This window comes from Pseudomonas sp. GM78 (assembly GCF_000282475.1).
In the GTDB taxonomy this organism is placed as follows: domain Bacteria; phylum Pseudomonadota; class Gammaproteobacteria; order Pseudomonadales; family Pseudomonadaceae; genus Aquipseudomonas.
The window spans coordinates 56765-111731 of sequence record NZ_AKJF01000081.1; the positions used below are offsets into that span (position 1 = coordinate 56765).

Annotated in this window: 47 protein-coding genes and 1 pseudogene (1 of these 48 only partly in view); 18 read left to right on the top strand and 30 right to left on the bottom strand. The window is 59.6% G+C overall.

Going from position 1 to position 54967, the window contains the following annotated elements; genetic code table 11:
• Both PMI35_RS18160 and PMI35_RS35715 read right to left on the bottom strand, forming a co-directional pair.
• Window positions 1–4614 carry the 5' portion of an NEL-type E3 ubiquitin ligase domain-containing protein gene (locus tag PMI35_RS18160; RefSeq protein ID WP_008058894.1) on the bottom strand. The gene continues 123 nt to the left of window position 1, outside the view, so 4614 of the gene's 4737 nt are visible here — the first part of the coding sequence; it begins with the start codon at window positions 4612–4614; its stop codon lies off the left edge, out of view.
• A gap of 10 nt (window positions 4615–4624) precedes the next feature.
• Complete coding sequence (locus PMI35_RS35715; protein WP_008058896.1) at window positions 4625–5188, bottom strand: dermonecrotic toxin domain-containing protein; 564 nt, start codon at window positions 5186–5188, stop codon at window positions 4625–4627.
• A gap of 241 nt (window positions 5189–5429) precedes the next feature.
• Between PMI35_RS35715 and PMI35_RS18150 the strand changes: the two genes are divergently transcribed.
• Window positions 5430–6557 (top strand): sensor histidine kinase, encoded by a 1128-nt coding sequence (locus tag PMI35_RS18150; protein WP_008058897.1) that lies wholly within the window; start codon window positions 5430–5432, stop codon window positions 6555–6557.
• A gap of 17 nt (window positions 6558–6574) precedes the next feature.
• On the opposite strand, the gene PMI35_RS18145 is transcribed toward PMI35_RS18150, so the two are convergent.
• Both PMI35_RS18145 and PMI35_RS18140 read right to left on the bottom strand, forming a co-directional pair.
• Window positions 6575–6880 carry a chaperone modulator CbpM gene (locus tag PMI35_RS18145; RefSeq protein ID WP_008058899.1) on the bottom strand — a complete coding sequence of 102 codons (306 nt, stop codon included), beginning with the start codon at window positions 6878–6880 and terminating at the stop codon, window positions 6575–6577.
• Window positions 6881–6903: 23 nt separating this feature from the next.
• Window positions 6904–7851 (bottom strand): DnaJ C-terminal domain-containing protein, encoded by a 948-nt coding sequence (locus tag PMI35_RS18140; protein WP_008058901.1) that lies wholly within the window; start codon window positions 7849–7851, stop codon window positions 6904–6906.
• A 296-nt stretch (window positions 7852–8147) separates the two neighbouring features.
• Between PMI35_RS18140 and PMI35_RS18135 the strand changes: the two genes are divergently transcribed.
• Window positions 8148–9422 carry an Hsp70 family protein gene (locus PMI35_RS18135; protein WP_008058904.1) on the top strand — a complete coding sequence of 425 codons (1275 nt, stop codon included), beginning with the start codon at window positions 8148–8150 and terminating at the stop codon, window positions 9420–9422.
• A gap of 140 nt (window positions 9423–9562) precedes the next feature.
• Here PMI35_RS18135 and PMI35_RS18130 read toward each other — a convergent pair whose 3' ends face one another.
• The 3 genes from PMI35_RS18130 to PMI35_RS18120 form a co-directional block, all read right to left on the bottom strand.
• The gene (locus PMI35_RS18130; protein WP_008058906.1) at window positions 9563–10576 is read right to left on the bottom strand and encodes an AI-2E family transporter; all 1014 of its coding nucleotides are present in this window, start codon (window positions 10574–10576) and stop codon (window positions 9563–9565) included.
• A gap of 167 nt (window positions 10577–10743) precedes the next feature.
• Window positions 10744–11049 (bottom strand): PsiF family protein, encoded by a 306-nt coding sequence (locus PMI35_RS18125; RefSeq protein ID WP_008058913.1) that lies wholly within the window; start codon window positions 11047–11049, stop codon window positions 10744–10746.
• Window positions 11050–11121: 72 nt separating this feature from the next.
• Window positions 11122–11910 carry an AraC family transcriptional regulator gene (locus PMI35_RS18120; protein WP_008058915.1) on the bottom strand — a complete coding sequence of 263 codons (789 nt, stop codon included), beginning with the start codon at window positions 11908–11910 and terminating at the stop codon, window positions 11122–11124.
• A gap of 95 nt (window positions 11911–12005) precedes the next feature.
• On the opposite strand from PMI35_RS18120, the gene PMI35_RS18115 reads away from it, so the two are divergent.
• A complete protein-coding gene (locus PMI35_RS18115) occupies window positions 12006–12893 on the top strand; it encodes a DMT family transporter (protein ID WP_008058917.1) in 888 nt (295 codons plus the stop codon).
• A gap of 10 nt (window positions 12894–12903) precedes the next feature.
• Here PMI35_RS18115 and PMI35_RS18110 read toward each other — a convergent pair whose 3' ends face one another.
• From PMI35_RS18110 to PMI35_RS18100, 3 genes are all read right to left on the bottom strand, one after another.
• A complete protein-coding gene (locus PMI35_RS18110) occupies window positions 12904–13794 on the bottom strand; it encodes an esterase/lipase family protein (RefSeq protein WP_008058918.1) in 891 nt (296 codons plus the stop codon).
• A gap of 107 nt (window positions 13795–13901) precedes the next feature.
• Window positions 13902–14207, bottom strand: coding sequence for a DMT family transporter (locus PMI35_RS18105; protein WP_008058920.1), 306 nt, complete (start codon window positions 14205–14207; stop codon window positions 13902–13904).
• On the bottom strand, window positions 14208–14846 hold the full coding sequence (locus PMI35_RS18100; protein ID WP_008058922.1) for an FMN-dependent NADH-azoreductase: 639 nt from the start codon (window positions 14844–14846) through the stop codon (window positions 14208–14210).
• A 120-nt stretch (window positions 14847–14966) separates the two neighbouring features.
• On the opposite strand from PMI35_RS18100, the gene PMI35_RS18095 reads away from it, so the two are divergent.
• The 3 genes from PMI35_RS18095 (at window position 14967) to PMI35_RS18085 (ending at window position 17667) form a co-directional block, all read left to right on the top strand.
• Window positions 14967–15869: a LysR substrate-binding domain-containing protein gene (locus tag PMI35_RS18095; RefSeq protein ID WP_008058923.1), complete on the top strand. Its 903-nt coding sequence runs from the start codon at window positions 14967–14969 to the stop codon at window positions 15867–15869.
• Between the two features lie 239 nt (window positions 15870–16108).
• On the top strand, window positions 16109–16882 hold the full coding sequence (locus tag PMI35_RS18090; RefSeq protein ID WP_008058924.1) for a hypothetical protein: 774 nt from the start codon (window positions 16109–16111) through the stop codon (window positions 16880–16882).
• A gap of 77 nt (window positions 16883–16959) precedes the next feature.
• The gene (locus PMI35_RS18085) at window positions 16960–17667 is read left to right on the top strand and encodes a hypothetical protein (protein ID WP_008058925.1); all 708 of its coding nucleotides are present in this window, start codon (window positions 16960–16962) and stop codon (window positions 17665–17667) included.
• A gap of 78 nt (window positions 17668–17745) precedes the next feature.
• Here the strand turns inward: PMI35_RS18085 and PMI35_RS18080 are convergent, their stop codons facing one another.
• Window positions 17746–19815 carry an AsmA family protein gene (locus tag PMI35_RS18080; RefSeq protein ID WP_008058926.1) on the bottom strand — a complete coding sequence of 690 codons (2070 nt, stop codon included), beginning with the start codon at window positions 19813–19815 and terminating at the stop codon, window positions 17746–17748.
• Between the two features lie 377 nt (window positions 19816–20192).
• Between PMI35_RS18080 and PMI35_RS18075 the strand changes: the two genes are divergently transcribed.
• From PMI35_RS18075 to PMI35_RS18045, 7 genes are all read left to right on the top strand, one after another.
• Window positions 20193–20573 carry a hypothetical protein gene (locus PMI35_RS18075; RefSeq protein ID WP_008058927.1) on the top strand — a complete coding sequence of 127 codons (381 nt, stop codon included), beginning with the start codon at window positions 20193–20195 and terminating at the stop codon, window positions 20571–20573.
• 172 nt (window positions 20574–20745) lie between these two features.
• The gene (locus tag PMI35_RS18070) at window positions 20746–21378 is read left to right on the top strand and encodes a TetR family transcriptional regulator (RefSeq protein WP_008058932.1); all 633 of its coding nucleotides are present in this window, start codon (window positions 20746–20748) and stop codon (window positions 21376–21378) included.
• A gap of 187 nt (window positions 21379–21565) precedes the next feature.
• Complete coding sequence (ureE, locus tag PMI35_RS18065; RefSeq protein WP_008058934.1) at window positions 21566–22066, top strand: urease accessory protein UreE; 501 nt, start codon at window positions 21566–21568, stop codon at window positions 22064–22066.
• Window positions 22063–22737 carry an urease accessory protein UreF gene (locus tag PMI35_RS18060; protein WP_008058935.1) on the top strand — a complete coding sequence of 225 codons (675 nt, stop codon included), beginning with the start codon at window positions 22063–22065 and terminating at the stop codon, window positions 22735–22737. The genes ureE and PMI35_RS18060 overlap by 4 nt, the downstream gene beginning before the upstream one ends.
• A 37-nt stretch (window positions 22738–22774) precedes the next feature.
• Window positions 22775–23389 (top strand): urease accessory protein UreG, encoded by a 615-nt coding sequence (gene ureG / locus PMI35_RS18055; RefSeq protein ID WP_008058937.1) that lies wholly within the window; start codon window positions 22775–22777, stop codon window positions 23387–23389.
• Window positions 23390–23418: 29 nt separating this feature from the next.
• Window positions 23419–23991, top strand: coding sequence for a HupE/UreJ family protein (locus PMI35_RS18050; protein WP_008058938.1), 573 nt, complete (start codon window positions 23419–23421; stop codon window positions 23989–23991).
• A 173-nt stretch (window positions 23992–24164) separates the two neighbouring features.
• Window positions 24165–25298: an AGE family epimerase/isomerase gene (locus PMI35_RS18045; protein WP_008058941.1), complete on the top strand. Its 1134-nt coding sequence runs from the start codon at window positions 24165–24167 to the stop codon at window positions 25296–25298.
• A gap of 13 nt (window positions 25299–25311) precedes the next feature.
• Here the strand turns inward: PMI35_RS18045 and PMI35_RS18040 are convergent, their stop codons facing one another.
• From PMI35_RS18040 to amaB, 9 genes are all read right to left on the bottom strand, one after another.
• The gene (locus PMI35_RS18040) at window positions 25312–26217 is read right to left on the bottom strand and encodes a cation diffusion facilitator family transporter (RefSeq protein WP_008058943.1); all 906 of its coding nucleotides are present in this window, start codon (window positions 26215–26217) and stop codon (window positions 25312–25314) included.
• 170 nt (window positions 26218–26387) lie between these two features.
• The gene (locus tag PMI35_RS18035; protein WP_008058945.1) at window positions 26388–27158 is read right to left on the bottom strand and encodes an SDR family oxidoreductase; all 771 of its coding nucleotides are present in this window, start codon (window positions 27156–27158) and stop codon (window positions 26388–26390) included.
• 724 nt (window positions 27159–27882) lie between these two features.
• Window positions 27883–28599 carry an ABC transporter ATP-binding protein gene (locus PMI35_RS18030; RefSeq protein ID WP_008058947.1) on the bottom strand — a complete coding sequence of 239 codons (717 nt, stop codon included), beginning with the start codon at window positions 28597–28599 and terminating at the stop codon, window positions 27883–27885.
• Window positions 28596–29468, bottom strand: a complete 873-nt coding sequence (locus tag PMI35_RS18025; RefSeq protein WP_008058949.1) for an ABC transporter ATP-binding protein — start codon at window positions 29466–29468, stop codon at window positions 28596–28598. The genes PMI35_RS18030 and PMI35_RS18025 overlap by 4 nt, the downstream gene beginning before the upstream one ends.
• Entirely contained in the window at window positions 29465–30748 is a 1284-nt protein-coding gene (livM, locus tag PMI35_RS18020; protein ID WP_008058950.1) for a high-affinity branched-chain amino acid ABC transporter permease LivM, read from the bottom strand. The genes PMI35_RS18025 and livM overlap by 4 nt, the downstream gene beginning before the upstream one ends.
• Before the next feature lie 3 nt (window positions 30749–30751).
• The gene (locus tag PMI35_RS18015) at window positions 30752–31666 is read right to left on the bottom strand and encodes an ABC transporter permease subunit (RefSeq protein WP_008058951.1); all 915 of its coding nucleotides are present in this window, start codon (window positions 31664–31666) and stop codon (window positions 30752–30754) included.
• Window positions 31667–31907: 241 nt separating this feature from the next.
• Window positions 31908–33041, bottom strand: coding sequence for a branched-chain amino acid ABC transporter substrate-binding protein (locus PMI35_RS18010; protein ID WP_008058952.1), 1134 nt, complete (start codon window positions 33039–33041; stop codon window positions 31908–31910).
• A 362-nt stretch (window positions 33042–33403) separates the two neighbouring features.
• A complete protein-coding gene (amaA, locus tag PMI35_RS18005) occupies window positions 33404–34687 on the bottom strand; it encodes an L-pipecolate oxidase (RefSeq protein ID WP_008058954.1) in 1284 nt (427 codons plus the stop codon).
• A gap of 122 nt (window positions 34688–34809) precedes the next feature.
• On the bottom strand, window positions 34810–36300 hold the full coding sequence (amaB, locus tag PMI35_RS18000) for an L-piperidine-6-carboxylate dehydrogenase (protein WP_008058956.1): 1491 nt from the start codon (window positions 36298–36300) through the stop codon (window positions 34810–34812).
• A gap of 175 nt (window positions 36301–36475) precedes the next feature.
• Between amaB and PMI35_RS17995 the strand changes: the two genes are divergently transcribed.
• The 3 genes from PMI35_RS17995 (at window position 36476) to nadE (ending at window position 39488) form a co-directional block, all read left to right on the top strand.
• Complete coding sequence (locus PMI35_RS17995) at window positions 36476–37363, top strand: LysR family transcriptional regulator (RefSeq protein WP_008058958.1); 888 nt, start codon at window positions 36476–36478, stop codon at window positions 37361–37363.
• 77 nt (window positions 37364–37440) lie between these two features.
• Window positions 37441–38646, top strand: a complete 1206-nt coding sequence (pncB, locus tag PMI35_RS17990) for a nicotinate phosphoribosyltransferase (protein WP_008058960.1) — start codon at window positions 37441–37443, stop codon at window positions 38644–38646.
• A gap of 14 nt (window positions 38647–38660) precedes the next feature.
• Entirely contained in the window at window positions 38661–39488 is an 828-nt protein-coding gene (gene nadE, locus PMI35_RS17985; RefSeq protein WP_008058961.1) for an ammonia-dependent NAD(+) synthetase, read from the top strand.
• A 188-nt stretch (window positions 39489–39676) separates the two neighbouring features.
• Here the strand turns inward: nadE and azu are convergent, their stop codons facing one another.
• Window positions 39677–40123, bottom strand: coding sequence for an azurin (gene azu / locus PMI35_RS17980; protein WP_008058963.1), 447 nt, complete (start codon window positions 40121–40123; stop codon window positions 39677–39679).
• A gap of 344 nt (window positions 40124–40467) precedes the next feature.
• Here azu and PMI35_RS0132550 point away from each other — a divergent pair.
• Both PMI35_RS0132550 and PMI35_RS17975 read left to right on the top strand, forming a co-directional pair.
• Window positions 40468–41033, top strand: a pseudogene (locus PMI35_RS0132550) (TIGR00730 family Rossman fold protein).
• Window positions 41034–41103: 70 nt separating this feature from the next.
• A complete protein-coding gene (locus PMI35_RS17975) occupies window positions 41104–41292 on the top strand; it encodes a hypothetical protein (RefSeq protein ID WP_008058972.1) in 189 nt (62 codons plus the stop codon).
• A 180-nt stretch (window positions 41293–41472) separates the two neighbouring features.
• Here the strand turns inward: PMI35_RS17975 and PMI35_RS17970 are convergent, their stop codons facing one another.
• From PMI35_RS17970 to rpsF, 9 genes are all read right to left on the bottom strand, one after another.
• On the bottom strand, window positions 41473–42363 hold the full coding sequence (locus PMI35_RS17970) for a transglutaminase family protein (RefSeq protein ID WP_008058974.1): 891 nt from the start codon (window positions 42361–42363) through the stop codon (window positions 41473–41475).
• The gene (locus PMI35_RS17965) at window positions 42363–44849 is read right to left on the bottom strand and encodes a circularly permuted type 2 ATP-grasp protein (RefSeq protein ID WP_008058976.1); all 2487 of its coding nucleotides are present in this window, start codon (window positions 44847–44849) and stop codon (window positions 42363–42365) included. Before PMI35_RS17965 ends, PMI35_RS17970 begins: the two co-directional genes overlap by 1 nt.
• Before the next feature lie 88 nt (window positions 44850–44937).
• A complete protein-coding gene (locus tag PMI35_RS17960; protein ID WP_008058978.1) occupies window positions 44938–48213 on the bottom strand; it encodes a transglutaminase family protein in 3276 nt (1091 codons plus the stop codon).
• 366 nt (window positions 48214–48579) lie between these two features.
• Window positions 48580–50883 carry a YgiQ family radical SAM protein gene (locus PMI35_RS17955; protein ID WP_008058979.1) on the bottom strand — a complete coding sequence of 768 codons (2304 nt, stop codon included), beginning with the start codon at window positions 50881–50883 and terminating at the stop codon, window positions 48580–48582.
• Window positions 50884–51071: 188 nt separating this feature from the next.
• Window positions 51072–52469 carry a replicative DNA helicase gene (dnaB, locus tag PMI35_RS17950; RefSeq protein ID WP_008058980.1) on the bottom strand — a complete coding sequence of 466 codons (1398 nt, stop codon included), beginning with the start codon at window positions 52467–52469 and terminating at the stop codon, window positions 51072–51074.
• A gap of 132 nt (window positions 52470–52601) precedes the next feature.
• Window positions 52602–53048, bottom strand: coding sequence for a 50S ribosomal protein L9 (gene rplI, locus PMI35_RS17945; RefSeq protein ID WP_008058981.1), 447 nt, complete (start codon window positions 53046–53048; stop codon window positions 52602–52604).
• A 19-nt stretch (window positions 53049–53067) separates the two neighbouring features.
• Window positions 53068–53961, bottom strand: coding sequence for a hypothetical protein (locus PMI35_RS17940; RefSeq protein ID WP_008058986.1), 894 nt, complete (start codon window positions 53959–53961; stop codon window positions 53068–53070).
• A gap of 36 nt (window positions 53962–53997) precedes the next feature.
• Complete coding sequence (gene rpsR, locus PMI35_RS17935) at window positions 53998–54228, bottom strand: 30S ribosomal protein S18 (protein WP_002551829.1); 231 nt, start codon at window positions 54226–54228, stop codon at window positions 53998–54000.
• Between the two features lie 28 nt (window positions 54229–54256).
• Entirely contained in the window at window positions 54257–54679 is a 423-nt protein-coding gene (rpsF, locus tag PMI35_RS17930) for a 30S ribosomal protein S6 (protein WP_003217491.1), read from the bottom strand.
• Window positions 54680–54967: the final 288 nt, after the last annotated feature.

Sequence of the window (54967 nt, forward strand, 5' to 3'; positions counted from 1 at the left end):
GGCATACTCCGCTTCAGTCATGACGCGGCCAGGGGCAAACGTGCTGTCCGGTTTTCCCAGTTCTGCGGCGAGCGCCCTGATCTCGATCTTGAGCCGGGCCTCATCCTCAAGGGACAAGGCAGGGTCATTCACGCGTTCCTGCAGTGCCATGTAGAACTCTGTGGTGGCGCTGATCCGGCGCCTGAAGCCTTTGAAAGCGCTGCGGTTGGCATCTTCGACATAGGACGACCAGAACGGCTGGTCGACAATCAAATCATCCAGCAACTCTCCTTCCTCAAGGTCCAGCACTCTTCGATAGGCCGCATCAATCATTGCCTGGTCGACACCCGCAATCTTGCGGAATTGCATCTTGCGAAACTGCCACGGCAAGTCCAGCCGATCAGCCAGGTCCGTCATGAAGGCCATATGAACTTCCACTTCGTCGACAGTGCCTTCAACCTGCCCCTGGGCATCTACGCGTCTGAAATCCTCGCCCTGCTCCAGACGCTCGGAAACCGTCTTGTGGGCGATCCGCGTCAACTCGTCCAGGCGCGACTTGCCCCGGGCCAGCGCGGCTAGTTCAGCCTCCACCAAGCCTGGATTGGCAAGCTCGTAAGTCTCATGGATCAGTACCTCCATGCCCATGGCGTTGAACAGCTGCGCACCAGCATCGACGCACGCGGTGCCGGGGGTGGCCATGGTGAACAGTTTCAGGCGCAACTCGCTATTGTTGGCCATTGCCTCAAGCATTCGCCACACCTTGGCAGTCAGATCGACTCGATAGAGCGTGTCATGAACATAATGTGATGACCCGGTCAGTTTACGGATCTCGTTGAAGAACGGGACCGATCCGGTCTCATCCTCGACGCTGTTCCAGATTTTCTGGCGGGCGACCCACTCAGGTCGTGACAAGCCCTCTTCCCAATCGAGACTGTCGCGCACGCCACGTGGCGGATAAGGTCTATCCGGGTCCAGGCCGACAGACTCGATGTAATCGCGCAGCGTCTGCAAATGGCTGGCCGAGAGAAAGTCCGGTTCGCGGCTCACCACTGTTCGCGCCAGCAGTTCCGCCTGCACCGAGCCACGAGCTACCGCCGGTATAGCCCGGATCGGATTGCGCTGGATATCCAGGTAAAAATGCCGGAACCGCGGTTGCGAAAACAGTCCGCGCGGCCAGGCTCGAATACCTGTATCGGCCAGCAGGACCGTATGCAACATTCTCATCCTGCCAATGTCCGGAACCTCTCCAAGAGGATTGCCCACAAGGTCCAGAGTATGAAGCTCGGTGAGGTCAGCCAGGTCAGCAATGCCTTGTGGGTCCAGCACAATCCGGTTTTCGCGCAGGCCCAATTCGGTCAGGTTGCGCATGCGACCCACGACATTCGGAATTCTGGTGAGTGAATTGCCGTTGATGTTGAGCGAGCGCAAGCGGGGAAAATGGTCGAGGAAGGAAATGTGAGCATCGGCCAATCCAGTGCTGGACAGATTGAGCCGGGTGACGTGATCGAAATTACCCTCCAATGCCGGCATGGTCTCCAGACGCAGTCCCATGGGCAGGTCGTGAAGATCGAGTACCGCGCCTTGCAGGTCGCCATATGAATCCACATCGCGCAGGCTGGTCTGCTGCCAGGCTTCCCTGATGGCCTTGTACACCGTGTTACGCGACTGCCATTCGGCGATGCCGGCGGACGAGAACCGAAACGATTCGGTCGGTGAGTTCAGCCAGCGTTGAAAATTTGCGTTGAGCCGATTGAATTCGGCTTCGAGTGCGCCAGCCCTCTGCTCAACATTCGCCTGACTGCCCCCGGCCCGCAGGTAATCCAGGGCTTCTTCCTCCGACCACCCGGGGCGTACGACACGGACACGCTCCTGGGCGGTCAGCTGCCCACTGACCTGATCGAGCCCCCGAAAAGCGCCGCGCATGCCGCCGCGCAGGCGCATGGTTAGCGGATCGTACGACGGCTTGCGGATAGGATTGTCCGCCAGCAGGACGTTGAACCTGTCTCGTGACAATGGCGCCTGCTGAATGACCTGCTTGAGTGTGGCGCCCTGATTGATCTGATACCCCAGCGCATCGCGTTCGGCGTCGGGCAACGCATGCAACACGGAAGCGTACAAGTCGTCGGGCCCATGCAGATGGAGATCATCGGCATCTCGTGCCTCGTACTGGCCGTTTTCACTGACCAGAACCCGGCGAATGGCGGCATCCTCCGGACCGACACGGTTGCTCAGCGTTCCGTCAAATGAAGAGGCACGGATTTCGATTCGCAGGTTTTCGGGCCATGTGGGCAGTGCCTGCAACGAGTGCAACGCCAGACGCTCGGTGTCCGCGCTGTAGGGCAGATCGAGGAACAGCCCCTCATAAGCGCGCGCGGCTCGTGACGTCAGTAGCGAGACTCGCGCGCGCTCCCTGAGCGCCAGGGGGATGTGCGTCGAGTCGGTTATCTTCAGCAAATCCTCGGAGGCGACGTCGGCCAGCAATTCTTCGGCCGCGGCCGTGGACAGTTCGCTGAAAGCATCCTGCAGCGCCACCACCGGTGGGGAGCCGGCCTGCTGTTTCTCGCGGTTGAGCGCTGCGAACAGGGATTCGCGCCGGGTGATCGCTTGCTCGGCGAGCTTGTTTCTCAAGGCATTGATCCGCACGGGCTGCTCTCGGGAAACACCCTGCCCGAGCATGGCGTGAATATCGTCTTCGCCGATGAATTTCACGGCAAACTCCGGCAGTTTCCCTGAGCGGACTTCGGCGCGGGTGATTTTCAAGGTATTCGCTGGCGATGCGTCGATGTCACCCAATTTCATCGACGGTCCCCAGTGTTCGGCACCTTCAAACAGTTCGATACGGGTGTGCTCAGGCCATCCAGGCACTTCGAGCAGCAAGCGGGGTACCTGCTCAGTGAACGCATGCGGCACCCCGTCACGCCGAATCTGCTCGGGTAATTTGCCCACATCGGCCCAGGCCTTGAAGCGCTCCAGCGTGTCGATAAGCACAGCGGGTGGCGGCTCGTTGACGACATGCAGCCTGCGTAATTCGCCCTCCTCCACTCCACTGGCGATACGGATCTGCTGCAGAGTGGCGTCGGAGAAACTTTCGGCTGCGGGCCCCATTCGGCGCATCAGCTTGGCGCTGTCCCACTCGATCGGGCGGTCGAGCTCGGTCTTCCATCCCCCTGCACCGTTGTGCTCAAGTTTGGGCTGATACGCCTGGGGACGGCTCGGGTGCTGCAAGACGGGTTGGCCAGTGCGCGGATCGTTGCGCACTTCGAAGTGCTGGTTTTCATGCTTGAGAATGTCTTTGTCAGCGTGCCGGAACAAGCCAAGCTCGTTGGGCTTCGCCTCTGCAGGGAGAGCGATATCATGGCCGTAGCGGGTGAGGTTTCGGTTCCACAACCGCACGCTGCCATCGGGCAGTTGAACCGGTTTCAGCCCGTCGATGAGGGAAGACGGCTTGACCGGCAGCGGTGCACCGCTGGGCAGTACATGCCCTGCCATCATCAGCGCCAATTGAGCAAAATTGATCATGACCCCGACAAGGTGACCTGCCGCTTCTTGCTTGTCACCTTTGCTCCACTCTTCGACCCCTTCCATGGTTTCAAACAGCATTTGCCCGACCATCACGGCCAGCAGCGGTCCACCGAGGCCAGGAACCAGCATGGCGCCGAAATTGAACACATTCCAGCCGATGTTCAGGTAAGTGCTCAGCCTGTTCCAGCGAGTGGCGGCATCTTCATCGTCGGTGAGCACCGCGATTTGCCGTGCGTCAGCAATCGCCTTTTCCCTGCGCCAACGACCCAACTGCGGCCACAATGCCCCCTGCATGATGTTGGTGACAGGTTCCGCACTGGGATTCTCGACGGCGGTTTCGCGCCACCAGGGCCCCATGTCCAATGGGCCACGCGCCGTCCAGGTGAATGTCGTGAGACGCTCGCGCACACGGGCAAAAAACCTGCCCTTGTCTTTTTGTGCGACAAAACGGCTGAAAAACTGCTGGTAACTCGGCGAGCGCAACTGGCTCACCAGCTCCTTCATGAAGTCCGCAAGGGAGTCATACTCCTTGACGGGGTGATCAGGGTCGTCGGGGACGTAAACCAGCAACGTTCCGTCAAGGCGACTCTGCTGGTAAATATCATTGCGTTGCAGCATGGCTTCGACCAGAGCCTTGGGGCCATTGGCGAAAAATGCCTTCAGCAATTTGAACTGATCGAATTCCTGTCCCGGCAACAACGTCAACCGACGTGACCATTCCATCAGCGTGCGCTGGTGTTGTGGGACCAGTCCGTCATAAAGCCGTTTGACTTCTGAAGGGTCCGCCACTGCACTGAACAGCACGATTCCGGACAGGTTGAACCCCATCAGCGAAAGGCGATGGCATAACAACGGACGATTACCCAGGACGATGCCCTGCTTCTCATCGCGAACCTGCAGCAGCTTTGCGTAACTTCCGGAAGATATGTCATTTTTCAGATAGGCGATGTAAGTCGATTCGTTGAAAGCGGCTTTTTCGATGTTGATCGCCTGTTGTGCGACCTTTGCGCCTGCAGCGGCATCCTCGGGTTTCAGCAATGCCTTTATATGCTGCTGATACTGCGCACCCAGATCGAGCTTGCGGCTCAGGGTTGCAAATTGCTCAATGGTCAATGGTCAATGGTCAATGGTCAATGGTCAATGCATGCCGCTGCAACTCATTGGTGCTGTCAACGGTGAAGATGCCGGAGCCATCGCGAAACGCCCCCGCCCGTGTTTCTGGCTCCTCGAAGTTGTGCAGCGCCGCCTCAAGCAATGAAGATTGTCGGAGTCGACTTGCATTATTGTCGACACCAGGGAATAGATTAGCCGGGATATACAATCGAATCACTGTGGCATTGACGTCCAGTTCCAGCTTCAGCTCTTCCTTCAACGCCTTGACCAGCAAGGGTTCAGCAAAGGCATTGATGTCTTGCTGCAGATTTTCCAGCGTTGTTTCCAATGGCCCCTGCAAACGCCAGCGCTCGTCAATCAGATCCTTGAGGTGCTGGCGGTCTATTGAGCGCGCATTCATGTACCAATCAGGACAGTTCGGTTGGGCATTGGCGAGCGAGACCAATCGCGAGGGCGGAGCATCTCTTATCGGCGTCGGCAACTTACCCAGAAGATAATCACGATAGACGTTTTCCTGTCCCACCCCATATGAATACAACACCTCTATTTCGGGTGCACCCGATACCTGGCTCATCTCGCATATCCTTATGCAGTCAATTGATTTGCCAGTTTTAGGGAGGATGCAAAAAAACAAAAGATTAAAAAACAGCGGGGAAAATTATTGTTTATCTGAAATCTCATTAAATTTCAGAATCTAAAAAATAATTAATTACCACCCTCGTTTTCCCCGCAGGTGCTTGCGCCGCGTAATGGTAGTTTTTAGCGCCCGGCAAAAGGGCTAAGATGCGCCTGACCTACCTCTCAGGAATCTGGCCATGCGTCTCCCCGATTTCATCAGGCAACACGTGGACCGTATCGTTGATGAATGGGAGCAGTTCGCCAAAACCATCACGCCGGCGGCCGTCAACCTGGACCGTGCAGCCCTGCGCGACCATGCCAAGGCGATTTTGTTGGCCGCCGCGCGCGACATGAACACTGCGCAGACCGCCAGCGAACAGCTGGCCAAGGCCAAGGGCGAAGGCCCCGAAAAAACCCCGAGCCTGGACGAAGCCGGCGCCAGCCATGGCGAGTTGCGGCATACCGTGGGCTTCGATCTGGTACAGATGACCAGCGAATTTCGCCACCTGCGCGCCTGTGTGATTCGCCTGTGGGTCAACAGCCTGGAATCGCCGGATATGGCGTACTTCCAGGACATGATCCGTTTCAACGAAGCCATTGACGAAGCCCTCGCCGAATCCACGGCGGCCTATGCCGACCAGGTCAATCGCTCACGGGATATCTTCCTGGCGATACTCGGCCACGACCTGCGTGCGCCCTTGCAAGCGGTGAGCATGTCCACCGAATTGCTGATGCGCAAAACGCCGTTGGAAGGCGATGCGCTGACCTGCGCCAACAACATCAAGCGCGGCACGCGGCACATGGCGGCAATGGTCAATGATTTGCTGGAACTGGTGCGCAGCCGCCTGGGCAAAAGCCTGCCCATAGACCCCTCACCCACAAACCTGGCTGCCGTGGCACATGAGGCGATTGCGCAGGCTTGCGCAGGAAACCCCGAGTGCGATCCAACGCTGAAAGTAGCGGGGGATATGCAAGGTGTCTGGGATGCCGCGCGGCTGAGTCAGTTGCTACAAAACCTGATCGGCAATGCATTGCAACATGGTTCGACCAAAGGCGATGTCACGGTGACGCTCAGCGGCAAACCCGACACCGTTTACCTCACGGTGCACAACTACGGCGCACCGATTGCCGAGAAGGACATCGGTACGATCTTCGATCCACTGGTGCGCAGCGCCGACGAAGAACTGGGCCAGCCATCCACCAGCCTCGGTCTGGGATTGTTTATCGTCAAGGAAGTGGTGGATGCGCACGGTGGGACGGTTGAGGTCAGTTCGAGCGAAACAGACGGAACGCTGTTTACCGTGATGCTGCCGAGAAAAGTGTGACGCATCGATGGCGTCACCTACTCCACCACCAAGCGCCCTAACCGCTGTTTGAGCATCCGATTTTCCGCCCGCAATTGCTGGACCTCTTCAAGCAGGTCCAACGCCAGGGCGACACCTTCCCATTCCAGCTCCAGATCGCGCCGCAGCTTGGCGGCGCGTTTGGCCAGGGTCAGTTCGTAATCGGTGAAGCGCCAGTCCTTGGGCTGCGCGCCCTGAGGTTCGAGGATGCCGTGCTCGACGATTTCGATCACGTAGACGTCTGTCAGGTCGCTCGCCTCACAAAATTCTGCCAGGTCCAGTTGAACGATCAGGGGGCTGCTCATGATGGGCTACTCCGTCGCTGGGTTCAAAAATTTTCTCGTGGGTTGAAGGCGGCTTTTTTCGCCAGTTCCTGCCACAGCGCCTTGACCTCATCGTCTGCGGCCTTGGGCATTACGGCTTTGAACTGGATGAACAGATAACCGCGTTCGCCGGCCTTGTTCATCAGGCCATGGCCCTTGGCACGCATGCGTTGGCCGTTCTGGCTGCCCGCCGGGACCTTGAGGTTGATCTTGCCGGTCAGGGTCGGCACCGCGACTTCGGTGCCCAGCGCCAGCTCCCACGGTGCCAGCGGCAGCGTGATGATCAGGTTCTCGCCTTCGACATCAAATTTCGGGTGCGGCGCAAAGCGAATGGTCAGGTACAGGTCGCCATTGGCACCACCGCCGACACCTGGAGCACCCTGGCCCTTGAGGCGAATGCGTTCACCATCGCTCACGCCTGCCGGGATCTTCACGTTCAGGCTTTTGCTGGTGTTGCTCACATGCTGGCCGGCCGCATTGTACTGCGGGACCTGGAAGGTGACCTTCTTCGACTCGGTCGACAGGGTTTCTTCCAGAAATACCCCAAGTTCCATTTCCACGTCTTGCCCTCGACGTCCGGTGCTGCGACGTGATTGTCCACCGCCAGCAAAACCGGGGCCGCGGTTACCGAAGATCGAACTGAAGAAGTCCGAGAAATCGCCAGTGTCCTGGCCACCGCCTCCAAAACCGCCACGGCTCTGCCAGCCTGGTGGCCCCTGGAACGGTTGGCCATGCTGGCCATAGCGGCGCAATTCGTCGTATTCGGCGCGTTTGTCAGCGCTTTTCAGCGCCTCATAGGCTTCAGAGGCGTCCTTGAACTTGGCCTCGGCGTCCTTTTCCTTGCTGACGTCAGGGTGGTATTTGCGCGCCAGCTTGCGATAGGCGGCCTTGATCGCCTTGTCGTCTGCCGTCGGCTCCACACCGAGAATCTTGTAATAGTCTTTGAAGTCCATCGCGGGAATCACCATCCGTTATCGAAATCGCGCCACCTGCCACAGCATGCACCTGTTTGCAGCGCAGAGGTTGACCGATCTCAAGGTTGTGACCGGGCAGCGCATCAGAAGTTTATCGGCAGCGTGCAGGGCGACTTGTGCTCGCCCTGGGGCTATCCGGTTGATGCAGGGTAGTTTGGGGGTGATGGCGCGTCTTTCAAGCGGTGAACGGCAAGATTTAGCGGATAACCGGCCTTCGATTCTGTGCCGCACTGGCATACACTGCGCGGCCGTTTTTTAACCGGAACTCGAAAGACATGAAAAACGCATCTCCAGCCCGTGCCGTGGGTATCGACTTTGGCACGTCCAACTCCACCGTCGGTTGGCTGCGCCCCGGCATGGAAACGCTGATTGCGCTGGAGGATGACAAGATCACCTTGCCCTCGGTGGTCTTCTTCAACCTCGAAGAACGCCGCCCGGTGTACGGCCGACTGGCGCTGCACGAGTACCTGGAAGGGTACGAAGGCCGCCTGATGCGCTCGCTCAAAAGCCTGCTGGGCTCCAAGCTGATCAAGCACGACACCAGTGTTCTTGGCACGGCGATGCCGTTCAAGGACCTGCTGGGCCTCTTCATCGGTCAGCTCAAGAGCCGTGCCGAAGCCGCCGCCGGTCGGGAATTCGAAGAAGTGGTGCTGGGCCGCCCGGTGTTCTTCGTCGACGATGATCCGATGGCCGACAAAGAAGCCGAAGACACCCTGGTGGACGTCGCGCGCAAGATCGGTTTCAAGGAAGTGTCCTTCCAGTTCGAACCGATTGCCGCCGCGTTCGACTACGAGTCGACCATCGAGAAGGAAGAGCTGGTACTGATCGTCGACATCGGCGGTGGTACCTCCGACTTCTCGCTGGTGCGCCTGTCGCCAGAGCGTCGTGGTGTGGCTAACCGCCAGGATGACATCCTCGCCACTGGCGGTGTGCACATCGGCGGGACGGACTTCGACAAGCAGTTGAGCTTGCAGGGCCTGATGCCACTGTTCGGCTACGGCAGCCGGATGAAGAGCGGCGCCTACATGCCGACCAGCCATCACATGAACCTGGCAACCTGGCACACCATCAACTCGGTGTATTCGCAGAAGTCCCAACTGGCCTTGGGCAGCATGCGCTACGACATCGAAGACACCGGCGGCATCGACCGCCTGTTCAAGCTGATCGAGCAGCGCGCCGGGCACTGGCTGGCCATGCTGACGGAAGAAACCAAGATCGAACTGACCCATGTCGACAGCCGTATTGTCCCTCTGGACCGCATCGAACCCGGATTGAGCGTGGAGCTGAGCCGGGCATTGTTCGAATCGGCCATCGACAATTTACTGGAGCGAGTGCGCAACAGCGTCAGCCGGTTGCTGGCAGACGCCGACGTGCGGGTCGATCAGGTGGACACGGTGTTCTTCACCGGTGGTTCGAGTGGCATTCCGGCGCTGCGCAACAGCGTTTCGGCGATGTTGCCGAATGCGCGGCATGTGGAAGGGAACATCTTTGGCAGCATCGGCAGTGGTCTGGCGATCGAGGCAGCCAAGCGTTACGGCACGATGGACTGATCCAGAACCGAGGTGAACCCTTCGCGGGCAAGCCACGCTCCCACAGGTTTGAGTCGTAATCATTATTTGTGAACGACACACCACCTGTGGGAGCGTGGCTTGCCCGCGATGGCGTCGGATCAGACACTACATGTACCTGATCAAACCATCCCCACCTGCTTCAACTCGCTCTTCAGATACGCGTAATAAATCGGCCCTGCCACCACCCCTGGCAGGCCGAACGCGGCTTCGAACACCAGCATTGCCAGGAGCAACTCCCACGACTTGGCACTGATCTGCCCGCCAACGATCCGCGCGTTGAGAAAATACTCGAGCTTGTGGATGACAATCAGATAGCCCAGCGCGGCCATCGCCACCCAGATCGACAACGACAGGCCGACAATGGTGATCAGGGTGTTCGACATCAGGTTGCCGATCACCGGCAACAGGCCGAGCAGGAAGGTCAGCACGATCAGGGTCTTGGTCAGTGGCAGCTTGATGCCGAACATCGGCAGCACCACGGCCAGGAATATCCCGGTAAAGAACGTGTTGAGCAGGGAAATCTTGATCTGGGCGAACACGATGTTGCGAAACGCTTGCACCAGCAAGTGCAGGCGGTCGAACAGGGCCGCGGCCAGCGGTTTGCGCTTGGTCAGGTCCGGAATGCGCTGCAGGGCAATGATCGCGCCCAGCACCATGCCGATCAGCAACGTCACGAACATGTGCGCGGCGTCCTTGCCTACGAGCTGCAAGTCACTGAGGTGTTTACTGATCCACTCGCCAATCGCCACGCGGAACTCGGCGGCACTGGCGGGCAGGTAGGCATCGATGAAGGGTGGCAGCTGACCGCGCGCGCGATCGACCACGCCCATGAACTTGTCGAGAGAGGCGCCGGGGTTTTCCGCTTCGTGCAGCAGAAAGCTGATGGCGCCAGCAAAAATCAGCGCCAACACACTGACAATCAAAGTCCCCAACAATGCCACCGCGAGCCAACGCGCACGCCGTCCTTCGATCAGCCGCTGCAACTGGGGGGTGAGCATGTTGACCAGTTCGAATACCAGCAACCCGGCCAGCAGGCTGGGCAGCAACCGCAGCGGAATCACTAGCAGCAGTCCGCCGAAAATAATGACCCAGCTGATGACCAGCAAAACTTGGCGTTGAGAAAACGTTGGCATACAGCCTCAAAACGAACGGCGTAAAAGGATTGGCAGTCTGCCAGCGATCCGGTGTCAGCACTAGGAATTGTGTGGGTCGACCTTTGTCGGGGGCCACTCGGTTTTTGCCCAGCCCTTGCATGCTCGCGAAAAGGCTCTCGCAGCCTCCATATTTCCCGGCCCCATGTTTATTTTTTCTTCAGGCAGTCACTCATGAACGCCTTGCGCTCATCGCCCTTGAGGGCCTTGGTCGCAGCGTCGGCATTGCAGGTTTTCATCTTCTCCTGCTGAGGGGTCAGGGCCTTGGCGTCATTGGCCGCTGGCGCCGCCTTGAGGCAATTGCTCATGAAGGCTTTGCGCTCATCGCCCTTGAGGCTTTTGGCCGTGGCGTCGGCGTTGCAGGTGGTCATCTTGTTCTGTTGATCAGTGGCGGCGAAGCCTTGGGAGCACAGGAGCAAACCGATCATCAGCAAAGGGGCACGCAGCATCTTCATGGAGTTTTCTCCTTGTCACCGTACCGAGGGGAACGGCCTTGCTTTGGAGTGTAGACAACACCTGTTACACCTTCATCTTGTCTCCAGGTGACTGCGTCGATACTGCTCCGGCGTACACCCGGCCTGGCGCTGGAACATGGCGATGAAGGCCGAGCCGGTGCTGTAGCCCAAATCGAAGGCAACGTCCTGGATGCTACGGTGGCTGTCCAGCGCCTCGATCGCCGTCAGAAAGCGCAGGCGTTGGCGCCATTCACCGAAACTCATGCCCAACTCGCGGACAAACTGCCGCGCCAGCGTGCGTTCGCTGACATGAATCTGCGCGGCCCAGTCTGCCAGTGCTCGGTTATCCCCAGGCTCGGCCTGAATGGCCTGCAGAATGCCAAGCAATCGGCTACTGCTGGCATAGGGCAGATAACACTCATGCACAGGCGCCTGCTGCAGTTGATCCACCAATACCTGGGCCAGACGCTTGTCCGCGGCCTGCTCGGGGATCTTCACGTCCCGGGCGGCAAAGTCCTTGAGGATCGCCTTGAGAATGTCGCTGATGGCCAGTGTGCAGGCCTCTTGCGGCAGATCAGCACACAAAGTGGGCGCCAGGCAGACCGCGCGATAATTGATCGGCTGGTTGCTGTAGAAGCTGTGCTCGGTCTCGGGAGGCACCCATACCGCGTATTGCGGCGGCGACATGAAGCGACTGACGCCAATTTCCATATGCAGCACGCCATGGGCCGAATACTCCAGCGTGCCCCAGGGGTGGCGATGCGCCGAGGCAAAACGATGTGCATCGAAATCGGCGTAGCGGAAGTACACCGGGGCGGGTAGCTCACTGAAATCCAGCAGGTCGATGTGTTTACTGGTCATGCTGTCCGGAATCAGGGGCGGTTTGTCTGGATCGAAGTATAGGCCTGTATCCAGACAAGGGATAATCAACCCTCATCAACGTTCTGGTTTTTCCCATGCAATACGCTTATCCGCTGCTGGCCATTTTCATCTGGGCCGGCAACACCGTGATCACCAAAATGTCGGCCGGAGCGATCTACCCCGCCGAGATCGGTTTTTACCGCTGGCTACTGGCCGGATTATTGTTCACGCCCTTCATGCTTAAACCGGTGATTGCCCACTGGCCGTCGATTCGCCCGAACCTGGGCAAGATCTTTGTCCTCGGTGTGCTCGGCATGGCGGTTTACCAAAGCCTGGCGTACTTCGCCGCGAGCCTGACCTCCGCGACCAACATGGGCATCATCCTGTCGTTGATGCCGCTGATGTCGCTGGCCATGGCGATCATCAGCCTCGGCCAACGCCTGACCCTCGGCGCACTGGCGGGTGCGGTGCTGTCGTTTGCCGGGGTGTTGGTGGTGGTCTCGTCCGGCAGCCTTGGCGTGCTGCTGGAGCATGGGGTGAACCTGGGCGACGCGATGATGCTGATCGCCACCCTGGCCTATGCGATCTACAGCACTTTGCTGAAAAAATGGCAGCTGCGTTTACCACCCTTGGTGTTGCTGTATCTGCAGGTGCTGGTGGCGGTGGTGGTGTTGTTTCCGCTGTTTCTCGCCTCACCGAAAATCGGCCCGACCCTGCACAATATTCCGTTGGTGCTTTACGCCTGCCTGCTGGCCTCGATGGTCGCACCGCTGGCATGGATGCAAGCCGTGGTGCGTTTGGGTCCAAGCCGGACCACGCTGTTCTTCAATTTGCTGCCGCTGATTACCGCGCTGATTGCGGCGGTGGTGCTGCATGAACAGTTGGCGATGTACCACTTGGTCGGCGGGTTGCTGACGTTGGGCGGGGTGATTCTTTCCGAGCGCTGGACCACCGTGCTGGGCCGCAAGGTCAGCGTTGCCTGATCGTTTGACCTTACAGCCCTGCAGCTTTTAGCCGCGCCGCATGCTCGACAAACAAACGGATCGGCTCCGCACCCTTCCCCACCAGCCCCAACGATTGATTGACGATGTCGAAATGGTCCAGCGGATACTCATCGCCAATCACTGTCCCCAGGTGCGAGCTGTAACGCCCGACCATCCCGTCGCAATGCCCGGCCTCGCGCACGAAGGTCCGGGCGAACAACCGGCAACTGCGGTTGGTGCCATCGAACAGGTTGCGCCCACGATCGGTCTTGCCCGGTTGCAGGGTGCCGGACCAGGAATAGTAACGCACGCCGTTCACCTCTTCCGGTCCGTGCCCGCCCCAGGTGTCGGGCAGCCCCTGTGGATAACGTTGATTGAACAGCGCCACGCCCTCAGTGGTGAGCGAATGATGGGAGGCATGGATGTCGACCGGCAATTTCGGTCCGCGATAGCCGGTTTCCAGCAGGCTCATCAGCGCCGCGACGCACCGTACCAAAAAGCTCACCAGCCGCCCCATGGGGCTGTCATGCGGATAGTGCTTGTGCAGATAGTCAGCCAGTTCCGAACCATGGTTGGGCCCCGCCACCGAGGTCACCGAGGCGACCAGGTCCGGGCGTTTGGCCGCCGCGTAGCGGGCGGTGAGCGAGCCCTGGCTGTGGCCGATCAGGTTGACCTTCCCGGCACCGGTCTGGCGCAGAATCTCTTCAATCCGCGCCAGCAATTGCTCGCCGCGCACTTCGCAGGAATTGAGCGGCGAAACCTGCACCGCAAACACCACCGCACCACCACGGCGCAAGGCCTCGGCGATCCCGTACCAGTACGGATAGAGCACCAGACGGATAAACCCGAGCATTCCCGGGACCAGCACCAGCGGGTAACGCGTGGCCGAACCTTGCGACATGGGCGAACATCCTTGTGATCGGTGGGGGGACGCCTGGCAGTTGCAAGACATCCGCCAAGCTTCGCCAGCGAACATGACAAACCGACGACCAGTCTAGGACATCCGCCCTACTTCAGCCCCACCACACCCGCCACGATCAGCCCAACCGACAGCAGCTTGACCGCCGTCAGGCTCTCACCAAGCAAGGCAAAGCCGAGAAACACCGTGCCCAGCGAACCGATGGCGGTCCAGATCGGGTAAGCGATGCTCACCGGCAGTTCGCGCATGGCCAGGGTCAGGAAGTAGATCCCGCCCACCGCCGCGACGATGGTCATCACTGATGGCCAGAGCCGGGTGAAGCCCTCGGCGTACTTCATGCCCACGGCGAAGGTGACTTCGAACCCGGCGGCGATCAGCAAAAACAACCAGGCCATTTAGAACTCCCTGACCAGAGCCAACAAGCGCTGCTCTGCTTCGGCGGCAGAGACTTCGAAGGTACGCGCCTCGGACTCTTCGCCTTCGGCGGCGACCACGGTGACATCGGTGATGCCGATGAAACCCAGCGCCGTGCGTAGAAGCGTATCCGCATGGTTCATGGCCTCCAGCTCGCCCCCCGGGCCAAACCCGAAACCGCCGCGACTGGTCACGATCAAGGCCTTTTTCCCCAGCACTAGTGGCTCGTATTGCGCGATACCATTATCCAAGGTGTGATTGAAGGTCAGCCCGAGCCGCACGATCTGGTCGATCCAGGCTTTCAAGCCGCTTGGCACGCTGAAGTTGTGCATCGGCGTGGAAACCACCAGCAGGTCATGCCCAAGCAACTCGCCGACCAGCGTGTCGCTGAACGCCAGGTCCGCTTGCATCGACAGCGGTCGTGCGTCGGGTTGGGGATAAAACGCGGCGGCCACGAACGCCTCGTTGACCGGTGGAATCAACGCCCGGCCGACTTCGCGGCGGGTCAGTTTCGATTGCGGGTGACGGGCCTGCCAGGCCGACAGAAAGACTTCCGCCAAACGCCGGGAGTGCGAACGTTCACCCCGTGGGCTGGCATGAATCGCAAGAACTGTGCTCATCTGATTCTCCTTGGGACTACACTCAAACTGGCGGTGGCTTGCAGCTTGGAGCCCAGCGCTGTCCCACTTCAACTGAACAAAAATCAGTCTGGATGAATCCATTTCATCCATGGAGTTGCCATGTTCGCCTCGTTGCCATTGACCGCCCTGCGCGCTTTTGAATCCGCCTCACGCCTGTTGAGCTTCAAGGCCGCCGCCGAAGAACTGTCGGTCACTCCGACGGCGGTATCCCATCAGATCCGCTCGCTGGAAACCTGGCTCGGCGTGCAGCTGTTCGAGCGCCTGCCGCGCCAGGTACGCCTGACCGAAGGCGGCGAGCGCTTGTTCCACAGCCTGCACGGTGCTTTCCTGGAAGTGGCGCAAAGCGTCGACACCCTGCGCCCACACCGTAGCGGCACGAATCTGACAATCTCCACCACCGCCGCTTTTGCCGCCCTGTGGCTGGTGCCACGCCTGGGGCGTTTCTATGCCCGCCACCCCAACATCAGCCTGCGACTGGACACCCACTGCGAGGTCATCGATTTGCATCAGGACGCCAGTGTCGACCTGGTGGTGCGCTACAGCCTTGATGACTATCCGAATCTGTATGGCCTTTGTCTGTTCGACGAGTCGTTTGGCGTTTACGGCTCGCCCGGGCAAGTAGCCTTGGCTGCCCATCACACGCCTACGCTGATCAGCGTGCGCTGGCACAACTCCAAACTCTACGCCCATGGCTGGGAGGCTTGGTGTACGCAGTCCGGCGAGGCTTGGCTGGCGGGTCAACCCACCGTGCGCGAATACGATGAAGAGCATTACGCCCTGCAAGCGGCGATTGCCGGTCAGGGTATGGTGCTGGCGAGCAATATTCTGGTGTCGGAAAGCGTCGCCAGTGGATTGCTGGTGGCTTATCGGGGGGAAATCCAGGTCGATGGCGCCGGTTACAGCGCATTGTGTGTCCCGGGGCGTGAGCGACATCCGCCGGTGCGGGCTTTTTTTGCGTGGTTGCGGGAAGAGGCAACGGTATCCGGATATGCCTTGGCATAAATAACGTCAGATGGCGTTGCGAATTCTCCAGCCACTTAATATTTTGCAACGCCCTTAAAAACAACCCATAAAAACAAGCAAAAAACACTACACATTATTTTCAACCCCATCACACCACCACCTCAAACAAACAGCAAACAATCAGAAGTTACAATCACTCGATGGACTTCGCAAAAAACTAACTTATCATAACAACCACAACCCATTGGTTGCTTAATAAATCAAGTAAAGGAATACTTATGTACATTGAAGAACGGCTCGAATTCATCGACTCCCTAGCGCCTCTACCCATCTTGCCAACGCGGTCTTTCTCAGACTTTCAAGCGCAGGACGTCGCCCCCCCTCATGATCCAAACAAACCAACCGCAAGCGTCATGCCGGGTACTATCAATGCATTTTTCTCAGATGTTTCACAACAAACCATCTCAGATGTCAACCTCTGCAAATTGGTCATGCAGAACGCTGCGGACAAGTTGTACCCCAACGACAATCAACTTTTCGAGTGGTATAAATATTATGTTGGCGGCCTGAGCAAACTGGGCTGGGTCATTCAAGCCAAAAACCTGCAGGAGGTCACCATCAAGAGAACCGGCCTCACAATAGACCAGGTTGCCCTGGAGATGGCAGCTGGGCTAATTGGTGCTAATCCTGCGGCGATTCTGACAAATCTCGCTAAAAAATCGCTGGAAGAGGTTCAGAAAAACCCCAGGGCAATTCAGATCTTCGAAAAAAATCAAAAATTAGGCTACCAGGCAAAATTCGACATTGCACCTGTTTGGGTGGATAACAGCGGGATGCCGAACATGATCCTGAATTGCATCTCCCTGGACGCGCGGGAAAGCAGCCGTGGCATTCTGTTCTGGAAATCGACCAAGCAATCCACCGCTGTCAAATCAGGCGCCGTGCGCACTTATCTGGACAGTAAAGTTTTGTACCGCTTAAGTGACTCGCTGTATGACAAGTTCGACCAGGCCTCAAAGAAAAGCATTGAGAACCTGCCCGACCTTGATTAATTTCCAATAAAATTTAAATCGGCAAAAATGCCGATTTAAATATTCTTGCCGTGCAATTTCTTCAAGCGGAATTAAGAATGAACAAACACAGCTATGACGCCTACTTGACCAATGGCAACATTACGTTATTTTGCGGTACACACACAGACAGTTTCAAAAACGACATTTTGCAGTCTACTCTGTACGCCAATCTCCTGGCGACAAGAGCTGACAACAACCAAGAGGTGTGGTGGCAGACTTACACTCAAACTCTGAGCAAACTTGGCTACCCCCTCAACAGCCGGGAAGTCCAGCAACTTGAATTCCACAACACCCGTCTTTTTAATATCGTCGTTCAAGGCACGGGAAGCGCACTCTCGGCCAAGGAGCAGCAAGCACTTTCCAGCGTATTTTCAGAGCTGGAGAAACTTCCGGAAAACTCATCCGCTATTGAGGCAATCATCACCAAGCTTAAGGCCAATGCGTCTAATGAAACCGATGATATGGCAGACGCTCACACAGATAATCGCCCGGTTTCAACAGCAACGCTGCTGACGATCGTGCGCAACGACAAAACCCTGTTGACCCTGCAAATCTCCTTCAAAACCAGCGATGGGATCACACCCGACATCCTGAACCAACCTGTGCTCACGACAATCAAGGATGGAAAAAACAATATTCGACTGTTGCGTAGCTCACTGGATGAACGTAAATACAGCGAGATCAGAGAGTCCATCATCAAAAAACTCGGTAAAAAATTGCAAACAGACTTGCTTCATCTCAACCCACCACCCAGCGCAAACTGAAATAGTTCTGACAAGCCTGTTGCTCTAATAGCTCCCAAAGCCCGAGTGGTGAGCGATTAGAGCTTTTTCAGCCTAGCCTCAGTTCTTAACTGTCTTAGGCGCCTTGCCCGCCTTCATCTGCTCCAGCAACGGCGCGCACTGGTTCGGCTCTCCGCCACTCGGCGCCACCAATGCCAACAAACCCGCCGCTGGCGCAGCAATCACACCCAAGGCAACCATCCCGGCCCCCCGCAACATCAAGGGAACGGCTTTCACCCCGGCGTCGGGTTTGATGAACTTGCCCCGCACATACAGTGGCGAACGCAATGAGATCAGCCGCCAGCCCTTGGATTCCGGCGTGATGGTCAGGTCCAGTTGCTCGGTCGCCATGTTCGCCGTGCCATCAATGTAGATGATGGCGTTCTCAGTATCGAAGACGAACAACCGCGTAGTGGCCAGACCGCTCTTGATATCGAAGTCGGCGGCGGCGCAGTTGATCTTCACTTCCTTGTCGCCAAAGATCTTGCCGATCACATAGTTGCCAACGTTCAACCCGGCCAGCTCCATCAGTTCACGACTGATGGCGCCGTCGTTGATCAACATTTTCAGCTTGCCGTTGGCGCTGCCGAGCAACTTGGCCACCGAATTGCCGCGCCCGGTGATGTCAGCATCGCCATTGAGTTGGCCGAAGCTGGTTTTCATCGGTTCGAAGGTCGGGAACAACTGTTTGAGCTTGAACCCCCGGGCGGTGAGTTGTGCCCGGCCTTCCAGCGGTTCGGCGTGCCCGTTCAGGCGAATCTGCGCGTCCAGCTTGCCACCGGCCACACCGAAGCGCAGCGGCTCGAGGCTGAGCACACCATCAGTGAGCACCAGGTGCGTGTAGAGATCGTTGAATGGCAACCTTTCGCTGTGGACGATGCGCTTTCCGGTGAATTCGACATCCGCGTCCATGTCGCGCCAGCGATCGGTCTTGAACTCCTCGACCGGTAACACCTTGTCCGCCGGCTGCTTGCTCTCGCCGCCGAGGGCTTTCTGCTTGGCATTGGAGTCGGCGCCGATCAACGGGGCCAAGTCGGCAAACAATAATTGATTGGATAGCACTGAACCGCTGAGTTTGGGGCGGGGCTGGCCGGCGACGTAGGCCAGGCTGCCATGGATGTCGCTCGCGCCGATCGTGCCGTTGAACGCCTCGTAACGAAACACCGCACCGCCCGGCTCATGCAGCTTGGCGATCAGATGGCCGTCGGTGGCATAGGGCGGCGTGTCCGGCAGGGTCACGCCGGTCAGCGGGTAAAGGTTGCCCAGGCTGGTGCCGGCCAGTTTCAGGCGCAGATCCAGGGCGCCCAGATTCATCGGATCGGTCAGCGTGCCGGCCAGCTCGACGCTGGTGTCGCCGATCTTCGCTTGCGCCTGCAGCGGAAACGGCCGGGCCGCGTCCTGCAGCGCCAGCAAGCCGCCGATCTTGCCCTGGCCCGTGAGTTTCTGAGCGTGGTACTGGCCTTTGACCTTCAGTGCAAACGCGTAATCCTGAGGCGCGCCACCCTGTTCGGAGGCCGTTTTCGCCGCTTTGTCACCGACGATTTCACTGAAGGGAATCGGCTTGCCCAGAGGGTCGATCAGCAGGTCCAGTTGAGTCTTCAGGCTCTGGTCGTCGAGGGTGACACGTCCTTTGTCGAAGCCGATCGCGCCGATATCCACCACCCATGGCGAAGGCTCGGCGTTCGGGTCTTTCGGGTCAAACTTGAAGGTCCAGTTGGCACGACCGTCGGCCAGGCGCTGTAACTGGGCATTGGGTTCGGTAAGGTCGATGCGCGGGATCACCACACGCTGCGCCAACAAGGCCAGGGGCGAGATGCGCAACTCGACGCGCTTGAGGCTGGCCATCTGCGGTGTCTTCGACCAGTCCGGGTTACCCAGGCTCAGATCGTGCGCCACCACATGCGGCCAGGGCACCCAGGCACGCCAGCCACCCTCGTCGGGCTCGCGCTGCCAGACCACCGCCAGATCGCCGTTGATGGCAAACGGCCGGTGCAGCTCTTCGGACACCTTGGCATTGAGGGGCGGTTTGATCCGGTTCCAGTCGAAAAACACGATGACCAGCACCAGCACGGCCAACAACACAACGAAGCTGGTCATGCTCCAGGCGAGAATCTTACGGGTGCGCGTCATTGCACAGGGCTCCTGATACGGCTGAGCGTCACGATCGCGATGCTCAGGAGAAACGCAGGGCCAGAACCGGCCCGTCATGCAATCTACGACTGGCAAATAGCCCGCAGGTTTAATCGAAAATCCGATTTTGCCGCCATTGACCGATCGAACACGCCCCCCTGCTCCCGGTCAGCGTTACCGGCCCCGCACTTTTGCGTGGCGCAGTTGAGTCGAAAATACCCACCTCGGTGCGCCGCAAAGGCCCGGTTTAGAAGGGCTGTAGAGAACAATCAATTCCGTTGATTATTAACATTGCGTTTATGAACTTTTATATCGACTTATCAAGAGTAGCATTGCCTTCGTACCCAATTTATCGCACTCCTACGGAGCACCCCATCATGAAACGCCAACTTCTGCTTAGCCTTACACTTTCAATGCTGGCCAGCACCGCTTTTGCGCTGCCAGCCGCTGACCAGGCCACTCCGCAAGTGAAAGATACTCACTCGGCGTTCAGCCAAACCGTCGCCGCTGATGGCTCCGACCGCACCCCAGGTCAAACCGTCGCCGAAGGTGGTAACGATCGCCTGAAAGAAAAAGGCCTGCTCACTGAAGACGGCTACGATCAAACCCCACAAGGTCAAACTGTGGCAGAGGACGGCTACGACCAGACTCCTCAAGGTCAAACGGTTGCCGCTGACGGTTCCGACCGCACTCCTGGTCAAACCGTTGCCGAAGGCGGTGGTGACCGTGTCATCGAACGCAACAGTTCCATGAGCTAAGCCCATGGTGGCCGTGAAAAAAAGCCCAATCACCGGATTGGGCTTTTGATTTTCTGGTCATTGCCTTTGTAGAAGTTGCAACGCCCCGCCTGATCCCCCCCTATGTCGTTCGACGCCGGCAAAGCCTATTTGCTAGAGTGCGCCGCAGTCCTTTTCAGAAAACGCCCTTGCAATGCTGCCCCGCGCCGAACAGAAACAACAAACCCGCACCGCCTTGATGGACGCGGCCCGCCATTTGATGGAGGGCGGCCGAGGATTTGGCAGCCTGAGCCTGCGCGAAGTCGCAAAAATCGCCGGAATCGTCCCCACCGGTTTCTACCGGCATTTCGCCGACATGGATGAACTCGGCCTGGTATTGGTGAGCGAAGTCGGCCAGACCTTCCGCGAAACCATTCGCCTGGTGCGGCACAACGAGTTCGTCATGGGCGGCATCATCGACGCGTCCGTGCGGATATTTCTCGATGTGGTGTCGGCCAACCGTTCGCAATTCCTGTTTCTGGCCAGAGAACAGTACGGCGGCTCGTTGCCGGTACGCCTGGCCATCGGTCGCCTGCGCGAGAACATCAGTTCAGACCTGGCTGCCGACCTGTCCTTGATGCCGAAACTGCAACACCTGGACATGGCCGGCCTCAGCGTCATGGCGGACCTGATCGTCAAAAGCGTGTTCGCCACCTTGCCAGACATCATCGACCCTCCTGTCGAAGCGCTTCCCGAGCACTTGACGCCGCAAGCAAAGATCACCCAGCAGCTGCGGTTCATCTTTATCGGCCTCAAGCATTGGCAGGGGCTCGGCAGTACCGAATAAGCACCGCCAGGGCACACGCGCCTGGCCTCAACTTGGTGCACAGGGAAAAACCTGCGCACCAATTTCAGCCAAAATCCTGCGCACTTAGAAACTTTTCCTACACCTCCTACAGGTATTTCCTACGCATCCCCGGATTGGCAAGCCCCTTGCTCTAGCCTGAGCATTGTCCATTGCTGGAAGCTTTCCGATGCTGGTGATTCATCGCAGAATCGACCCTCAACCCGACTGGGCCGCCGAGCTGCACCTGACCTTCGAGGCCCGGAGCAAAAGCCGCTTGCGCTGTTTCAGTGCCGAAGGAGAGGACGTCGGGTTGTTTTTGGAGCGCGGTCAATCGCCGTTGTATGACGGCGAATGTCTGCAAGCCGAAGACGGCCGCGTCGTGCGCGTCTGCGCCCGTCCCGAGCAATTGCTGCACGTCACCTGCGCCAATGCCTTCGAATTGACCCGGGCCGCCTATCACCTGGGTAATCGCCATGTTGCCCTGCAAGTCGGCGACGGCTGGTTGCGCCTGCTCGATGACTACGTGCTCAAGGCCATGCTCGAACAACTCGGCGCGCAAGCCGAGCCCATCGAGGCGGCGTTTCAACCTGAACACGGCGCCTACGGCGGCGGCCATCACCATTCGCGTCACGGTGACGAAGACTTCAACTATCCGCCAAAACTGCACCAGTTCGGCGTGCGCCCATGAACCCCGCATGGGCTTTGCTGCGCCTGGCCAGTCCGCAATTGCCGATTGGCGGCTACAGCTATTCCCAAGGCCTGGAAATGGCGGTGGACAACGGCCGGGTGCACGATCCCGACAGCGCGCGGCGCTGGATCAGCGATCAGTTGCTGCTCAATCTCGCCCGCTTCGAGGCGCCGCTGCTGCTCGCCCATTGCGTGGCCGCGGCCGAGGAAAACTGGAGCGAACTGCTGCAGCGTTGCGAAGAACACCGTGCCAGCCGGGAAACCCGCGAACTGCACCAGGAAAGCCGGCAAATGGGTTACTCCTTGCAGCAGTTGCTCAACGGCCTGCCTGAGCTCGATGCACAGGCCCGCGCCTTTCTCGTACAACGACCCGAACCCCACCTGGCCCTGGGCTGGGCGTTAGCCGCTCGCGCCTGGCAGATCAGCCCGCAGGATGCACTGGCCGCGTGGTTCTGGAGCTGGCTGGAAAACCAGCTGGCAGTACTGATGAAAACCCTGCCGCTGGGCCAGCAGGCCGCGCAGCGCTTGACCAGTGAACTGCTGCCGCTGTTGCAACAAGCCCAGCAGGACGCTACCCGAATCAACCCGGAACACTTTGGCAGCGCCGTCTTTGGCCTGTCCCTGGCGTGCATGGCCCACGAGCGCCAGTACAGCCGTCTGTTCCGTTCCTAGGGCCTGTTATTTTGGCCGCCCTTTTTTGGAGAACCACATGAACACACAACCTTTGCGCGTCGGTATCGGCGGCCCGGTCGGTTCCGGTAAAACCGCCCTGACCCTGGCCCTGTGCCTGGCCCTGCGCGAACGCTACAACCTGGCGGTGGTGACCAACGACATCTACACCCGTGAAGACGCTGATTTCCTGGTGCGCAACGAAGCGCTGGCGCCGGAACGCATCATCGGCGTGGAAACCGGCGGCTGTCCGCACACGGCGATCCGCGAAGACGCCTCGATCAACCTGGAAGCCGTGGATCAGTTGAACCGCCGGTTCCCGGGGCTGGACCTGATTCTGGTGGAGTCCGGTGGCGACAATCTCTCGGCCACCTTCAGCCCGGAGCTGTCCGACCTGACCATCTACGTGATCGACGTTTCCGCTGGCGACAAGCTGCCGCGCAAAGGCGGGCCGGGGATCTGCAAATCCGACCTGCTGGTGATCAACAAAATTGACCTGGCCCCCCTGGTGGGAGCCTCGTTGACGCTGATGGACAGCGACACCACGCGCATGCGCAACGGCAAGCCGTTCGTGTTCAGCAACCAGAAAACCGGCCAGGGCCTGGACGCGATCATCGCCTTCATCGAACGCCAGGGACTGCTGACGGCAGCCTGATCATGACTTATCAACAAGGAAGCTACTGCATGACACTTAAACGCATTCTGGGCGCCATGACCCTGCTGTTGACACCCGCTATTGCGTTCGCCCACCCGGGGCACGGTGACAACGGCCTGTTTGCTGGCATCAGCCACCCGATCGGTGGTCTCGACCATTTGCTGGCGATGCTTGCGGTCGGCCTGTGGGCGGCCCAGCAGCAAGGAGCTGCTCGTTGGGCGCTGCCGTGCACTTTCGTTGGCACCCTGCTGATCGGCGGGATGCTGGGCTTCGAAGGGCTGGAACTGCCGGCGCTTGAAAGTGGAATTGCTGCGTCGGTACTTGCCCTGGGGCTTGCAGTGGCCTTGGCGGTGCGCCCACCGTTGAGCGTGGCAATGGGGGCAACGGCGTTGTTTGCGCTGTTCCATGGTGTGGCCCATGGCCTGGAGTTGCCGGATATGTCGAGTCCCTGGGCGTATGCCGCAGGGTTTGTCGCGGCGACGGCGGTTTTGCATGCGGCGGGTTATGCCGTGGTGCGGGTGTTGCCGCAAGCTGCTGCGCCATTGGTTCGACTGGCGGGTGCGGCTTCGGCGGCGACTGGAGTCTGGTTGTTGGCGGGCTAGCTCTCTATCGACTGTGATGCCGTCATCGCGAGCAGGCTCGCTCCCACAGTGGAATTGTGTACGCAGGGCAAATGTGGGAGCGGGCTTGCTCGCGAAGACGGCCTGAGAGACAACACACCTCTCAGGCCTGCTAACATGTCGCGCAATCAACCCTGCCGTGACGACGCCAGCCAATGCCGCCTGTTTCCCGCTCCGCCTCCCAGCCTGAACTGACCGCCCTGTTTGCCTCGGTGCAACAGCACTTCCAGGACGTGATCGTGCCGCTTTGGCAAGGTCCCGGCTGGAATGCCGAGATGGCGCTGCCCTATGAGGCGCTGGACGCCGAGCACAAACCGCTGCCCCCCCAACGCTACCGGGCCATGGCCTGCGCGCGACAGCTGTATCTGTTTGCCAGCCTGATCGGCCAGGTACCAGGCGCCCACGAGCGCGCGGCGGCGCTGTTCCGTTCCTTGCAGCGGCACTTCCACGATGCCGAGCACGGCGGCTGGTTCTACAGCATCGACCCGCAGGGCGCGCCGCTGGATCAGCGTAAAGACCTCTACACTCACGCCTTCATTCTGTTCGCCTGCGCCCATTACTGGGACAAAGTCCGCGAGCCGCTGGTGGAATCGGTGCTCAACGCGGCCCTGGAAGTGATCGCGCAACGTTTCGCCAGCGGCGACGGCCTCTACGAAGCGGAACTTGCGCGTGACTGGTCATCGCTGAACAGCGGACCGCTGCAGAATCCGTTGATGCACTTGGCGGAAGCCTTCCTCGCCACGCTGTCGGTGCGCGAAGACCTCGCTGTGCAACAGGCGCTCGTGGACTTATGCACAGGGATGCAGAAGCGCTTTATCGATACGCAACACGGCGTGTTGATGGAAAAACCGCTGGGTGCTGTGGATAACTGGTTCGAACCTGGGCATCAGTTCGAGTGGTATTTCCTGCTGGAATCATCCGATCTGCTGCGCAGTTCACCCTTGCATGCTTCGCTGGAGCGCGCCTTTGCCTTCACCGAGCAACTGGGTGTCGATCCACAGACCGGCGCCGTGCGGGCCATGCTGGACCTGGGGCCGGATGGCGGTTGCCGGGACGCGACGCAGCGAATCTGGGCCCAGGCTGAGTACCTGCGCGCATTGACCCTGCGCCCGGGTAGTGGGGCTTCGGTACTGCGTCAATTGCAGGCGTTGCAGCAGCGCTCGCTACACGTGGGTGGCTGGTATGAGTGCCGTGACGAGCACGGTGAAGTGAGTCGGCGGGACATGCCGTCGACCACGCCTTATCACCTGGCGACCTGTTATCGCGGGTTGGCTGAGTATCTTGGCTGACTGAACGGTCGCCTCAGGCAATCCACTTGCGATCCCCGGTAAAGCTGATGGTCAGCCATCTCGCCGCATCTGGCTTGCCGAGCTTCGCGGAAATTTCCTCTCGCAGTGCATCCAGTTGCACCACGCTGTGCAGCCGATAATTTGTCGGCAACACGATGTGAATCTCGATGAAACACGCCCTTCCGTGTTTCTGCACGTAGGAAATGTAGTCGTCGAAACCATGCTCGATCTTGGCCTCCTCCATCACCTGGCGCACCTTGTCGTCCAGTTGATCCGGGACAATTCCCAGCACATCGCGCAACGCCGGACCAAGGATCTTGAACGCCGGCGGGAGCATGCCCAGGGCCAGCAGAATCAGGATCATCGGGTCGACATACAACGCCCATTTATCGTAGCCCTGGGTCTTGAGCAGCAGCGCGATGAGGAAACTCACCAACAGGCCGGCCGAGAGCATCGCGTCCACCAGCCAACTGATGTTGTCGAACTGGATCAGCGATGATTTGAGCGTGCGATTGCGATGGCGGACGTAGAAAAAATAAATGAGCTCGATGATGGTGAACAGCGCTGCGTAGAAGATCACCAGGCCGAGCTCGACCTCGCGCCCGCCACTGATGATGCCGAACACGCCGTTGAGAAAGGCATAAATGGCCACCAGCAACAGGAAGCTGCCTTCGATCACCAGCACCATGGGCTCCAGGTGCCAGGAGCCGAACTGGAAGCGTTGATTGCTTTCCTTGGCGATCAACCTGGCGGTGATCAGCATCAGGACCTTGATGAAGGCTGCAATCAGCGAGAAGAAGCCATCGAACAGGATGGATTGGGCACCCGAGACAAACCCGGTGATGATCCCGGCGAATGTCACCACCAGCATCAGGAAAGTCGATTGCTTGAGCAGTGCCTGCTCGCCTCGATTGCTCACATGCTCTCCTCGATAACCGTGGACCGCAGGGAGCGGCGGGTTGTTGGGTGAGGAGTCTAGCTGATGTCCTGTGTTGTCCATGCAGGCCCATTCGCGAGCAGGCTCGCTCCCACAGGATTAACGCGATCCTTGTGGGAGCGAGCCTGCTCGCGAATGGCCGTTACTCGGTGTTACGCCTTGCCACCACTGCGATCAATCGCAAACCCGGCCCAGGTCTGGCTCACCGGCATCAGCTCAACGCTGTTGATGTTGATGTGCGCCGGGGCATTGAGCACCCAGAAAATGGTGTCGGCGATATCCTGCGGCTGGATCGGGTCGGCACCGGCGTAGGTAGCGTTGTAGCGCTCCTGGTCACCGGCGAAACGCACCAGCGAGAACTCGCTTTCGCACAGGCCCGGTTCGATGTTGCTGACTCGCACGCCGGTGCCCTGAAGGTCGCAGCGCAGGTTCAGGGAGAACTGTTTGACGAACGCTTTGCTCGCGCCATACACATGGCTGCCCGGGTAAGGGTAGTTGCCGGCAATCGAGCCAAGGTTGACGATGCCCGCGCCACGACCATGGGCGATCAAGCGCGGCAGCAGCAGCCGGGTGCTGTACATCAGGCCCTTGATATTGGTGTCGACCATGGTGTCCCAGTCGTCCAGATCGCACTTGGGCGCCGGGTCGACACCCAGGGCCAGGCCAGCGTTGTTGATAAGTCCGCGCAGCTTGGCGAAGGATGGCGGCAGGTTGGCAATGGCTTCTTCCATGGCCCTGCGGTCACGCACATCAAGCACCAGGCCGTGCACCTCGGTCTGCTTCGACAGCTCGGCGCACAGCGCATTGAGGCGCTCTTCACGACGCCCCGTCAGCACCAGTTTCCAGCCGGCCTCGGCAAAACGACGGGCACAGGCTTCACCAAAACCGGAAGTCGCGCCGGTAATAAACAGGGTGTTGGACATGGTGTTCTCCTTGCTACGGCTGATCGGCAGCCATTGGAATAGAAAATCAGCAGGCAGCATGCCCGGCCTTGGGCACAGCGGCAACCGGCGCGCTATCTGTACAAAAAACGAACAAAACCTGCAATGCCTTGCCGGCCGTGGCTTGCAGCCATATGCACGCACCTTATCCACAGCCCCATCCACACATTCCGGGGGCAAGTGGAAAAGCTGAAAGCCGCTATCCACAAGGCTTTGCGGGCCGATTTGAAACTTTTTTGCTTGACCCCCATTGGCCTGCTGTGTAACCGAAGGTCAATTTCCCGACCGCGGGGTCAAGCCTGCGATGGCGCCAAGCCAGTAACCACGGCCCTCAGCCAAGTCTTTCCAGAGTTTAACCACAGACTTATCCACAGGCTTGTGCACTGCGATTTGCCGCACTTTCCTTGCCAAGAAAAAGGTTGACAAAGCTGCCTTGGAGGCCCGGAAAAACCCTTGATCAAAAAACAACCATAGCGCTGCAAGCCACGGATTCAAAGGCTTTCAGCCAGCTACTCCCACGTTATTCACAGCCAGCTCCACAGCAAACGGGGACAAGTCAAAACTGTGGAAAAACAACTAATTGCGGCGGCTTTATGTCGCACTTTCGGAGCTCGACAATTTTGTTTTCCACAATTCCCCAATGACGCAGTGGAATGAAAAAAGCCCCGGCGATTACTCGTCGGGGCTTTGTCATTGCAGCAGCGAATCAGTGCCCGCCAAGATAAGCGTTACGCACATCCTCGTTGACCAACAGCTCCTTGCCGGTACCGCTCATGCGGATCTCGCCGTTGACCATCACATAGGCCCGGTCCGACAGTCGCAGCGCGTGGTTGGCGTTCTGCTCGACCAGGAAAATGGTCATGCCGGTCTTGGCCAGTTCCCGCAGCGTGGCGAAGATCTGCTTGACCACGATGGGCGCCAGCCCGAGGCTCGGCTCATCGAGCAACAGCAGTTTCGGCCGGCTCATCAGGGCACGGGCGATGGCCAGCATCTGCTGCTCGCCACCCGACATGGTCATCGCACGCTGGGTGCGCCGCTCTTCAAGCCGCGGGAACAGCTTGAACATGCGTTGCATGTCTTCCTTGGCGTACTTGTCGCCAATGGGGATGGTGCCCATCAGCAGGTTTTCCTCGACGGTCATGTCGGGGAACACCCGCCGTCCTTCCGGCGACTGGGCGATGCCGTTGGAGGCGATGTAGTGCGACGACTTGTGGGTGATGTCCACGCCCTGATAAACGATCTGCCCGTCCGCCGCGCGCGGCTGACCGAAGATCGACATCAGCAGGGTCGACTTGCCCGCACCGTTGGAGCCGATCAGGCTGACGGTTTCCCCTTCGTTGATGTGCAGCGAAACGTTCTTCAGGGCCTGGATCGGCCCGTAGAACACGTCCAGGTCCTTGAGTTCGAGGATGGGTTTGCTCATACCACCTCCTCTTCATCGGCGCCCAGGTAGGCGGCAATCACTTTCGGGTCGTTACGGATGTCACTTGGGCCGCCCTCGGCGATGACGACGCCGTGGTCCAGCACCACAATGTGGTCGGAAATACTCATTACCATGCCCATGTCGTGTTCGATCAGCACCACCGTCAGATCATGCTCGTCGCGCAGTAGCCGGATCATCGCGCTCAGCGCTTCGGTTTCCTGAGGGTTGAGGCCGGCGGCGGGTTCGTCGAGGCAGATGATCTGCGGACGGGTGCACATGGCCCGGGCGATTTCCAGTCGGCGTTGCTGGCCGTAGGACAGCTCACCGGCCAGACGGTTGGCGCAGTCCACCAGGTCCACCACTTCCAGCCAGTAGAAGGCGTGGTCCAGCGCATCGCTTTCGGCCTTGCGGTAGCCCTTGGTGTTGAGGATGCCCGCAAGCATGTTGCGGTTGACCCACATGTGCTGGGCCACCAGCAGGTTTTCCAGCACCGACATTTCCTTGAACAGGCGAATGTTCTGGAAAGTCCTTGCCAGACCGGCACGGTTTATCAGGTGGGTGCCGCCGAACATTTTGTAGCGCAGCCGGGTCATGAAGCTTTTGGGCGAGACGAAATCGGTCGGTTTGAACGATTCGCCCAGCAGCTTGATGACGTTGGTCTGCTGGCCACGCACGTTGAGTTCGATCTTGCCGCCGGAGGCCTTGTAGAAACCGGTCAGGCAGTTGAACACCGTGGTCTTGCCGGCGCCGTTGGGGCCGATCAGGGCGAAGATCGAGTTGCGCTTGACCTTCAGGCTGACATCATTCAATGCCTTGATGCCGCCGAAGTGCATCATCAGCTTCTCTACGGAGAGTACGACTTCGCTCATGGCGCTACTCCTTTACGCGGGGTCACACCGGTACGGCTGATTCGAATCAGGCCGCGCGGTCGCCAAATCATCATCAACACCATCAGGATGCCGAACAGCAGCACGCGGTATTCGGCGAAGCCACGCAGCAGTTCCGGGGCCACGGTCAATACGAAGGCCGCAATCACCACGCCGATGGTCGAACCCATGCCGCCGAGGACCACGATGGCGAGGATCAGGGCCGATTCGAAGAAGGTGAACGAGGTCGGGTTGACGAAGCCCTGGTAGGTGGCGAAGAACACGCCTGCCAGACCGGCCGTCGATGCGCCAATAGTGAACGCCGAGAGCTTGACCAGCACGTGGTTCAGGCCCATCGAGCGGCAGGCGATTTCATCCTCGCGCAGCGCTTCCCAGGCACGCCCGACAGGCATGCGGGTCAGGCGATGCTTGATGTACAACACGGCCAGTACCACCAGGAACAACACCGCGTAGATGAAGTAGTACTTCACGTCAGGGTTGTAGGCGATGCCGAAGAACTCATGGAACGGCACACCGCCGTCCTTCGCGCGCTTGCCGAATTCCAGGCCGAAGAAGGTCGGCAGTGGTGCCGGCATGCCGTTCGGTCCGCCGGTCAGGGACAGCCAGTTGTTGAGGATCAGGCGGATGATTTCACCAAAACCCAGGGTCACGATCGCCAGGTAGTCGCCGTGCAGGCGCAACACCGGGAAACCGAGGATGCAACCGGCCAGTCCGGCGGTGATCGCCGCCAGCGGCAGCACCGTCCAGAAGCCCAGCCCCAGGTACTGATAACCGAGCGCCAGGCCGTAGGCACCGATGGCGTAGAACGCCACGTAACCCAGGTCGAGCAAACCGGCCAGGCCCACTACGATGTTCAGCCCCAGGCCCAGCAGCACGTAGATCAGCCCGAGGATGACCACGCCCAGCAGATAGGAGTTGGAGAAAAACGGGAACACCACGGCGATGACGATCATCAACGGGATGATCCAGCGCAACCGCGACTTGTAGTCCGGTGCCAGTACATGCACACCGGAACCTGTGCTCTCAAAACCTTCGAGAATGCTCAAGCCCTTGGGGGTCTGCAGGAACATGCTCAAGGCAAAGCGACCGGCCATGACGATGGCGACAATCCACGCCACGCGGGTGGTTTCCAGGTTGAAGCCGTAGCCATCGAGAACGACGCCGACAATCGGCCCGAACACGATCAGGGCGATGAGGCCGGCAAGAATCGCGTCAACCAGACTTTTTTTGAAATCCATGGTTTTTTTAGTGGTTGAGGACATCGCTTACACCTTCGACACAAGAGGACGGCCGAGCAGGCCTTGGGGCCGAAAGACCAGAACGAGAACCAGCAGCGAGAAGCTGAAAACGTCTTTGTAGTCCGAGTTCACCAGGCCGGAGAACAGCGACTCGGAAATCCCGAGGATGATCCCGCCCAGCATCGCGCCCGGCAGTGAGCCGATCCCGCCGAGCACCGCGGCGGTGAACGCCTTGATGCCGATGATGAAGCCGGCATAGAAGTCGAACGTGCCGTAGTTCATGGTGATCAGCACGCCGGCCAGGGCCGCCATCGCTGCACCGATGATGAACACATAGGAAATCACCCGGTCGGTGTTGATCCCCAGGATCGAAGCCATCTTGCGGTCTTGCTGGGTCGCACGGCACATGCGGCCGAGCTTGGTGTACTTGATCACGTAGGTCAGCAGGGCCATCCCGACGAACGCGGCGACCAGGATGAACACCTTGGTGTAGGTCAACTGCACGAAACCTGTGCCGACTTCCACGCGCCACGCCCCGCTGAGCAAGGTTGGAACACCTTGTTGCTTGGCGCCCTGGGCGATCTGCGCATAGTTTTGCAGGATCAGCGAAATACCGATGGCGCTGATCAGCGGTGCCAGTCGGGTGGAGTTACGCAGGGGTTTGTAGGCGACGCGCTCGATGACCCAGCCATACACCGCCGTGACGACGATGGTGAAGATCAGGGTGCCGAGCATCAGCAGAGGGAAGGATTCAATACCGAAGTATGCCAGCAGAGCCAGACTGATTGCCGCGAGGTAAGCGGAAATCATGTAAACCTCGCCGTGGGCGAAGTTGATCATGCCGATGATGCCATAGACCATTGTGTAGCCGATGGCGATCAGGCCATAGACCGACCCGAGGGTCAGGCCGTTGACCAGTTGCTGCAGGAAAATACCATCCATAACGCAATCTCACGCAATGAGAACCTGTCCACCTGCCGGTGCGATTCTTCTAAGGAAAATACAGATATACGTCGGAGCAATGTCAGCCACGATTAGCCCGATCACCGCTGCCCCCTTGTAGGAGCGAGCCTGCTCGCGATAGCGGTTGAACATTCAACGTATGTGTTGCCTGTCAGTCCGTCATCGCGAGCAGGCTCACTCCTACAAGGGAACGGTAGGGATCAGCCGATTGAGTCAGCCCTTACTTCTGTTTTTCCAGTTGGTGGTACTTGCCATCCTTGTCCCACTGGTAAACCACGTAGTCGGAGATTTTCAGGTCGCCCTTGCTGTCCCAGGTCTTCTCGCCCATGACAGTCTTGACCGGATTTTTCTTCAGCCACGCAGCCGCTTCTTCGCCCTTGTTGGATTTGGCGCCATTGAAGGCAGCCGCCAGGGTCTGGACCGAAGCGTAGGCGTATAGGGTGTAGCCTTCTGGCTCGGTACCGGCCTTGCGGAATGCGTCTACCACGGTCTTGCTGTCTGGCAGCAGGCGCGGGTCGGCACCGAAGGTCATCAGCACGCCGTCGACGAATTGCGGACCGCCAGCGGTGGTCACCAGTTCGTCGGTCACGATGCCGTCATCGGACATGAACTTGACGTCTTTCAGGCCTTGTTCACGCAGCTGGCGAACCAGAGGACCGGCTTCCGGGTGCAGGCCACCGAAGTAGACGACGTCAGCGCCGGCACCGCGGATCTTGGTCACGATGGTGCTGAAGTCTTTCTCGCCACGGGTCAGACCTTCATACAGCACAGGCGTTACGCCGCGCTTGACCAGTTGGGCCTTGGTGGCGTCAGCCAGGCCTTGGCCGTAGGTGTCCTTGTCGTGCAGTACCACAACCTTCTTGCCCTTGAGCACGTCGACGATGTAGTCGCCGGCCACGATGCCTTGCTGGTCGTCACGACCGCACATGCGGAACATGGCGCTCAGGCCGCGTTCGGTCACCTGTGGGTTGGTAGAGCCTGGAGTGATGGCGATGATGCCCGCTTCGTCGTAGATCTCGGAAGCCGGGATGGTCGAGGAGGAGCAGAAGTGACCGACTACGCCGGCGACTTTCTGGTTGGTCAGGTCTTTGGCGACCGTCACAGCCTGTTTCGGTTCGCAGGCGTCATCGCCCTTGACCAGTACGATTTTTTCCCCGTTGACGCCGCCCGCTGCGTTGACCGCATCGGCTGCTGCCTGTGCACCCTTCATGTACTGCTCGCCAAATGCCGCGTTGGCGCCCGTCATTGGACCCGCTACGCCGATCTTGATGTCAGCCTGAGCAAACGCAGAAACACCCAACGCAGCTGCCACTGCGAGGGCCAGAAAGCCTTTCTTGTAAAACGTCTGGGACATGAGGTGGTGCTCCATGGTTTTTTTAATTGGCACTGCGACTTCACTGATTGCTCAGAGCAAGGGCCGTGCCATCGGTTTTTTATTCTTAAAAAAGTCGCTGCTTTATTCTTATTTCGACTATCTCGGGCCCATTTTCATTGGGCGTGCAACCGTCTAAACCGCGGAAGGTAAAACCATTATTTTTTTGAGGCGCAACCCGCCTGCGCCATCATTGCAACCGCGGCACTAAACGACGTGCAACCAGCCTGTAACAACGTGCGTCACCGAAGTGCACACTGCTGGTGCGGGACTGCTACAACCCGCACCACTACAGGCTAGCTGCTGATCAAAAAAGCGCCGCTTTCAACAACAAAAATCAACATTCAGATCACGATCCGCAAGCACTGGCCTGCGTGATACAGCGAAAAGCCGGCCTCGTACAAACAACTACGCAATCCCACCCCTGCCAGTGGCTGCATTGGAGCGAAGGGAATGGGTAGCGCTTGAGGATTTCCGTTACACAAATAATCGGCAAATGCCTTACCGACCACGGTCCCGGTGGTCACACCCCGACCGTTGTAGCCGGTCACTGCCACTATTCCGGGCGCCGGTTCGAACAGGCGCATCAAATGATCGGGGGTGAAGGCGATGCACCCGGTCCAGGTGCATTCCCATTCCACCGGCTTGAGGTAGGGGAAGTAATGCTGCTGCACCCGATCCGCCCAGGCCTTGAGAAACCAGGCCGGCTTCTGGTTGCCATTACCGAGACTGCCGAGCAGCAGGCGCCCGTCCTTGTCCCGGCGAATACTGCTGAGCACCTGGCGGGTGTCCCAGGATCCCTGGCCACCGGGCAGGATTTGCTGCGCGGCGTCTTCAGTCAGCGGCACCGAGGCCACCTGATAGTAATAACCGGGGAAGAAATTGCGCCGCAGCTCGGTCCAGTCGCCTTCGGTGTAGGCATTGGACGCGATCACCACTTGCTCGGCCAGGACCGAACCCTGCGCGGTTTGCACCGACCAGCGCTGCCCCTGACGTTCGAGGCGGGTCACCGGGGAATGATCGAACAACTGCCCCCCCAGACCAATGGCCGCCTTGGCCAAGCCGGTGGTGTAAGCCATCGGGTTGAGCGTGCCAGCACGGCGATCGAGCAGTGCCGCAGCGATTTTTTTGGTACCCGTCGCTTGCTCACAGGCTTGCCCGGTCAGCAGCTCGACGGGGGCGCCACGGCGCTTCCATTGCTCCTCGCGACTGCGCAAGTCAGCTTCGCCACGGGCGTTGTGCGCCATGTGCAGCGTGCCCTCGCGGCGCAACTGGCAATCGATGTTGTACTTGTCCACAAGACTGAACACCAGGGACGGTGCGGCGCCGAGCATGCGGTTGAGCTGGCTGCCCACCACCTCGCCAAATCCGGCTTCGATCTCGTCCGGGGGAATCCACATGCCGGCATTGACCAGCCCGACGTTGCGCCCCGAACCGCCGTGGCCGGCGCGATGGGCTTCGAGCACACATACCGTCTTGCCCTGCTCCAGCAGATGCACCGCCGCCGACAGCCCGGTAAAACCTGCGCCAATGACGCAGACATCGACTTTCACCTCACCCTTGAGCGCCGAGTTGTCGGGCCTTTGCGGCGTCAGTTTTTCCCACAGACACTCTTCGCGTAACGGCATTGCCAGACTCCAATCAGAAACCTAACAAACAAAAACAAAGCATCGCTGGCAAGCCAGCTCCCACAGGGTTATGTGCCGCAACACAAATCCTGTGGGAGCTGGCTTGCCAGCGATAGGGCCCATCAGTCAAACGTAATACCTTGAGCCAACGGCAACTCCAGCGAATAGTTCACGGTATTGGTCTGACGACGCATGTAACCACGCCATGCATCAGAACCGGACTCACGGCCCCCGCCCGTTTCTTTCTCACCCCCAAACGCCCCACCAATTTCCGCACCGCTCGGGCCGATGTTGACGTTGGCGATACCGCAGTCACTGCCCACCGCCGACATGAACTGCTCGGCTTCACGTACGTCAGTGGTGAAGATGCACGACGACAGGCCTTGCGGCACGGCGTTGTTCAAACGCAGGGCTTCGTTGAAATCGCTGTAGCCAACCACGTACAGGATCGGCGCGAAGGTTTCATGGCAGACCACATCGCTCTGCTCCGGCATTTCGACGATGGCTGGCGAAACGTAGTAGGCATTGGGGAATTTGTCTTCCAGCTGACGCTTGCCGCCGAACACCCGACCGCCTTCGCTCAGGGCCTGTTCCAGCGCGTCCTGCATGTTGTCGAAGCTTTGCTTGTCGATCAGCGGGCCGATCAGGTTGCCTTCCAGCGGATGGCCAATGCGCACTTTGGAGTAGGCGGCCTTGAGACGGGTGACGATTTCTTCCTTCACCGACTCATGGGCGATCAGGCGACGCAGCGTGGTGCAGCGCTGACCCGCAGTGCCGACGGCGCTGAACAGGATCGCGCGAACGGCCATGTCCAGATCGGCGCTTGGGCCAAGGATCATCGCGTTGTTGCCGCCAAGCTCAAGAATGCTGCGGGCAAAACGCGCGGCGATTTTCGGCGCCACTTCACGGCCCATGCGGGTGCTGCCGGTAGCGCTGACCAGCGCGACACGCGGGTCATCGACCAGGGCTTCACCGGCATCACGACCGCCAATGACCACTTGGCTCAGGTGCGGTGGCGCATCGCTGAAATTCTTCAGCACGCGGTCGAACAGTGCCTGGCAGGCCAGGGCGGTCAGTGGCGTTTTTTCCGACGGTTTCCAGATCACCGGATTACCACAGACCAGCGCCAGCGTTGTGTTCCAGGCCCAGACCGCCACCGGGAAGTTGAAGGCGCTGATCACGCCGACGACGCCCAGCGGGTGCCAGGTTTCGCGCATGTGGTGGCCAGGGCGCTCGGAGGCGATGGTCAAGCCGTACAGTTGACGGGACAGGCCGACGGCGAAGTCGCAGATGTCGATCATTTCCTGAACTTCACCCAGGCCTTCCTGGGTGATCTTGCCCGCTTCCCAGGACACCAGCTCACCGAGATCGGCCTTGTATTCGCGCAGGATATCACCCAGTTGCCGCACCAGCTCGCCGCGGCGCGGTGCCGGAACCTTGCGCCACAGTTCGAATGCATGATCTGCACGACTGATGTGCTGCTCGACTTCAGCGGCACCTTCCCAGTTGACGGTGGCAATCGTGCTGCCATCGATCGGCGAATGCACCGGCACTTTGCCGTTCTGGTACAGGGCCGGGTTCACACCAAGACGATCAAGCAATGCGGCAACCATGGGTCACTCCTCAAGCAAAAAACGGAACGTGTGCAGCCGCCGAATCACGACTGATCAGACCTGTAGTTTTAGCGCTCCCGAGGTTACTCAACAAACGACCATTAAGAGAGATATCATTCCGTTTATTCATGCTGTGCATTGTTGGCAATAAAGAGACAAGTACAAAGGACCGCCCATGCTGAACAAACGCTATTTGCCCTCGATCGCTGCGCTGCAGTGTTTCGAAGCCGTGACCCGCCACCTGAGCTTCACCCGGGCCGCGGAAGAGCTGAACCTGACCCAGAGCGCGGTCAGTAAACAGGTGGCGCAACTGGAAGAGCTGTTGCAGCACCTGTTGTTTCGCCGGGTTCGCCGACGCCTGCAAATGACGCCAGCGGGCGATCTCTACCTGGTGGAGGTACGAAAAATCCTCACCCAGGTTGAGATGTCTACCCACTACCTGCGTTCCTACGGGGGTGAAACCGAAGTCCTGCGCGTCTCCACCCCCTCGACCTTCGGCGCGCGCTGGCTGGTGCCACGCCTCAAGGGCTGGCGCCTGCGCCATCCGTCGATCCATCTGGACCTGTGCAATGAACAGGAAGCCGACGACCTGCTGCAGGGGCGCAGCGACCTGGCGTTCTACTTCGGCCAGGGTTCTCGTCCGGGCACCGAATGCCTGAAATTGTTCAGCGAAGAGCTTGTGCCGGTCTGTGCCCCAAGCAGCCTGCCCGACACGCCGTTCACCGACCCGACGCAACTCACCGACCTGGTCCTGCTGCAAAACGCCTCCCGCCCCCAAGCCTGGCACGACTGGTTCGACAGTCAGGGCTACCACACCGAACACAGCTACCACGGCCCGCGTTTCGAAACCTTCTACATGTGCATCCGCGCGGCGCAAGTCGGCTGTGGCGTAGCGCTGCTGCCAAGGTTCCTGGTGGAAGAGGAACTGGCCGACGGCAAACTGGTCATTCCCTGGCAGCATGCGATGCCCAGCACCGACGCCTATTACCTGGCGTACCCGGAACATTCGGCGGAAGTGCCCAAGGTGCGCGATTTCGTGAAGTGGATGCTGGAGCAGGTGTAGGGACGCTTCAAAAATCGCTGGCAATCAACACCACCGATATGCGCCACTAGCCTTATTCAATGTGGAGAACCCCCGTTATGAGCGAGAGTGTGTTTGCCGATCGCATCGTGCAGAACCTGCTCGACACCGACTTCTACAAACTGACGATGATGCAGGCGGTGCTGCACAACTACCCGAACGTAGAGGTCGAATGGGAGTTTCGTTGCCGTAATAGTGAAGATTTACGCCCGTACCTGGCGGAGATCCGTTTCCAGATCGAACGTCTGGCCGAGCTGAGCCTGAGCGTCGACCAATTGAGTTTTCTGGAGCGCATCAGCTTCCTGAAGCCGGATTTCCTGCGTTTTCTCGGGCTGTTCCGCTTCAACTTGCGCTATATCCACACCGGCATCGAAAACGGCGAACTGTTCATCCGTCTGCGGGGCCCGTGGCTGCACGTGATCCTGTTCGAGGTACCGATTCTGGCCATCGTCAGTGAGGTGCGTAACCGCTATCGCTATCGGGAGATTGTCCTGGAACAGGCGCGCGAGCAGCTCTATCGCAAGTTCGACTGGCTGACCGCCAACGCCAGCAGCGAGGAATTGTCCGAATTGCAGGTAGCCGATTTCGGCACCCGTCGTCGGTTCTCCTACCGTGTACAGGAGGAAGTGGTGAACGTGCTCAAGCACGATTTCCCCGGGCGCTTCGTCGGCACCAGCAACGTGCACCTGTCGCGGGAACTGGACATGAAACCGCTGGGCACCATGGCCCACGAATGGATCATGGCCCACCAGCAACTCGGCCCGCGGCTGATCGACAGCCAGATCGCCGCCCTCGATTGCTGGGTTCGCGAATACCGTGGCCTGCTAGGGATCGCGCTAACCGACTGCATCACCATCGATGCGTTCCTGGGCGATTTCGACCTGTTTTTCGCCAAGCTTTTCGACGGTTTGCGCCACGACTCGGGCGATCCGGTGGCGTGGGCGGAAAAAGCCATCGCGCACTATCACAAGCTTGGCATCGACCCGATGAGCAAGACGTTGACCTTCTCCGACAGCCTGACGCTGCCCAGGGCCCTGGAGATTTTTCGGGCGCTGCGGGGTCGAATCAATGTCAGCTTCGGCATCGGCACCAACCTGACCTGTGATATTCCGGGTGTCGAACCAATGAGCATCGTGCTTAAAATGACGGCCTGCAACGGCGCGCCGGTGGCGAAGATCTCCGACGAGCCCGGCAAGACTCACTGCACAGACCCGAATTTCGTCGCCTATTTGCGACACGTTTTCCAAGTTCCTGCCCCCCTCTAGCAAGGAGTGAATTCATGCAAGCCGTACAGCGTGAGATTGCTGAACAGCTCAAGGTCCAACCGCCGTTCGCCGACGAAGCTGCCCTCGAAGCCGAAGTCGCCCGGCGGATTACCTTCATCCAGGACTGCCTGGTCAATTCCGGGCTCAAGACCCTGGTGCTGGGCATCAGTGGTGGTGTCGACTCCCTGACTGCCGGCCTGCTGGCCCAGCGTGCGGTCCGTGAGCTGCGCCAGCGCAGTGGTGATGCCGCCTACAAATTCATCGCCGTGCGGCTGCCGTACGAAACCCAGTTCGATGAACATGACGCCCAGGCCTCGGTGGACTTCATCAAACCGGACGAGCGCCACACGGTGAACATCGGCCCGGCGGTCAAAGCCCTGGCCAACGAAGTCGCGGCGTTCGAAGGCAAGCACGCGGTGTCGGTGGATTTCGTGCTCGGCAACACCAAGGCGCGCATGCGCATGGTCGCCCAGTACACCATCGCCGGCGCGGCCCATGGGCTGGTGATCGGCACCGATCATGCGGCGGAAGCGGTAATGGGTTTCTTCACCAAGTTCGGTGACGGCGCCTGCGACCTGGCACCGCTCAGTGGCCTGGTGAAAAACCAGGTCCGTGCCATCGCCCGCAGCTTCGGCGCACCGGAATCGCTGGTGGAAAAAATCCCGACCGCCGACCTCGAAGACCTGTCACCGGGCAAACCGGACGAAGCGTCCCATGGCGTGACCTACGCCGAGATCGACGCGTTCCTGCACGGCGAGCCGGTGCGTGAAGAGGCGTTCCAGATCATCGTAAACACGTACAACAAGACGCATCACAAGCGGGTGATGCCGTTTGCGCCTTGATGGGTGAATGAATGAAAAAGCCCGCCGAGGAGTGATTCTCAGCGGGCTTTTCTTTGGCCAGCACATTTGCTGAAGCCGATGGCCCATTCGTCGGAACGCCGCCCGGAGCCGGCTCGCTCCCACATTTGATCGCGGTCTAATTGTGGGAGCGAGCCTGCTCGCGAAGAACGATAACGCGGTGAACCTGCTTATTTCAGGGTCACAGTGCCTTTCATCATCGAAATGTGGCCCGGGAACGAGCAGAAGAAGCCGTACTTTTCATTGGCATCGAGCTTGGACACGTCGAAGGTCACCGAGTCGGTTTCCTTGGCGCCGATGATCTTGGTGTGGGCGATGATGCGGGCGTCGCCTTCTTTCAGGTAATTCTTGTCGATGCCAGCGCTCAGACCGTCGGTTGCGATCGGCTGCATGTCGGCTTCTTTGCTGATGACCAGGTTGTGGCCCATGACGTTTTTCGGCAGGTTGCCGGAGTGCTTCAATTCCACGGTGAACGTTTTGCAGCTCTTGTCGATTTCAATGGCCTTCGTGTCGAAAGACATCTGGTCAGTGGAGTCAACGGTGACTTTGCACTCGGCAGCCATCAATTGGCTGCTGGCCAGTGTCAACAGGGATACCGCAACAAGTTTGGCAAACATGGTGAATCTCCAAGGCAGGGTGAATGAGAAATGCGAATGAACAGAAGACTGCCTGAAAACTTCGCAAGTTCCTATGACCTGAAGCAAAAACTGTATACAACTTTCGGGCTATGGGACCGATCGAGACAATCTACCAGCCAGGTGTCTGCCCCGGCCCTATCATCAGACTGTCCTCATTTTTCGGAGCGTCTGTCATGTCGATCAATACCCTGTTATGCAGCTTGCTCGCCGCCTATGCCTGCGGTGCCAGCGGAACCTGCGAAACGCCCAGGCGCGAAGTTTAGCCCTTGGAGCGTAGCGCGCCTGCCTTTACCCTGTGGCCCTGATCGACCCTGGAGCAAGGCATGTCTTTAACATCCGTTTGTGTATTCTGCGGCGCCAGCACTGGCACCAACCCCGCTTATCGTGAAGCGGCCGTGGCCCTTGGCCAGGCCTTGGCCGAACGCAAGCTGACCCTGGTCTACGGGGCATCGTCGCCGACGCGGCATTGGCGGCCGGCGGTGAAGTGATCGGCATCATCCCGCAGAGCCTCAAGGACAAGGAAATCGGCCACAGCGGCCTGACCCGCCTGGAAGTGGTCGACGGCATGCATGCGCGCAAGGCGCGGATGGCTGAACTCAGCGATGCCTTCATCGCTTTGCCCGGTGGCCTGGGTACCCTGGAAGAGCTGTTCGAAGTCTGGACCTGGGGCCAATTGGGCTACCACGGCAAACCGTTGGGCTTGCTGGAAGTGAATGGTTTCTACAGCAAACTCACCGGTTTTCTCGATCATATCGTCGGCGAAGGCTTCGTTCGCGCGGCACACCGTGACATGCTGCAGGTGAGCGAATCGCCGCAGATGCTGCTCGACGCCCTCGATCGCTGGCAGCCGACCGTTGCGCCCAAATGGGTCGAGCAAAAACCCGACTAACGACTTAGGCATCGATACAGGGCAGAATACGCGCCGCTCAAACCTCACCTTCGACCCCAGAGGATCGCCCATGGCCAAACCCAATTACTCCTTCGCCAAACGTCAGAGAGACCTGGCCAAGGAACAGAAGAAAGAGGAAAAGCTTCAGCGCAAGAAAGCAATGGCTGACGAAGCGGCACTGAACCCTGACGGTGAAGTCGCGGCCGATGACGATGTTGATGATGTTGATGCACCGAAAGAACAGGCGCCCGACGCCTGAGTCCCTCCGGGCCGGATGATCTGATCAGGCCCACGGATCTGTGTCCAGGGTTGGCGGCGATGCTGCCGACCCTGTAGGAGCTGCCGAAGGCTGCGATCTTTTGATCTTGCTCTTCAATGGCCTGAAAAAGCTCAAGATCAAAAGATCGCAGCCTTCGGCAGCTCCTACAAGGGGGCATGGCTATTCCAATGGCATCACTGTGACGCGAACTTCGGGATCATGGTTGCCTCCGCCCAGAATGACCCCGCGCAACGGCGACACATCGGAGAAATCCCGGCCCCAGGCCAAGGTGATGTGTTCCAGCGCCGGTTGCACATTGTTGGTCGGATCGAAATCCACCCAGCCTGACACCGGGCAAAACACCGAGATCCAGGCATGCGACGCATCGGCGCCAATCAATCGCGGCTGACCGGGCGGTGGCTGGGTCAACAGATAGCCGCTGATGTAGCGCGCAGCCAATCCACGAGAGCGTATGCAAGCGAGCATCAGGTGGGCGAAGTCCTGACAAACCCCGCGCCGGCGTTCCAGCACTTCCACCAGGGGGGTCGCAACCTGCGTCGCTTCGGCATCGAAGGTGAATTCGCTGAAGATTTTCTCCATCAAGGCCTGGACCCCGAGCAACAGCGGCCGCCCCGCCGGAAAGCAGCTCTCGGAAAACTCGACGAAGTTGCGCTTCAAATGCACATAAGGCGATTCGAACCGGTAACGGCAGGCTTCAAGCAATTGCGGTGAAAGCGGCTGGCTGCTGTAGGTCAGCGCGTTGCGGGTGTCCTCCCAAGCTGGGGATCGATTGAAATCGACCAAGGGCCGGGTCAGCACCTCAATCGTCAGGCTGGCGTTGACCAGCAGTTCATCATGGGGGCGCTCGAACGCCAGCCGGGTTAACGGATTGCCGAACACATCCAGCTCATCGCGACGTGAAGTCGGGTCGGGACTGATCTGCAATTGCTGGTCGGAGCAGCGCTGCCACGCACAAGGCCTGGGCCACAAATGCGCCAGTTGCTGGGCCAGGGACACCGGGCTGTCGTAGTGATAATGGGTATCGTGGAAAATCTGGTAGTGAGCGCTCATCAGACGGACACCGTGCGCTGGCTGACATCATCGACGTGGGCGAAGTGACGCAAGGCCAGGCGATCCGAAACCTGCCCGCTGGCATCGGCAATTTCCTGCAGCAGATCGGCCAGCCCTTCGATGGCAGCACGCACGCTGGCGGCGCCAAACAATGGGTTTTCCAGGCAGCCCAGATCGAAGCGCGCCAGACGCTCCACCAACTGTGGCAGGCCCGCTTCGCGAGGTACACCGAAGTCGTCGCACAGGCGTTTGAGCGTGCGGGTCACCAGTTTCAACTGAAACAGCACCGCGTGCGGGTTCTGCTCATCGAGCAACAACAGGTCGAGCACCGGGATCAATTGCGCCACCGCCAGGTACCGCGAACGATAGGTAATGCTGCTGTTGCCCAGCTCCAGCAACCATTCCAGTCCCGCCTGATCGAAAGCCCCGGCGCCACGCAGGAACGCCGCCAGGCTGCCGCTGAGAAACTGCAGGCGTTCGAGCCGCCGGCCGATCATCAGGAAGCGCCAGCCTTCGTCCCGGGTCATGTCGTCCAAGGCAAAACCAGACAGCGCCGCCAGGGACATCACCAGCCGGTTGAGGAAGTCGAGCAACTCGCCGAAGTCCGGTTCATCGGTCTCGAGCTCCATCGCTTCGCGTTGCAGCTCCACCAGCGCCTGCCAGTTCTCCCGCGACAGCTTGCCACGCACCTGCGAGGCCGCCCACTGCAAACGTTGCAGGTTGGAACGCAGGCTGAACGGCCAGTCCTCGCCGAGTATCGCCGCCAGCAATCGCTCCGGCAGTTCGCCTTCATCGGGCAACAGCATCAGTCGTTCGCCAAGATCGACCGCCGCCTCCAGGGCCTGCGGATCATCGCCGTCGACATAACGCGCCAGCATGATTCGCAGCAATCGGGCGCTGTCATCGCAGCGTTCGCAATAACGGCCGAACCAGAACAGGTTTTCCACCACCCGCGACGGCAAATAAGGATCGCGGCGCACCAGGTCATGCACGCCGATATTGCGCTGGGCTGTCCACTGTTCGCCGCTCGGTGAACGTTCGCCCAGCACCCAGGTGTCCTTGCTGGCGCCACCGCGCTGCATCGATACCACCTCGGCATCCGCTTGCGCGGCCACACGGGTCAAGCCACCGGGCAACACCCGATAGCCGTCGCGACTGGCCACCGCATACACGCGCATGCCGATGGCCCGCGGTTGCAGTTGACCGTCCTCGGCCTGCCATATCGGCGCCTGGGACAATTGCGCAAGTTCTTGCGCAACATAAGCATACGGCCGCGCCTGCATGCGCTCGGCGAGCTCCTGGCGCTGTTTTTCACTCAAATCCCGACCGAATAGCGGGGCGAAACTCTGGGACGGAAACGCCGGCTTGATCAGCAGCTCCGGCATTTTTTCAAGGGCCTGGGCCAGCACCGGCGCCTCCCCGCACCACCAGGTGGCAATGGACGGCAGGATCAGTTCTTCGCCAAACAGGAACTGGTTGATCTTCGGCAGGAAACCCAGCAAGCCCGGCGACTCCAGCACACCGCTGCCGAGGGCGTTGGCCACCAGCACCCGACCCTGGCGCACGGCTTCGAGCAGGCCCGGTACGCCCAGGGCCGAGTCGGTGCGCAATTCCAGCGGGTCGCAGAAGTCATCGTCGAGCCGGCGCATGATCGCGTGGACCCGACGCAGACCACTCAGGGTCTTCAGGTAGACCGTGGCATCGCGCACCGTGAGGTCGCCACCTTCCACCAACGGGTAGCCAAGCTGGCGGGCCAGGTACAGGTGTTCGAAATAGCTTTCGTTGAAACGCCCCGGCGTCAGCAGCACCACCAGCGGTGCATCTTCATCACTTGGCGCCTGACGGGCCAGTGTCTCCTGGAGGGTGCGGAAGAATCCCGCCAGGTGCTGCACCTTCAAATCACGATACAACTCGGGAAAGGCCCGAGACACGATGGTGCGGTTTTCCAGAGCGTAGCCAGCGCCGGACGGCGCCTGAGTACGATCGGCCGTTACCCACCAGCGGCCATCGGGTGTACGCGCCAGATCCACGGCGTACAGATGCAAAAAGGCTCCGTCAGGCGGCTTGATGCCCTGACAGGGCCAGAGGAAATTGTTGTGGCCAAATACCAGCTCCGCCGGCAGCAGACCTTCGGCAATCAAGCGTTGCGGGCCATAGAGATCGGCCAGTACGGCATTGAGCAAACGCGCACGCTGGGCGATGCCGGCGGACAATTGCTCCCACTCATCGGCGGCAATCACATGGGGCAGCAAGTCCAGCTCCCATGGCCGATCGGCGCCCTTGGGATCGGCGTAGACGTTATAGGTGACGCCGTTTTCCTGGATCTGCCGGGTCAGCAATGCCTGGCGCTGCACCAACTGCACGGGCGTGCTGCGCTGCAACTGATCGAACAGCCGACGCCAGTGCGGCCTTATGGCACCGCTGTCGTCGAGCAATTCGTGATAGGTGCCCGCCGTCAGCGGGTAGCGGTCTAGCAGGTCAGGCATGGAAAGCTCGGCAGACAGCATTGATCGGTCAGACTAACGCACGCTCATGACGCCCGGATAGACGAAAAATCCGGGCGTCGCGTACGAATTAGAAACGTCGTAAATCGAGTGTCATCGGTAGCTCGTCGTTAATTTCCATATTGGGTATCGGAAGTTTCCCCGGCGTGTGTCCGATTCGGAAGAAACGCGCCATACGCCGGCTCTCGGCTTCATTGGCGTTCACTGGCAACGTCTCGTAGTTGCGCCCCCCCGGATGGGCGACGTGATACTGGCAACCGCCCAGCGAACGGCCCATCCAGGTGTCGAGCAGGTCGAACACCAGCGGCGCATGGACCGGGATGGTCGGCTGCAGGCAGTTGGCCGGTTGCCAGGCACGGAAGCGCACACCGGCGACGAACTCGCCGACCCGCCCAGTGGGCTGCAACGGCACAGGCAGGCCGTTGCAGGTCAGCAGATAGCGTTGCGGCGGCAATCCGTTGAGCTTGACCTGCAGGCGCTCCAGGGACGAGTCGACGTAGCGCACCGTGCCACCGGCCGCGCCCTCCTCGCCCAATACATGCCATGGCTCAAGTGCCTGGCGCAGTTCCAGCGCAATGCCATTGACGGCGTAGTCGCCGACCTTGGGAAAGCGGAACTGCAGGTGCGCCGCAAACCACTCCGTCCGCACCGGATAACCGGCGGCGTTGAGATCGGCGACCACGTCAGCGAAATCCTGTTCGATAAAATGCGGCAACAGGAACCGGTCATGCAGTTCGGTGCCCCAGCGCGCCAGTTTTGGCGGCGCATAAGGCTCGCGCCAGAACCGTGCAACCAATGCCCTCAGCAATAACTGCTGGGCCAGACTCATGCGCGCATGGGGTGGCATTTCAAAGGCACGCAACTCCAGCAAGCCCAGACGACCGGTCGCGCCATCCGGTGAATAGAGTTTGTCGATGCAGAACTCGGCGCGATGGGTGTTGCCGGTCACGTCGATCAACAGGTTGCGCAGCAGGCGATCCACCAACCACGGGGCGCACTCTTCGCCCGGCGCAGGCATCTGGGCGAAGGCGATTTCCAGTTCATACAAGGCGTCGTTGCGTGCTTCGTCGACGCGTGGGGCCTGGGACGTCGGGCCGATGAACAGCCCGGAAAACAGGTAGGACAAGGACGGATGGTTATGCCAGTAGCTGATCAGGCTGCGCAGCAAATCCGGACGCCGCAGAAACGGTGAATCCGCCGGCGTCGCGCCCCCCAGTACGAAGTGGTTGCCACCACCGGTGCCGGTGTGCCGGCCGTCGATCAGGAATTTCTCGGTGGTGAGTCGGGTCTGGCGCGCTTCTTCGTAAAGAAACTCAGTGCGCTCAACCAACTCGTCCCAGGTCGCGGATGGCTGCACGTTGACTTCGATCACGCCGGGATCAGGGGTAATGCGAAAGTTGCTCAGGCGCGGATCGCTCGGTGGCTCGTAACCTTCCAACAATACCGGGCAATCCAGCTCCCGGGCCGTGGCCTCGATGGCTGTCACTAACTCCAGATAATCCTCGACCCGCTCCAGCGGCGGCATGAACAGGTACAACCGGCCTTCCCGTGCTTCGGCGCAGAAGGCGGTGCGGGTCAGCCAGTCGGCGGACTCATCGACCTTGGGTGCCCGATCTTCAATCAACGCCGCCGCGCCCTGGCGCTGCAGTTGTTCCGTACCAGGTAGCGCCGGGAAATCCTGATTGGGATCGTTGGGGTGAATGAACGGATATTCCGCCGCCTTCACCCACGGCTGTGAACCCAGAGGCAGGCGATACCCCAGCGGCGAGTCCCCCGGCACCAGCCGGCAGTGCTCGTCACGCAGGTACCAACGGCCGCTTTGCCACTGATCACCCTTGGCGGTGCGCGCCAAGGGCAGGACCTGGCCAATCACCTTTTCCAGGCCCTGACTGAAGACTTTGCGCAAACGCGCACGCTCCAAAGGCTCTTCGAGTCGCGAGTCTTCGGCGCTGACGTTCTGCGGCAAAGTGCCTTCGCGCCAGAGGTAATAGAAATTGTCTTCGTAGGCTGGAAACACAAAGCGCGTAGGAATGTTCAAGCGCTCGGCGACACTCGCCAGAAAACGCCCGGCCAGCTCGCCATTGGCGCCGTAATCCTGTTGCTCGTCGGCGATCAGCGCGCTGTCGTGCCAGATCGGCACACCGTCGCGGCGCCAATAGCAATTGAGCGACCAGCGCGGCAGTTGTTCGCCGGGATACCATTTGCCCTGGCCAAAATGCACCAGGCCTTGCGGGGCATAACGCTTGCGCATGCGCTGGAACAGTTCGGCGGACAGCCGGCGCTTGCTCGGCCCCAGCGCCGCGGTGTTCCACTCCGCACCGTCCGGATCATCGATGGACACAAAGGTCGGCTCACCGCCCATGGTCAGGCGCACGTCGCCTTCGAGCAGGTCGGCATCGATCTGCCGGCCCAGGGCCTGGATCGCCAGCCACTGCTCTTCGGTGTAGGGCTTGGTGACCCGCGGGGCTTCCCAGATTCGCTCCACCGACATTTCGTGGCTGAATTCGCACTCGCACGGTTCCACCAAGCCACTGATCGGTGCCGCAGAGGATGGATCGGGACTACAGGCCAACGGGATGTGTCCTTCACCGGCAAACAGCCCGGAGGTTGCATCCAGGCCGATCCAGCCGGCACCGGGCAGATATACCTCGCACCAGGCGTGCAGGTCGGTGAAGTCCACTTCGGTACCGGAAGGACCGTCGAGGCTTTTCAGGTCGGCGGTCAATTGAATCAGGTAGCCCGACACGAAACGCGCGGCCAGCCCCAGGTGACGAAGCAGTTGCACCAGCAACCACGCCGAATCACGGCAGGAACCGGAGGCCTGCTCCAGGGTGTGCTCGGGCGTTTGCACCCCCGGCTCCATGCGGATCAGGTAGTTGATGTCTTCGCTCAGACGCTGGTTGAGCGCAACGAGGAAATCCACCGCCGGCAATGGCGTGCGGTCGATGCCATCCAGGTAGGCCTTGAACTTCGGCGTCAGGGGCAAGGTTTCCAGGTACGGCGCCAGCTCCTTGCGCTCGTCGGTCGCGTAAGCGAATGGAATTTTTTCGGCGTAGGGCTCAAGGAAAAAGTCGAACGGATTGAACACCGCCATTTCCGCCAGCAGATCGACTTCGATCCGCAGCTCTTCGGTTTTCTCCGGGAACACCAGCCTAGCCAGGTAATTACCCTGGGGGTCCTGCTGCCAATTGATGAAATGCTGCTCGGGCGAGACTTTCAGCGCATAGGAAAGTATCCGCGTGCGGCTGTGGGCGGCGGGACGCAGGCGAACGATCTGCGGGCCCAACTCGACAGCGCGGTCATAGCGATAATGTGTGACGTGGTGCAATGCGACATGAATCGACACGGCGTGCCTCCTGCGAGCCCTAAGCGTATTGGAAAGCGCGCAAGACTTATGCCATCCAGCAGTGCTGGCGCTTTCTCCCGTTGCAGGAGGCAGTACAGCACCAAAATCGGGCGATGCGGGAAATTGGTTGGAGAGAGTTGCACGGATTTGTGGCGGGAAGTTGTGAAGTCGCCGCCTGTTCGGGCCTCTTCGCGGGCAAGCCCGCTCCCACAGGGAACTGCTGCGAACACGCAATCGCGTGCAACCTCGAACACTGTGGGAGCGGGCTTGCCCGCGAAGAGGCCAGTGGCTCCAGCACAAATGGTTAAACCCGGAAACGCAAAACGCCAACCCGAAGGTTGGCGTTTTGTTCAGCTCAAGCGCGGCTTAGCGCGGCACGACCGGCTTGCGCGCAGGCTTGGGTCCCTTGCCTTTGGCCGCTTCCTTGCGCTCCTTGGCTGCCTGCTGGTTGCGGGCGAATGCCGCCGCCTTGGCCTGCTCACGCTTGTCCCACGGGTTACCGCCATCGCTGGCGCGTGGTGGCAGGCCGGTATGCTGGGTCAGGATCTTGGTGGTCTTTTCCCCTGCAACCTTGTGGCTGCCGGCCGGCGTCGAGTTCTTGCGACGGGCACTCTGGTAGCTGTCGGTGGACGGCTGGTGCAGCGGGATCAACTGGTTCTTGCCCGGCCCGATCAGATCGGCACGGCCCATGCGGGTCAGCGCTTCACGTAGCATCGGCCAGCCTTTCGGATCGTGATAACGCAGGAACGCCTTGTGCAGGCGACGCTGCTCTTCGCTCTTGACGATGGTAACCGCGTCACTCTTGTAGGTGACCTTGCGCAGCGGGTTCTTGCCCGAGTGGTACATCGCGGTGGCGGTGGCCATCGGCGACGGGTAGAACGCCTGCACCTGGTCGGCACGGAAACCATTGCCCTTGAGCCACAGGGCCAGGTTCATCATGTCTTCGTCGGTGGTGCCCGGGTGGGCCGCGATGAAGTACGGAATCAGGTACTGCTCCTTGCCTGCTTCCTTGGAGTACTTCTCGAACATGCGCTTGAACTTGTCATAGCTGCCGATGCCCGGTTTCATCATCTGGTTGAGCGGACCTTCCTCGGTGTGTTCCGGGGCGATCTTCAGGTAGCCACCGACGTGGTGGGTTACCAGCTCTTTAACGTACTCCGGCGACTCGACCGCGAGGTCATAACGCAGGCCGGAGGCGATCAGGATCTTCTTCACACCCGGCAATTCACGGGCGCTGCGGTACAACTGGATCAGCGCCGAGTGGTCGGTGTTCAGGTTCGGACAGATACCAGGGAACACGCAGGACGGCTTGCGGCACGCGGATTCGATTTCCGGAGTCTTGCAGGCTATGCGATACATGTTCGCGGTCGGGCCGCCCAGGTCGGAGATCACGCCGGTAAAACCGGGAACTTTGTCACGAATTTCTTCGATCTCTCGGATGATCGATTCGTGGGAGCGGTTCTGGATGATCCGGCCTTCGTGCTCGGTGATCGAGCAGAAGGTACAGCCGCCGAAGCAGCCACGCATGATGTTCACCGAGAAGCGGATCATGTCGTAGGCCGGGATCTTCTCCTTGCCATACGCCGGGTGCGGAATGCGGGCGTAAGGCATGCCGAAGACGTAGTCCATTTCTTCGGTGGTCATCGGAATCGGTGGCGGGTTGAACCAGACGTCCACTTCGCCGTGCTTCTGCACCAGGGCACGGGCGTTGCCCGGGTTGGTTTCCAGGTGCAGCACGCGGTTGGCGTGGGCGTAGAGCACTGCGTCGTTGCGGACCTTTTCCACCGACGGCAGACGGATCACGGTCTTGTCGCGGGTCATCTTCGGGCTGGCCAGGATCTGCACGACCTTGGCTTCCTGTGGATCTTCAACCGGCCCCTTTTCCTGCTCGATGGCGCAGGCCTGGGTGTCTTGGGTGTTCACGTACGGGTTGATGATCTTGTCGATCTTGCCCGGACGGTCGATACGCGTGGAGTCGACTTCGTACCAGTCTTTCGGTGTGTCGCGGCGAATGAACGCGGTGCCGCGCACATCGGTGATGTCTTCGATCTTGTGACCGTAGGACAGGCGCTGGGCGACTTCGACGATCGCACGCTCGGCGTTGCCGTAGAGCAGGATGTCGGCGCAAGCGTCGATCAGGATCGAGTTACGCACCCGGTCCTGCCAGTAATCGTAGTGGGCGATGCGGCGCAGGGACGCTTCGATGCCACCGAGCACGATCGGCACGTGCTTGTAGGCTTCCTTGCAGCGCTGGCTGTAGACCAGGCTCGCGCGATCCGGACGCTTGCCCGCCAGGCCACCCGGGGTGTAGGCGTCGTCGGAGCGGATTTTCTTGTCGGCGGTGTAGCGGTTGATCATCGAGTCCATGTTGCCGGCCGCGACACCGAAGAACAGGTTCGGCTCGCCAAGCTTCATGAAATCGTCTTTGGACTGCCAGTTCGGCTGGGCAATGATCCCGACGCGGAAGCCCTGGGACTCCAGCAGCCGGCCGATGATCGCCATGCCGAACGACGGGTGATCGACGTAGGCATCACCGGTGACGATGATGATGTCGCAGGAATCCCAGCCAAGCTGATCCATCTCCTCCCTGCTCATCGGCAGGAATGGCGCTGGTCCGAAACATTCGGCCCAGTACTTGGGATAGTCAAATAACGGCTTGGCTGCTTGCATGTCGATAACCGGTGTTGGCTTTCATTGAATTTCGCGGGCGCGGAATATAGCACAAATTTTGACCAATTCCGACGGCTGTGGTCGGAAATTGTGGTGACCTTATCGCTGGCAAGCCAGCTCCCACAAGGACAGTGATAACCCTGTGGGAGCGGGCTTGCCCGCGATGGCGTCCGATCAGGCGCTACAAATCACTCGTCGTCGTCGAAGTTGTAGCTACCCGGCGCCAGGTTCTCGAATCGCGTGTATTTGCCGATAAAGGCCAGGCGAATAAAGCCAATCGGCCCGTTCCGCTGCTTGCCGATGATGATCTCGGCAATGCCTTTGTGCTCGGTCTCCGGGTGATACACCTCGTCGCGGTACACGAACATGATCACGTCGGCGTCCTGCTCGATCGCTCCGGATTCGCGCAAGTCGGAGTTCACCGGGCGTTTGTTCGGGCGCTGTTCCAGGGAACGGTTGAGCTGTGACAGCGCAACGACCGGGCAGTTGAATTCCTTGGCCAAGGCTTTCAGGGATCGCGAGATCTCGGAAATTTCGTTGGTCCGGTTATCACCGCTGGAGCCCGGGATCTGCATGAGCTGCAGGTAGTCGATCATGATCAGGCCGACTTCGCCATGCTCACGTACCAGACGGCGGGTCCGCGCACGCATTTCCGACGGGCTGATACCGGCGGTATCGTCGATGAACAGCTTGCGATCGTTGAGCAGGTTGACCGCCGAGGTCAGGCGTGGCCAATCGTCATCTTCCAGCTGGCCGGAACGCACCTTGGTCTGGTCGATACGCCCCAGCGACGACAACATACGCATGATCAGCGATTCGCCTGGCATCTCCAGCGAGTAAACCAGAACCGCCTTCTCGCTGCGCAACACGGCGTTTTCCACCAGGTTCATGGCAAAGGTGGTCTTACCCATGGACGGACGGCCGGCAACGATGATCAAGTCGGCCGGCTGCAGGCCGCTGGTCTTCTCGTCGAGGTCGGTGTAACCGGTGGACAGGCCAGTGATGGCGTTGTCGGTGTTGAACAGGGTGTCGATGCGGTCGATGGCCTTGGTCAACAGGTCATTCACACCCACCGGGCCGCCGGTTTTAGGCCGGGCCTCGGCGATCTGGAAGATCTGCCGTTCGGCTTCGTCGAGAATCTCGGCGGCGGTACGGCCTTCCGGGTTGAAAGCGCTGTCGGCGATTTCGGTGCTGATGCCGATCAGCTGGCGCAAGGTTGCCCGCTCACGAACGATCTGCGCATAGGCCTTGATGTTGGCGACCGATGGCGTGTTTTTCGCCAGTTCGCCCAGGTAACCGAGGCCGCCGACCTGCGAGGTCTGACCTTCCTTGTCCAGTTGCTCGGACAGGGTCACGACGTCGATCGGCATGTTCTGATCGGCCAGCTTGGCGATCGCACGGAAAATCAGACGGTGGTCATGTCGATAGAAATCGCCGTCGGAGACTTGATCGAGCACGCGTTCCCAGGCGTTGTTGTCCAGCATCAGACCACCGAGTACAGCCTGTTCGGCTTCGATGGAATGCGGCGGCACCTTCAGCGCGGCGGTTTGCAGATCGTATTGCTCGGGAGCAGAGATTTCGTTCATGGCCACTTGGTTTTTTGAAAAGCAGGGGTTTGAAAACGGGTGTTACCAGAAAGACAAAGGGCACGACCTGTGAACAGGATCGTGCCCGATGTTACCGGCAAGCACCCGAGGGTGCCAGCCGACAAGTGCTGCTTAAGCTGCTACCACGACAACGCGTACGGTGGCTTCAACTTCGGCGTGCAGGTGCACGGCTACGTCGAATTCACCTACGTTGCGGATGGTGCCGTTCGGCAGACGAACTTCGCTTTTCGCTACTTCAACGCCGGAGGCGGTCAGTGCGTCAGCGATGTCGTGAGTACCGATCGAACCGAACAGCTTGCCTTCGTCGCCAGCGGTGGCAGTGATGGTCACTTCCAGCTCGGCCAGTTGGGCAGCGCGGCTTTCAGCCGACGATTTACGATCTGCTGCGGCTTTTTCCAGCTCAGCACGACGCTCTTCGAACGCAGCCAGGTTGGCTGGGGTCGCAGCGGTAGCTTTGCCGTAAGGCAGCAGGTAGTTACGACCGTAACCAGCCTTAACGTTCACTTTGTCACCCAGGTTGCCCAGGTTGGTGACTTTTTCCAGAAGGATCAGTTGCATGTGAAAATCCTCTTAACTTTTAACCTTCACCGTTCGCGTCATCGGCGTCTTTCGGCGCCAGACGACCGCGAAAATCAATCAGGCTGTCGACGATGGCCAAGACCACCAGCAACGGATAGATCAGCTGCATGAACAGCAACAGCGTGACGTACAACCCCACCAGCCAGAATCTGGCCAGTCGCTTTTGCGCCACCAGCCCGTGAATCAGGGCCAGCCCGGCGAAAACCAGCGGTACGCTGCACAGCGGTACAAGCATGGACATCTGGACACCGAGATTCGGTGTCACAACCATGCCCGCCAGCAGCAACATCGCGGGACCCAGCGGGATTCGGACGGCGCGAAACTCGCGACCGAAACCACCGGGGTTGTACAACAACGCCTGCCAGTAGCGCCCGACAATCAGGCTCAGCACACTGACGATTTGCAACAAGGCCGCAATCAGGCCGGTCAGGATTGGTGTAATCAGGGACGCGAAACGCGCTTGCTCGTCTACCGACATTTGCTGGTAGACCTCACCGAGTAGCGACGGCATGACTTTTATCAAAGCCTGCGCCAGCATCTCGATCTGGGGACCGAAAACCGCCCCCAGCACCACTGAAAACACCACTCCCATCGCTATGCTGACCAGCAGCACGCGGTTCCAGGACTCGCTTGCGCGCAAAACCAACGCAAGGCTTGCAGACCCCAGCAGCACCAGAAGTGCTCGTGGGTCGTCGGAGTAAAGCCACCAGATCAACGCCGGCAGCAGTCCCAGAGCAAGAACGCCCAGGGCGTCCCTCAATCCGCGCCGCAGGAGCACAAGACATCCGGCGGCAGCACCCAACCAATACAACAACGGCAATGCCGCGCATCCAGCCACTACGAGAGTGGCCTGCATACGGCCCCGCATGATGAACTCAGCTAAGGCACGCATACATTCAATCCTTTGCTACGTGTCGACTGCCCGGTCTCAGCGGCCGTGGCTGTCGGTGTAGGCCAGCAGGGCCAGGAAGCGGGCGCGCTTGATAGCGGTGGCCAGCTGACGCTGATAACGAGCTTTGGTACCGGTGATGCGGCTTGGAACGATTTTGCCGGTCTCGGATACGTAGGCTTTCAGAGTGTTGAGATCTTTGTAATCGATCTCTTTCACGTCTTCAGCGGTGAAGCGGCAGAATTTACGACGACGGAAGAAACGTGCCATTTGATAGGCTCCTTAAAAGGTCCGTGGATTACTCGTCAGCGTTATCGCTGTTGTCGCTGTCATCACTATCAGCGCTTTCAGCGCCTTCGTGCTCAGGACGGTCGCGACGCTCACGGCGCTCACTGCGGTTTTCTTCAGCCTTGAGCATCTCGGATTGGCCGGTAACGGCTTCTTCGCGACGGATGACCAGGTTACGGATCACTGCATCGTTGTAGCGGAAGTTGTCTTCCAGCTCGGCCAGGGCCTTGCCAGTGCACTCAACGTTCAGCATCACGTAGTGAGCCTTGTGAACATTGTTGATTGCGTAGGCCAGTTGACGACGGCCCCAATCTTCCAGACGGTGGATTTTGCCGCCGTCTTCTTCGATCAGCTTGGTGTAACGCTCAACCATGCCGCCGACTTGCTCGCTTTGATCCGGGTGGACCAAAAAGATGATTTCGTAATGACGCATGAATGCTCCTTACGGGTTGTAGCCTGCCGCTCAAAAGCGGTCAGACAAGGAGTGAATGACACTTATGGACTTGTGGACGCTAGACACGTTGGTGCCTGCCATCACAGCAAGGGGCGCAATTGTAGAGAAGGGGCGTGGGAGGCGCAAGGGAATTGGTGATTATTTGAACAACCTTCAATTCATGCCACACCACAAAACACTGTGGGAGCGAGCCCGCTCGCGATGGGGGCGCAACATTCAACATTGATGCTGAATGTAACTCCGCTATCGTCGGAACGCCGCCCGGAG

Excerpts from the sequence above, each read along its gene's own strand:
- ureG (WP_008058937.1), top strand. The coding sequence starts at position 22,775 with ATGAACACACAACCTTTGCGCGTCGGTATCGGCGGCCCGGTCGGTTCC.
- PMI35_RS18100 (WP_008058922.1), bottom strand. The coding sequence starts at position 14,846 with ATGAGCACAGTTCTTGCGATTCATGCCAGCCCACGGGGTGAACGTTCG.
- PMI35_RS18010 (WP_008058952.1), bottom strand. The coding sequence starts at position 33,041 with ATGTCCCAGACGTTTTACAAGAAAGGCTTTCTGGCCCTCGCAGTGGCA.
- PMI35_RS17970 (WP_008058974.1), bottom strand. The coding sequence starts at position 42,363 with ATGAGCGCTCACTACCAGATTTTCCACGATACCCATTATCACTACGAC.
- livM (WP_008058950.1), bottom strand. The coding sequence starts at position 30,748 with ATGTCCTCAACCACTAAAAAAACCATGGATTTCAAAAAAAGTCTGGTT.
- PMI35_RS35715 (WP_008058896.1), bottom strand. The coding sequence starts at position 5,188 with ATGAGCCAGGTATCGGGTGCACCCGAAATAGAGGTGTTGTATTCATAT.
- amaB (WP_008058956.1), bottom strand. The coding sequence starts at position 36,300 with ATGGTTGCCGCATTGCTTGATCGTCTTGGTGTGAACCCGGCCCTGTAC.
- PMI35_RS17995 (WP_008058958.1), top strand. The coding sequence starts at position 36,476 with ATGCTGAACAAACGCTATTTGCCCTCGATCGCTGCGCTGCAGTGTTTC.
- nadE (WP_008058961.1), top strand. The coding sequence starts at position 38,661 with ATGCAAGCCGTACAGCGTGAGATTGCTGAACAGCTCAAGGTCCAACCG.
- PMI35_RS17975 (WP_008058972.1), top strand. The coding sequence starts at position 41,104 with ATGGCCAAACCCAATTACTCCTTCGCCAAACGTCAGAGAGACCTGGCC.
- PMI35_RS17965 (WP_008058976.1), bottom strand. The coding sequence starts at position 44,849 with ATGCCTGACCTGCTAGACCGCTACCCGCTGACGGCGGGCACCTATCAC.
- PMI35_RS18075 (WP_008058927.1), top strand. The coding sequence starts at position 20,193 with ATGAAACGCCAACTTCTGCTTAGCCTTACACTTTCAATGCTGGCCAGC.
- PMI35_RS18105 (WP_008058920.1), bottom strand. The coding sequence starts at position 14,207 with ATGGCCTGGTTGTTTTTGCTGATCGCCGCCGGGTTCGAAGTCACCTTC.
- dnaB (WP_008058980.1), bottom strand. The coding sequence starts at position 52,469 with ATGAACGAAATCTCTGCTCCCGAGCAATACGATCTGCAAACCGCCGCG.
- PMI35_RS18025 (WP_008058949.1), bottom strand. The coding sequence starts at position 29,468 with ATGAGCGAAGTCGTACTCTCCGTAGAGAAGCTGATGATGCACTTCGGC.
- ureE (WP_008058934.1), top strand. The coding sequence starts at position 21,566 with ATGCTGGTGATTCATCGCAGAATCGACCCTCAACCCGACTGGGCCGCC.
- PMI35_RS18015 (WP_008058951.1), bottom strand. The coding sequence starts at position 31,666 with ATGGATGGTATTTTCCTGCAGCAACTGGTCAACGGCCTGACCCTCGGG.
- rpsF (WP_003217491.1), bottom strand. The coding sequence starts at position 54,679 with ATGCGTCATTACGAAATCATCTTTTTGGTCCACCCGGATCAAAGCGAG.
- PMI35_RS18125 (WP_008058913.1), bottom strand. The coding sequence starts at position 11,049 with ATGAAGATGCTGCGTGCCCCTTTGCTGATGATCGGTTTGCTCCTGTGC.
- azu (WP_008058963.1), bottom strand. The coding sequence starts at position 40,123 with ATGTTTGCCAAACTTGTTGCGGTATCCCTGTTGACACTGGCCAGCAGC.
- PMI35_RS18130 (WP_008058906.1), bottom strand. The coding sequence starts at position 10,576 with ATGCCAACGTTTTCTCAACGCCAAGTTTTGCTGGTCATCAGCTGGGTC.
- PMI35_RS18050 (WP_008058938.1), top strand. The coding sequence starts at position 23,419 with ATGACACTTAAACGCATTCTGGGCGCCATGACCCTGCTGTTGACACCC.
- PMI35_RS18035 (WP_008058945.1), bottom strand. The coding sequence starts at position 27,158 with ATGTCCAACACCCTGTTTATTACCGGCGCGACTTCCGGTTTTGGTGAA.
- PMI35_RS18135 (WP_008058904.1), top strand. The coding sequence starts at position 8,148 with ATGAAAAACGCATCTCCAGCCCGTGCCGTGGGTATCGACTTTGGCACG.
- rplI (WP_008058981.1), bottom strand. The coding sequence starts at position 53,048 with ATGCAACTGATCCTTCTGGAAAAAGTCACCAACCTGGGCAACCTGGGT.
- PMI35_RS17955 (WP_008058979.1), bottom strand. The coding sequence starts at position 50,883 with ATGCAAGCAGCCAAGCCGTTATTTGACTATCCCAAGTACTGGGCCGAA.
- PMI35_RS17940 (WP_008058986.1), bottom strand. The coding sequence starts at position 53,961 with ATGCGTGCCTTAGCTGAGTTCATCATGCGGGGCCGTATGCAGGCCACT.
- PMI35_RS18110 (WP_008058918.1), bottom strand. The coding sequence starts at position 13,794 with ATGTCGCAAGGTTCGGCCACGCGTTACCCGCTGGTGCTGGTCCCGGGA.
- amaA (WP_008058954.1), bottom strand. The coding sequence starts at position 34,687 with ATGCCGTTACGCGAAGAGTGTCTGTGGGAAAAACTGACGCCGCAAAGG.
- PMI35_RS18090 (WP_008058924.1), top strand. The coding sequence starts at position 16,109 with ATGTACATTGAAGAACGGCTCGAATTCATCGACTCCCTAGCGCCTCTA.
- pncB (WP_008058960.1), top strand. The coding sequence starts at position 37,441 with ATGAGCGAGAGTGTGTTTGCCGATCGCATCGTGCAGAACCTGCTCGAC.
- rpsR (WP_002551829.1), bottom strand. The coding sequence starts at position 54,228 with ATGGCACGTTTCTTCCGTCGTCGTAAATTCTGCCGCTTCACCGCTGAA.
- PMI35_RS18095 (WP_008058923.1), top strand. The coding sequence starts at position 14,967 with ATGTTCGCCTCGTTGCCATTGACCGCCCTGCGCGCTTTTGAATCCGCC.
- PMI35_RS18140 (WP_008058901.1), bottom strand. The coding sequence starts at position 7,851 with ATGGACTTCAAAGACTATTACAAGATTCTCGGTGTGGAGCCGACGGCA.
- PMI35_RS18145 (WP_008058899.1), bottom strand. The coding sequence starts at position 6,880 with ATGAGCAGCCCCCTGATCGTTCAACTGGACCTGGCAGAATTTTGTGAG.
- PMI35_RS18080 (WP_008058926.1), bottom strand. The coding sequence starts at position 19,815 with ATGACGCGCACCCGTAAGATTCTCGCCTGGAGCATGACCAGCTTCGTT.
- PMI35_RS18150 (WP_008058897.1), top strand. The coding sequence starts at position 5,430 with ATGCGTCTCCCCGATTTCATCAGGCAACACGTGGACCGTATCGTTGAT.
- PMI35_RS18030 (WP_008058947.1), bottom strand. The coding sequence starts at position 28,599 with ATGAGCAAACCCATCCTCGAACTCAAGGACCTGGACGTGTTCTACGGG.
- PMI35_RS18120 (WP_008058915.1), bottom strand. The coding sequence starts at position 11,910 with ATGACCAGTAAACACATCGACCTGCTGGATTTCAGTGAGCTACCCGCC.
- PMI35_RS18085 (WP_008058925.1), top strand. The coding sequence starts at position 16,960 with ATGAACAAACACAGCTATGACGCCTACTTGACCAATGGCAACATTACG.
- PMI35_RS18070 (WP_008058932.1), top strand. The coding sequence starts at position 20,746 with ATGCTGCCCCGCGCCGAACAGAAACAACAAACCCGCACCGCCTTGATG.
- PMI35_RS18060 (WP_008058935.1), top strand. The coding sequence starts at position 22,063 with ATGAACCCCGCATGGGCTTTGCTGCGCCTGGCCAGTCCGCAATTGCCG.
- PMI35_RS18115 (WP_008058917.1), top strand. The coding sequence starts at position 12,006 with ATGCAATACGCTTATCCGCTGCTGGCCATTTTCATCTGGGCCGGCAAC.
- PMI35_RS18045 (WP_008058941.1), top strand. The coding sequence starts at position 24,165 with ATGCCGCCTGTTTCCCGCTCCGCCTCCCAGCCTGAACTGACCGCCCTG.